53 protein-coding genes and 8 tRNA genes (2 of these 61 running past the window's edge) are annotated in these 55,592 nt (G+C 72.0%); 44 read left to right on the top strand and 17 right to left on the bottom strand.

What is annotated here, in order from left to right; all coding sequences use genetic code 11:
* A tRNA-Pro gene (locus WAB15_RS08775) sits at window positions 1-33 on the bottom strand; it reaches 41 nt to the left of the window's first position.
* 143 nt (window positions 34-176) lie between these two features.
* Here WAB15_RS08775 and WAB15_RS08770 point away from each other — a divergent pair.
* The 6 genes from WAB15_RS08770 to WAB15_RS08745 all read left to right on the top strand — a co-directional run bounded on the left by WAB15_RS08770 (window position 177) and on the right by WAB15_RS08745 (window position 8,001).
* Window positions 177-569, top strand: coding sequence for a DUF488 domain-containing protein (locus tag WAB15_RS08770; RefSeq protein ID WP_399144164.1), 393 nt, complete (start codon window positions 177-179; stop codon window positions 567-569).
* 125 nt (window positions 570-694) lie between these two features.
* The gene (locus WAB15_RS08765) at window positions 695-1,888 is read left to right on the top strand and encodes an argininosuccinate synthase (protein WP_399144163.1); all 1,194 of its coding nucleotides are present in this window, start codon (window positions 695-697) and stop codon (window positions 1,886-1,888) included.
* Between the two features lie 121 nt (window positions 1,889-2,009).
* Window positions 2,010-3,446, top strand: a complete 1,437-nt coding sequence (gene argH / locus WAB15_RS08760) for an argininosuccinate lyase (protein ID WP_399144162.1) — start codon at window positions 2,010-2,012, stop codon at window positions 3,444-3,446.
* Window positions 3,447-3,642: 196 nt separating this feature from the next.
* Window positions 3,643-4,194, top strand: a complete 552-nt coding sequence (locus tag WAB15_RS08755; protein ID WP_399144161.1) for a TetR/AcrR family transcriptional regulator — start codon at window positions 3,643-3,645, stop codon at window positions 4,192-4,194.
* The gene (locus WAB15_RS08750) at window positions 4,191-5,786 is read left to right on the top strand and encodes an MFS transporter (RefSeq protein ID WP_399144160.1); all 1,596 of its coding nucleotides are present in this window, start codon (window positions 4,191-4,193) and stop codon (window positions 5,784-5,786) included. Before WAB15_RS08755 ends, WAB15_RS08750 begins: the two co-directional genes overlap by 4 nt.
* Before the next feature lie 247 nt (window positions 5,787-6,033).
* The gene (locus tag WAB15_RS08745) at window positions 6,034-8,001 is read left to right on the top strand and encodes a bifunctional metallophosphatase/5'-nucleotidase (RefSeq protein WP_407285877.1); all 1,968 of its coding nucleotides are present in this window, start codon (window positions 6,034-6,036) and stop codon (window positions 7,999-8,001) included.
* Between the two features lie 81 nt (window positions 8,002-8,082).
* Here WAB15_RS08745 and WAB15_RS08740 read toward each other — a convergent pair whose 3' ends face one another.
* The gene (locus WAB15_RS08740) at window positions 8,083-8,751 is read right to left on the bottom strand and encodes a lysophospholipid acyltransferase family protein (protein ID WP_399144158.1); all 669 of its coding nucleotides are present in this window, start codon (window positions 8,749-8,751) and stop codon (window positions 8,083-8,085) included.
* Window positions 8,752-9,058: 307 nt separating this feature from the next.
* On the opposite strand from WAB15_RS08740, the gene WAB15_RS08735 reads away from it, so the two are divergent.
* Both WAB15_RS08735 and WAB15_RS08730 read left to right on the top strand, forming a co-directional pair.
* Complete coding sequence (locus WAB15_RS08735; RefSeq protein WP_399144156.1) at window positions 9,059-10,195, top strand: glycerophosphodiester phosphodiesterase; 1,137 nt, start codon at window positions 9,059-9,061, stop codon at window positions 10,193-10,195.
* A 252-nt stretch (window positions 10,196-10,447) separates the two neighbouring features.
* On the top strand, window positions 10,448-10,951 hold the full coding sequence (locus tag WAB15_RS08730; protein ID WP_399144155.1) for a GNAT family N-acetyltransferase: 504 nt from the start codon (window positions 10,448-10,450) through the stop codon (window positions 10,949-10,951).
* A gap of 68 nt (window positions 10,952-11,019) precedes the next feature.
* Here WAB15_RS08730 and WAB15_RS08725 read toward each other — a convergent pair whose 3' ends face one another.
* Both WAB15_RS08725 and WAB15_RS08720 read right to left on the bottom strand, forming a co-directional pair.
* On the bottom strand, window positions 11,020-11,454 hold the full coding sequence (locus WAB15_RS08725) for a hypothetical protein (RefSeq protein ID WP_407285876.1): 435 nt from the start codon (window positions 11,452-11,454) through the stop codon (window positions 11,020-11,022).
* A gap of 1 nt (window position 11,455) precedes the next feature.
* Window positions 11,456-11,815, bottom strand: coding sequence for a hypothetical protein (locus WAB15_RS08720; protein ID WP_393488035.1), 360 nt, complete (start codon window positions 11,813-11,815; stop codon window positions 11,456-11,458).
* Window positions 11,816-11,885: 70 nt separating this feature from the next.
* Here WAB15_RS08720 and WAB15_RS08715 point away from each other — a divergent pair, with 70 nt between their 5' ends.
* From WAB15_RS08715 to WAB15_RS08675, 9 genes are all read left to right on the top strand, one after another.
* A complete protein-coding gene (locus WAB15_RS08715; protein ID WP_407285875.1) occupies window positions 11,886-12,533 on the top strand; it encodes an HAD-IA family hydrolase in 648 nt (215 codons plus the stop codon).
* A 383-nt stretch (window positions 12,534-12,916) separates the two neighbouring features.
* Complete coding sequence (locus WAB15_RS08710; protein WP_399144152.1) at window positions 12,917-13,987, top strand: methionine ABC transporter ATP-binding protein; 1,071 nt, start codon at window positions 12,917-12,919, stop codon at window positions 13,985-13,987.
* Window positions 13,984-14,718, top strand: a complete 735-nt coding sequence (locus tag WAB15_RS08705; RefSeq protein ID WP_407285874.1) for a methionine ABC transporter permease — start codon at window positions 13,984-13,986, stop codon at window positions 14,716-14,718. The genes WAB15_RS08710 and WAB15_RS08705 overlap by 4 nt, the downstream gene beginning before the upstream one ends.
* 98 nt (window positions 14,719-14,816) lie before the next feature.
* Window positions 14,817-15,674 (top strand): MetQ/NlpA family ABC transporter substrate-binding protein, encoded by an 858-nt coding sequence (locus WAB15_RS08700; protein WP_407285873.1) that lies wholly within the window; start codon window positions 14,817-14,819, stop codon window positions 15,672-15,674.
* 451 nt (window positions 15,675-16,125) lie between these two features.
* The gene (locus tag WAB15_RS08695; RefSeq protein WP_399144149.1) at window positions 16,126-16,761 is read left to right on the top strand and encodes a GNAT family N-acetyltransferase; all 636 of its coding nucleotides are present in this window, start codon (window positions 16,126-16,128) and stop codon (window positions 16,759-16,761) included.
* Window positions 16,762-16,939: 178 nt separating this feature from the next.
* The gene (gene cbiE, locus WAB15_RS08690) at window positions 16,940-18,160 is read left to right on the top strand and encodes a precorrin-6y C5,15-methyltransferase (decarboxylating) subunit CbiE (RefSeq protein ID WP_399144148.1); all 1,221 of its coding nucleotides are present in this window, start codon (window positions 16,940-16,942) and stop codon (window positions 18,158-18,160) included.
* 236 nt (window positions 18,161-18,396) lie between these two features.
* Window positions 18,397-22,416 carry a nicotinate-nucleotide--dimethylbenzimidazole phosphoribosyltransferase gene (cobT, locus tag WAB15_RS08685; RefSeq protein WP_407285872.1) on the top strand — a complete coding sequence of 1,340 codons (4,020 nt, stop codon included), beginning with the start codon at window positions 18,397-18,399 and terminating at the stop codon, window positions 22,414-22,416.
* Between the two features lie 171 nt (window positions 22,417-22,587).
* Window positions 22,588-23,826 carry a uroporphyrinogen-III C-methyltransferase gene (cobA, locus tag WAB15_RS08680; RefSeq protein ID WP_407285871.1) on the top strand — a complete coding sequence of 413 codons (1,239 nt, stop codon included), beginning with the start codon at window positions 22,588-22,590 and terminating at the stop codon, window positions 23,824-23,826.
* A gap of 53 nt (window positions 23,827-23,879) precedes the next feature.
* Window positions 23,880-24,695 (top strand): TrmH family RNA methyltransferase, encoded by an 816-nt coding sequence (locus WAB15_RS08675; RefSeq protein WP_399144143.1) that lies wholly within the window; start codon window positions 23,880-23,882, stop codon window positions 24,693-24,695.
* 69 nt (window positions 24,696-24,764) lie between these two features.
* Here the strand turns inward: WAB15_RS08675 and WAB15_RS08670 are convergent, their stop codons facing one another.
* Complete coding sequence (locus tag WAB15_RS08670) at window positions 24,765-26,105, bottom strand: protein kinase domain-containing protein (protein ID WP_407285870.1); 1,341 nt, start codon at window positions 26,103-26,105, stop codon at window positions 24,765-24,767.
* A gap of 620 nt (window positions 26,106-26,725) precedes the next feature.
* On the opposite strand from WAB15_RS08670, the gene WAB15_RS08665 reads away from it, so the two are divergent.
* The 3 genes from WAB15_RS08665 (at window position 26,726) to WAB15_RS08655 (ending at window position 28,540) form a co-directional block, all read left to right on the top strand.
* Window positions 26,726-26,935, top strand: coding sequence for a hypothetical protein (locus WAB15_RS08665; protein ID WP_384428931.1), 210 nt, complete (start codon window positions 26,726-26,728; stop codon window positions 26,933-26,935).
* A gap of 260 nt (window positions 26,936-27,195) precedes the next feature.
* Window positions 27,196-28,188, top strand: coding sequence for a phosphotransferase family protein (locus WAB15_RS08660; protein ID WP_407285869.1), 993 nt, complete (start codon window positions 27,196-27,198; stop codon window positions 28,186-28,188).
* Window positions 28,189-28,261: 73 nt separating this feature from the next.
* The gene (locus WAB15_RS08655) at window positions 28,262-28,540 is read left to right on the top strand and encodes a zf-TFIIB domain-containing protein (protein WP_393488016.1); all 279 of its coding nucleotides are present in this window, start codon (window positions 28,262-28,264) and stop codon (window positions 28,538-28,540) included.
* Window positions 28,541-28,599: 59 nt separating this feature from the next.
* On the opposite strand, the gene WAB15_RS08650 is transcribed toward WAB15_RS08655, so the two are convergent.
* From WAB15_RS08650 to WAB15_RS08630, 5 genes are all read right to left on the bottom strand, one after another.
* Window positions 28,600-28,671, bottom strand: a tRNA-Val gene (locus WAB15_RS08650).
* A gap of 34 nt (window positions 28,672-28,705) precedes the next feature.
* Window positions 28,706-28,777, bottom strand: a tRNA-Val gene (locus WAB15_RS08645).
* 24 nt (window positions 28,778-28,801) lie between these two features.
* A tRNA-Val gene (locus tag WAB15_RS08640) sits at window positions 28,802-28,873 on the bottom strand.
* Window position 28,874: 1 nt separating this feature from the next.
* Window positions 28,875-28,948: transfer RNA gene (locus tag WAB15_RS08635), tRNA-Cys, on the bottom strand.
* Window positions 28,949-28,983: 35 nt separating this feature from the next.
* Window positions 28,984-29,056, bottom strand: a tRNA-Gly gene (locus tag WAB15_RS08630).
* Between the two features lie 177 nt (window positions 29,057-29,233).
* Between WAB15_RS08630 and WAB15_RS08625 the strand changes: the two genes are divergently transcribed.
* The 3 genes from WAB15_RS08625 to WAB15_RS08615 are packed head-to-tail and all read left to right on the top strand — an operon-like array spanning window position 29,234 to window position 31,987.
* On the top strand, window positions 29,234-30,301 hold the full coding sequence (locus tag WAB15_RS08625) for a chorismate-binding protein (RefSeq protein WP_407285868.1): 1,068 nt from the start codon (window positions 29,234-29,236) through the stop codon (window positions 30,299-30,301).
* Window positions 30,298-31,122 (top strand): aminotransferase class IV, encoded by an 825-nt coding sequence (locus WAB15_RS08620; RefSeq protein WP_399144138.1) that lies wholly within the window; start codon window positions 30,298-30,300, stop codon window positions 31,120-31,122. The genes WAB15_RS08625 and WAB15_RS08620 overlap by 4 nt, the downstream gene beginning before the upstream one ends.
* 34 nt (window positions 31,123-31,156) lie before the next feature.
* A complete protein-coding gene (locus WAB15_RS08615) occupies window positions 31,157-31,987 on the top strand; it encodes a GNAT family N-acetyltransferase (RefSeq protein ID WP_407285867.1) in 831 nt (276 codons plus the stop codon).
* Window positions 31,988-32,046: 59 nt separating this feature from the next.
* On the opposite strand, the gene WAB15_RS08610 is transcribed toward WAB15_RS08615, so the two are convergent.
* Window positions 32,047-32,568 carry a DsbA family protein gene (locus WAB15_RS08610; protein ID WP_407285866.1) on the bottom strand — a complete coding sequence of 174 codons (522 nt, stop codon included), beginning with the start codon at window positions 32,566-32,568 and terminating at the stop codon, window positions 32,047-32,049.
* Window positions 32,569-32,740: 172 nt separating this feature from the next.
* Here WAB15_RS08610 and WAB15_RS08605 point away from each other — a divergent pair, with 172 nt between their 5' ends.
* Window positions 32,741-33,190: a hypothetical protein gene (locus tag WAB15_RS08605; RefSeq protein ID WP_407285865.1), complete on the top strand. Its 450-nt coding sequence runs from the start codon at window positions 32,741-32,743 to the stop codon at window positions 33,188-33,190.
* 68 nt (window positions 33,191-33,258) lie between these two features.
* Window positions 33,259-33,414: a hypothetical protein gene (locus WAB15_RS08600; protein ID WP_384428953.1), complete on the top strand. Its 156-nt coding sequence runs from the start codon at window positions 33,259-33,261 to the stop codon at window positions 33,412-33,414.
* Between the two features lie 36 nt (window positions 33,415-33,450).
* Here the strand turns inward: WAB15_RS08600 and WAB15_RS08595 are convergent, their stop codons facing one another.
* Both WAB15_RS08595 and WAB15_RS08590 read right to left on the bottom strand, forming a co-directional pair.
* A complete protein-coding gene (locus WAB15_RS08595) occupies window positions 33,451-34,017 on the bottom strand; it encodes a CGNR zinc finger domain-containing protein (RefSeq protein ID WP_393488006.1) in 567 nt (188 codons plus the stop codon).
* Between the two features lie 246 nt (window positions 34,018-34,263).
* Window positions 34,264-34,677: an SsgA family sporulation/cell division regulator gene (locus WAB15_RS08590; protein ID WP_003959770.1), complete on the bottom strand. Its 414-nt coding sequence runs from the start codon at window positions 34,675-34,677 to the stop codon at window positions 34,264-34,266.
* 189 nt (window positions 34,678-34,866) lie between these two features.
* On the opposite strand from WAB15_RS08590, the gene WAB15_RS08585 reads away from it, so the two are divergent.
* The 4 genes from WAB15_RS08585 (at window position 34,867) to WAB15_RS08570 (ending at window position 36,151) form a co-directional block, all read left to right on the top strand.
* Window positions 34,867-35,298, top strand: a complete 432-nt coding sequence (locus WAB15_RS08585) for a TIGR02611 family protein (RefSeq protein ID WP_407285864.1) — start codon at window positions 34,867-34,869, stop codon at window positions 35,296-35,298.
* Window positions 35,299-35,388: 90 nt separating this feature from the next.
* Window positions 35,389-35,460 (top strand) — tRNA-Val (locus WAB15_RS08580).
* 85 nt (window positions 35,461-35,545) lie between these two features.
* Complete coding sequence (locus tag WAB15_RS08575) at window positions 35,546-36,007, top strand: SRPBCC family protein (protein ID WP_407285863.1); 462 nt, start codon at window positions 35,546-35,548, stop codon at window positions 36,005-36,007.
* 72 nt (window positions 36,008-36,079) lie between these two features.
* Window positions 36,080-36,151: transfer RNA gene (locus tag WAB15_RS08570), tRNA-Val, on the top strand.
* 122 nt (window positions 36,152-36,273) lie between these two features.
* On the opposite strand, the gene WAB15_RS08565 is transcribed toward WAB15_RS08570, so the two are convergent.
* Complete coding sequence (locus tag WAB15_RS08565; RefSeq protein ID WP_393488508.1) at window positions 36,274-36,999, bottom strand: exonuclease domain-containing protein; 726 nt, start codon at window positions 36,997-36,999, stop codon at window positions 36,274-36,276.
* A gap of 211 nt (window positions 37,000-37,210) precedes the next feature.
* Between WAB15_RS08565 and WAB15_RS08560 the strand changes: the two genes are divergently transcribed.
* From WAB15_RS08560 to thrS, 3 genes are all read left to right on the top strand, one after another.
* Window positions 37,211-37,777, top strand: a complete 567-nt coding sequence (locus WAB15_RS08560; RefSeq protein WP_384428968.1) for a DUF4365 domain-containing protein — start codon at window positions 37,211-37,213, stop codon at window positions 37,775-37,777.
* Window positions 37,777-38,967, top strand: coding sequence for a hypothetical protein (locus WAB15_RS08555; RefSeq protein WP_407285862.1), 1,191 nt, complete (start codon window positions 37,777-37,779; stop codon window positions 38,965-38,967). Before WAB15_RS08560 ends, WAB15_RS08555 begins: the two co-directional genes overlap by 1 nt.
* Before the next feature lie 105 nt (window positions 38,968-39,072).
* Window positions 39,073-41,055 (top strand): threonine--tRNA ligase, encoded by a 1,983-nt coding sequence (gene thrS, locus WAB15_RS08550; protein WP_407285861.1) that lies wholly within the window; start codon window positions 39,073-39,075, stop codon window positions 41,053-41,055.
* A 54-nt stretch (window positions 41,056-41,109) separates the two neighbouring features.
* On the opposite strand, the gene WAB15_RS08545 is transcribed toward thrS, so the two are convergent.
* Window positions 41,110-41,751: a potassium channel family protein gene (locus WAB15_RS08545; protein ID WP_407285860.1), complete on the bottom strand. Its 642-nt coding sequence runs from the start codon at window positions 41,749-41,751 to the stop codon at window positions 41,110-41,112.
* Window positions 41,752-41,818: 67 nt separating this feature from the next.
* On the opposite strand from WAB15_RS08545, the gene WAB15_RS08540 reads away from it, so the two are divergent.
* The 3 genes from WAB15_RS08540 to WAB15_RS08530 all read left to right on the top strand — a co-directional run bounded on the left by WAB15_RS08540 (window position 41,819) and on the right by WAB15_RS08530 (window position 44,496).
* Entirely contained in the window at window positions 41,819-42,376 is a 558-nt protein-coding gene (locus WAB15_RS08540; RefSeq protein WP_407285859.1) for an HIT family protein, read from the top strand.
* A gap of 114 nt (window positions 42,377-42,490) precedes the next feature.
* Complete coding sequence (locus tag WAB15_RS08535) at window positions 42,491-43,285, top strand: polysaccharide deacetylase family protein (RefSeq protein ID WP_407285858.1); 795 nt, start codon at window positions 42,491-42,493, stop codon at window positions 43,283-43,285.
* Window positions 43,285-44,496, top strand: a complete 1,212-nt coding sequence (locus WAB15_RS08530) for a YncE family protein (RefSeq protein WP_399144128.1) — start codon at window positions 43,285-43,287, stop codon at window positions 44,494-44,496. The genes WAB15_RS08535 and WAB15_RS08530 overlap by 1 nt, the downstream gene beginning before the upstream one ends.
* Window positions 44,497-44,559: 63 nt before the next feature.
* Here WAB15_RS08530 and WAB15_RS08525 read toward each other — a convergent pair whose 3' ends face one another.
* On the bottom strand, window positions 44,560-46,239 hold the full coding sequence (locus WAB15_RS08525; protein WP_399144127.1) for a hypothetical protein: 1,680 nt from the start codon (window positions 46,237-46,239) through the stop codon (window positions 44,560-44,562).
* Window positions 46,240-46,414: 175 nt separating this feature from the next.
* A complete protein-coding gene (locus tag WAB15_RS08520; protein ID WP_399144126.1) occupies window positions 46,415-48,613 on the bottom strand; it encodes an elongation factor G-like protein EF-G2 in 2,199 nt (732 codons plus the stop codon).
* 262 nt (window positions 48,614-48,875) lie between these two features.
* On the opposite strand from WAB15_RS08520, the gene pgsA reads away from it, so the two are divergent.
* The 9 genes from pgsA to ruvA form a co-directional block, all read left to right on the top strand.
* Window positions 48,876-49,532: a phosphatidylinositol phosphate synthase gene (gene pgsA / locus WAB15_RS08515; RefSeq protein WP_399144125.1), complete on the top strand. Its 657-nt coding sequence runs from the start codon at window positions 48,876-48,878 to the stop codon at window positions 49,530-49,532.
* A complete protein-coding gene (locus WAB15_RS08510) occupies window positions 49,529-50,518 on the top strand; it encodes a phosphatidylinositol mannoside acyltransferase (protein WP_399144124.1) in 990 nt (329 codons plus the stop codon). Before pgsA ends, WAB15_RS08510 begins: the two co-directional genes overlap by 4 nt.
* Window positions 50,515-51,675 carry a glycosyltransferase family 4 protein gene (locus WAB15_RS08505; protein WP_407285857.1) on the top strand — a complete coding sequence of 387 codons (1,161 nt, stop codon included), beginning with the start codon at window positions 50,515-50,517 and terminating at the stop codon, window positions 51,673-51,675. The genes WAB15_RS08510 and WAB15_RS08505 overlap by 4 nt, the downstream gene beginning before the upstream one ends.
* 50 nt (window positions 51,676-51,725) lie before the next feature.
* Entirely contained in the window at window positions 51,726-52,271 is a 546-nt protein-coding gene (locus tag WAB15_RS08500; RefSeq protein WP_393487986.1) for a hypothetical protein, read from the top strand.
* Window positions 52,272-52,429: 158 nt separating this feature from the next.
* Window positions 52,430-53,341 (top strand): pyridoxal 5'-phosphate synthase lyase subunit PdxS, encoded by a 912-nt coding sequence (gene pdxS, locus WAB15_RS08495; RefSeq protein WP_030067142.1) that lies wholly within the window; start codon window positions 52,430-52,432, stop codon window positions 53,339-53,341.
* 11 nt (window positions 53,342-53,352) lie between these two features.
* Window positions 53,353-53,955: a pyridoxal 5'-phosphate synthase glutaminase subunit PdxT gene (gene pdxT, locus WAB15_RS08490; RefSeq protein WP_399144121.1), complete on the top strand. Its 603-nt coding sequence runs from the start codon at window positions 53,353-53,355 to the stop codon at window positions 53,953-53,955.
* A 114-nt stretch (window positions 53,956-54,069) separates the two neighbouring features.
* Window positions 54,070-54,822, top strand: coding sequence for a YebC/PmpR family DNA-binding transcriptional regulator (locus WAB15_RS08485; RefSeq protein ID WP_399144120.1), 753 nt, complete (start codon window positions 54,070-54,072; stop codon window positions 54,820-54,822).
* Between the two features lie 175 nt (window positions 54,823-54,997).
* Window positions 54,998-55,549: a crossover junction endodeoxyribonuclease RuvC gene (gene ruvC, locus WAB15_RS08480; protein ID WP_399144119.1), complete on the top strand. Its 552-nt coding sequence runs from the start codon at window positions 54,998-55,000 to the stop codon at window positions 55,547-55,549.
* Window positions 55,546-55,592, top strand: the beginning of a protein-coding gene (gene ruvA, locus WAB15_RS08475; RefSeq protein WP_399144118.1) for a Holliday junction branch migration protein RuvA. 574 nt of this gene lie beyond the right edge of the window; 47 of the gene's 621 nt are visible here — the first part of the coding sequence; the start codon lies at window positions 55,546-55,548; its stop codon lies beyond the right edge, outside the window. Before ruvC ends, ruvA begins: the two co-directional genes overlap by 4 nt.

The following is a 55,592-nucleotide window of genomic DNA, read 5'->3' as shown; positions in this document are numbered from 1 at the left end:
GTCAAGTGCGCTACCAAGCTGCGCCACGTCCCGGTGCTCGAACCGGCCGGAAGCTTCCCGGCCGGGGCGTGCAGAAGAAAAATACCCTGTCCCGGCCCATGAATCCAAAGCGGGGCCCCGAAGGGGCGCTCACCGGGCTCCCGGTGCGGCGGCGGCGCCCGTGGTTCGATGGGGTTATGGGTGAAATATCCGCTGGTGACGGTATCCGGGTGCGGCGGGTGTACGAGCCGCCGGAGGCCGCGGACGGGGCGCGGGTGCTGGTGGACCGCCTGTGGCCGCGCGGGCTGTCCAAGGAGGCCGCGCAGCTCTCCGAATGGTGCAAGGACGCGGCGCCCTCGTCCGAGCTGCGGCGCTGGTACGGCCATCAGGAGGACCGGTTCGCGGCCTTCGCCGCGCGCTATCGCGAGGAGCTGGAGGGCGAGGCGGCGCGGCAGGCGCTGGAGTCGTTGCGCCGGCGCGTCGCGCAGGGGCCGCTGACGCTGCTGACGGCGACGAAGCAGGTGCCCCTGAGTCATGTGACGGTGCTCGTCGAGGTGCTGCGTGAGGGGGTGGAGGAGGGGGCGGTATAGGGCGGAGTGGCGCCCTAGGTGGGGGTCGGCGCGCCGCTGACCTGCGCGTTCATCTCCGCGTTGACGAATCATACGGTGGAGTGCATACTTATACCCATCAGTGAATGCACCGTAAGGAGAAACCCGTGACCGAGCGCGTCGTACTCGCCTACTCGGGCGGCCTGGACACCTCTGTCTGCATCGGCTGGATCGCCGAGGAGACGGGCGCCGAGGTCATCGCCGTTGCCGTGGACGTCGGCCAGGGCGGCGAGGACCTGGACGTCATCCGCAAGCGCGCGCTCGCCTGCGGTGCGGTGGAGGCGGAGGTCGCCGACGCCAAGGACGAGTTCGCCGACGAGTACTGCCTCCCGGCGATCAAGGCCAATGCGCTGTACATGGACCGCTACCCGCTGGTCTCCGCCCTCTCCCGGCCGACCATCGTCAAGCACCTGGTCGCCGCCGCCAGGAAGCACGGTGCCACCACCGTCGCCCACGGCTGCACCGGCAAGGGCAACGACCAGGTCCGCTTCGAGGCCGGTATCTCCTCCCTCGCCCCCGACCTCAAGTGCATCGCGCCGGTCCGCGACTACGCGATGACGCGGGACAAGGCGATCGCCTTCTGCGAGGAGAAGAACCTCCCGATCGCCACGACCAAGAAGTCGCCGTACTCGATCGACCAGAACGTGTTCGGGCGGGCCGTGGAGACCGGCTTCCTGGAGGACATCTGGAACGCGCCGATCGAGGACGTGTACGAGTACACCGAGAACCCCGCCGTCGCCCGGGAGGCCGACGAGGTCGTCATCACCTTCAAGGAAGGTGTGCCGGTGGCGATCGACGGCAAGCCCGTCACCGTCCTGCAGGCCATCCAGCAGCTCAACGAGCGGGCCGGCGCCCAGGGCATCGGCCGGATCGACATGGTCGAGGACCGGCTGGTGGGCATCAAGTCCCGTGAGGTGTACGAGGCGCCGGGCGCGATCGCGCTGATCACCGCGCACCAGGAGCTGGAGAACGTCACCGTCGAACGCGAACTGGCCCGCTACAAGCGGCAGGTCGAGCAGCGCTGGGGCGAGATGGTCTACGACGGCCTGTGGTTCTCGCCGCTCAAGCGGGCCCTGGACGGCTTCATCAACGAGGCCAACCAGCACGTCAGCGGCGACATCCGGATGACGCTGCACGGCGGCCGCGCCGTGGTCACCGGCCGGAAGTCGGACAAGTCGCTGTACGACTTCAACCTGGCGACGTACGACACCGGCGACACCTTCGACCAGTCGCTGTCGAAGGGCTTCATCGAGCTCTTCGGCATGTCCAGCAAGATCGCGGCCAAGCGCGACCTGGCCTGAGCCCGACCCGTCACCTTCGTACGGCAGCCGCCTCCCCGCCCCGTGGCAGGGGGGCGGCTGCCGGGTCCGGCGGCGTCCCCCGGACGGCCCGCCGGCACAGCAGCCTTGAGGAGCAGAGCAAGTGAGCAACGGAAACAGCGGCGACGTCCGGCTCTGGGGCGGACGTTTCGCCGACGGACCGGCCGAGGCGCTGGCCCAGCTGTCCGCGTCGGTCCACTTCGACTGGCGGCTGGCGCCGTACGACATCGCCGGCTCGCGCGCACACGCCCGAGTGCTCCACAAGGCGGCCCTGCTCACCGAGGACGAGCTGACGCGCATGATCGCCGGGCTCGACCAGCTGGAGGCGGATGTCGCCGACGGCTCGTTCACCGGCACCATCGCCGACGAGGACGTGCACACCGCCCTGGAGCGGGGGCTGCTGGAGCGGCTCGGACCGGACCTCGGCGGCAAGCTGCGGGCCGGCCGGTCGCGCAACGACCAGGTCGCCACGCTCTTCCGGATGTACCTGCGGGACCACGCCCGGATCGTCGGCGCACTGATCGCCGACCTCCAGGAGGCGCTGGTGGGGCTCGCCGAGGCCCACCCGGACGTCGCGATGCCGGGCCGCACCCATCTGCAGCACGCCCAGCCGGTGCTCTTCGCGCACCATGTGCTGGCGCATGTGCAGTCGCTGTCCCGGGACGCCGAGCGGCTGCGGCAGTGGGACGAGCGCACCGCCGTCTCCCCGTACGGCTCGGGCGCGCTGGCCGGCTCCTCGCTCGGCCTCGACCCGGAGGCGGTCGCCGCGGACCTCGGCTTCGAGCACGGCAGCGCCGGGAACTCCATCGACGGCACGGCCTCCCGGGACTTCGTCGCCGAGTTCGCCTTCATCACCGCGATGATCGGGGTGAACCTCTCCCGGATCGCCGAGGAGGTCATCATCTGGAACACGAAGGAGTTCTCCTTCGTGACCCTGCACGACGCCTTCTCGACCGGCTCGTCGATCATGCCGCAGAAGAAGAACCCGGACATCGCGGAGCTGGCCCGGGGCAAGTCGGGGCGGCTGATCGGCAATCTGACCGGGCTGCTGGCGACGCTCAAGGCGCTGCCGCTCGCGTACAACCGCGACCTCCAGGAGGACAAGGAGCCGGTCTTCGACTCCTGCGACCAACTGGAGGTGCTGCTCCCGGCGTTCACCGGCATGATGGCCACCCTGACCGTCCACCGCGAGCGGATGGAGGAGCTGGCGCCGGCGGGCTTCTCGCTGGCCACCGACATCGCGGAGTGGCTGGTCAAGCAGGGCGTGCCGTTCCGGGTGGCGCACGAGGTCGCGGGCTCTTGCGTCAAGGAGTGCGAGGCGCACGGCATCGAGCTGGACCAGCTCACCGACGAGCAGTTCGCCAAGATCTCCCCCCATCTGACCCCCGAGGTCCGCGGCGTGCTCAACGTCCCCGGCGCGCTCGCCTCGCGCAGCGGCCGCGGCGGCACCGCCCCCTCGGCGGTCGCGGTCCAGCTCGCCGAGGTGCGGGCCGATCTGGTGAAGCAGCAGGAGTGGGCGGCGGCCAAGCAGCCGCGGTAAGCAGGACAGGCGTCTGGCGACGGCCCGTACCGGGAAGCGACCGGGTACGGGCCGTCGGCGTTTCCGAATGCTCCTGGGCGTTCCCGAGTGTTCCGCCCGCCGCGCGAGGCTCGGAACTCCCACATGGACACCCCATGGATGAGGCATCACACCCCCTGATGAGACATTCATGTCTCATTCGGCTAATCTGTGTCTCATGGCCGTGGATCGTGAACACGTACTCAAGGAAGCCGCCGCGCTGCTCACCCGCCGGGCGACGACGTCGATGGACGAGATCGCCCGGGCCGCGGGGATCAGCCGCGCCACCCTGCACCGGCACTTCGCCGGGCGGGACGCTCTGATCAGAGCCCTGGAGGAACACGGCATCGCGCAGTTCGCACAGGCCATGGACGCCGCGCGGCTGGACCAGGACGACGCGGCCGAGGCACTGCGCCGGCTGATCGCCGAGGCCGAACCGGTCGCCGCCGTACTCGCCTTCCTCTTCACCGAGAACCAGCTCTTCGAGGGCGGCGAGATCAACGCCGGCTGGGAGGAGCTCGACGCGCGGATCACCGCGCTCTTCCGCCGCGGCCAGGAGGAGGGCGACTTCCGGGTCGAACTGAGTGCCGCCTGGCTCACCGAGGCGTTCTACGGCCTGATGGGCGCCGGTGCCTGGGCCGTGCACGAAGGGCGGGTCGCCCGCAACGACCTCAACCACTCGATCGCCGAGCTGCTGCTCGGCGGCATCCGACGGAGCATGGAGAAATGACCGAGACCATAGCGTCAGGACGGGCCGGTTCGGCCCATGTGGACGATCAGCCCCGCCCGGGCCGCTGGCTCGCGCTCGCCGTCCTCGTCCTGGCCGTACTGCTCGTCGGCGTCGACGCCACGGTCCTCGGCCTCGCCACCCCGTTCCTCAGCGAGGACCTGCAGCCCTCGGGGACGCAGCTGCTGTGGATCGGTGACATCTACTCCTTCGTCATCGCCGGTCTGCTGGTCTCCATGGGCAGCCTCGGCGACCGGATCGGCCGCAAGAAGCTGCTGCTGATCGGCTCCGTCGCCTTCGGCGCCATGTCGGTGCTCGCCGCCTACGCCATGAGTCCGGAGATGATGATCGTCGCGCGGGCGCTGCAGGGCGTCGCCGGTGCGACGCTGATGCCGTCCACCCTCGCGCTGATCCGCAACCTCTTCCACGACCCCAAGGAACGCAGCCTGGCGATCGGCATCTGGGGCGCGATGGCCTCGGCCGGTATGGCCGTCGGGCCGGTCCTCGGCGGCTTCCTGCTGGGGCACTTCTGGTGGGGCTCGGTCTTCCTGATCAACCTTCCGGTGATGGCGCTGCTGGTGGTCGTCGGCGCCAAGGTCATCCCCGAGTCGCGCAACCCGGACCCCGGTCCCTGGGACATCCCCAGCGTGGTGCTGGCCCTGGTGGGCATGGTCGGCGTCGTCTACGCCGTGAAGGAAGCGGCGGTGGAGGGCTACCGCTGGGACATCGCGGTGGCGGCCGTCGTCGGCGTGCTCGCACTGTTCGTCTTCGTCCGCCGGCAGCTCACCCTCGCCTCGCCGCTGCTGAACATGAAGCTCTTTCACCACCGGGGGTTCTCCGGGGCGGTGCTGGCGGATCTGCTGACCATCCTCGGCCTGTCCGGGCTGGTCTTCTTCCTCTCCCAGTTCCTCCAGATGGTGCAGCAGCGCTCGCCGCTCAACGCCGGACTGGTCGAACTCCCGGCCGCGGTCGGCGCGGTGGGTGCCGGTCTGGCCGCCGGATGGGTCGCCCGGCGGCTGTCCGTACGGATCGTGGTGGCCGGCGGGCTGGCGATGGTCGGGCTCTCGCTCGTCGGCTGCACCACGCTGCACGCCGACACCGGCACCGCGGCGATGTGCGTGATCCTCTTCGTCGTCGGCGTCGGCGCCGGCTTCTCGTTCACCGTCACCGCCGATGTGATCCTCTCCAGCGTGCCCAAGGAAGAGGCCGGCGCCGCCTCCGCGGTCTCCGAGACGGCCTACGAACTGGGCGCCGCGCTCGGCATCGCGCTGCTCGGCTCCATCGTCACCGGCATCTACCGGGACTTCGCCACCCCGCCCGGCGTGCCCGAAGGCTCCGCCGACGCCGCCCGCGAATCGCTCGGCGGCGCCGTCGAGACGTCCGGCCAGCTGCCCGCCGACCAGGCCTCGGCGCTGCTGAGCGCCGCCCAGGACTCGTTCGTGGACGGTGTGGACGTCGCCGCCGGAGTGGGCGCGGTGGTGCTGCTGGGCGCGGCGGCCGCCGCCTGGTTCCTGCTCCGCGGCCAGGAGCTGGCCGACAGCCCGGCCGAGGCCGAGGCCGCCGACCTCCCCGCCGCCGAGGCACCGCGCGGCTGATCCGCCGCCACCGCGACCGGCGCGGCGTACGGCCGATCCGCCGGATGGCGGGCGTGAGCCCGGCCCCAGGGCGTGTCTTGTAGATCACTTCGCTCCGCACCCGCGATGATCATCAGGACACGCCCTGGGGGCGACTGTCCCCCGCCCGTTCACGCCCGGTACGCGCCTTGGCGACCGGCCGTCCCGCGCGGCTCGGTTGACTCTCCGATCGTCCCCCTACGGACGGCCCGCTCAGGAGAGTGACGCAGTGCGCGACATCGGACGACGGTCCTTCTTCACCGCCGCGGGGGCCCTGGCCACCGCGAGCGCCATCGGCAGCGACGCCTACGCCACCGACCACGCCCGCGACGCGGGCACCGCCGACGAATACGTCGACGTCCAGCTCCTCAACATCACCGATCTGCACGGCTATCTGCAGGGCGCGCCCGGCGCCCACTCCGTCATCACCGGCGCCGGCGGCAAGCAGTACACCGTCGGCGGTGTGGCCTATATGGCGGCTCACCTGGAACGGCTGCGCGACGGCCGCCGCAACTCCTTGTTCTTCGCGCCCGGTGACCTCTTCTCCGGCTGGGAGTTCGACGCCGCCTCCTTCGCCGACGAGCCCACCATCGAGGCCCTCAACGCCATGGGCATGGACTTCGCCTCGGCCGGCAACCACGAGTTCGACAAGTCGGCGACGTTCCTGAGGTCGCATATGGAGGACGGCGACGGGTTCCCGGTCGCCGGGCGCGACGACGACTTCGAGGACTCGACCGGCCGCCGCTTCCGTGGCGCGAAGTTCCCCTACTACAGCGCCAACATCGTGTGGAACGCCAGCGGCGAACTCGTCCTGCCGCCGTACAACATCACGTACGTGGACGCCGGCGGCGGCCGCCGGCTGCCGGTCGGCTTCATCCATCTGACCGCCATCGGCACCGAGTCCTTCCCCGGCTCCTACCAGCCCGGACTGCGCACCCTGGACGAGCTGGAGACCGCCAACCGCTGCGCCAAGGAGCTCAAGTCGCGCGGTGTCAACGCGATCGTCCTCAGCGTGCACGACGGCGCGGTGGCCGGCAGCGACTTCTCCAGCGGCAAGAACCCCTCGGGGCCCGCCTACGAACTGGCGCTGCGCGCCTCCCCGGACATCGACGCCATCGTCACCGGCCACTGGCACAACGCCTTCACCATGATGCTGCCCGACCCCGACGGCACCCCCCGCCCGTTCGTCGAGGCCGGCTGCTACGGCCAGCTCGTCAACGAGATCAACCTGCGCCTCGACCCCGACACCGGAGCGGTGATCCGGGAGCTGACCACCTCCGTCAACCACCCCAACACCCGTGATGTGACACCGGACCCGGAGCTGCGGTCGATCGCCGCGTACTGGGCGAACTACGGCTCCCGGCGCGCCAGCAGCCGGATCGGGACCCAGAGTGCCTCCTTCACCCGGCGGCGCAACGCGGTGGGGGAGTCCACCATGGGCGACCTCGTCGCCGACTGGGCCCTGTGGGCGGGCCGGCAGCCGCTCGGCCCCATGGACGACCCCGCCGACCACCCCAACACCCCCGCGGAACTCGCCGTCATCGCGGTCGCCCCACGCGTCGGGCAGGCGGTGATCGCCGGCGATCTGATCCGCGACGAGGCGGCGGACGGCGCCCTCACCTTCGGGCAGGCCTGGAACGCCGTCGGCTTCGGCGACCCCATCATGACCGTCACCGTCACCGGCCGGCAGATCCACGACGCCCTGGAGGAGCAGTGGGCGCCGACCGCCGGCGGGAGTCTGGGCTTCTCGCCGCTGGCGGTCTCCGGCAACGTGCGCTACACCTTCGACGCCGCGGGCAAGGTCGGCCGACGGATCGACCCGGCCGAGGTGTTCGTCGACGGCGCCGCCCTCGACCTCACCCGCCGCTACCGGCTCGCCGCCCCCTCGTACACCCTCATCAACCAGGACGGCTTCAGCGCCTTCACCGGGTTCACCGCACCGGTCCGGCACACCCGCGACTTCGAGAGCTTCATCACCTTCGTGCGCACCAAGAAGGTGCTGGAGCCCGCACCGCTGAACCGGGTCTCGGCCCGGAACATCGAGGCGCCCGGCGCCCACACCGGCGTAGTCGCCCAGCGCCGGCAACTCCTCCGGGGCGGCAGCCCGGTACCGCGGCCCGAGGTGGCGCTGCGCACCGCGCGGACCGGCGGCGCCGAGGGCCAGCGCGCGCACCGCGGCTTCCGGGTCCCCTGCTGACCCGCGCGGCCCCCCGGGACAGCGCGACGGGCCCCGTCCGAGGATCGGACGGGGCCCGTCGCGCGGTGGCCGACCGGTGGGTCAGGCGGCCCTGGCCTTGGTGGCGTACATGTCGACGTACTCCTGGCCGGACAGCTCCATGACGTCGCTCATCACCTCGTCGGTGACGGCCCGCAGGACGTAGCGGTCTCGGTCCATACCGTCGTAGCGGGAGAAGTCCAGCGCCTCGCCGAAGCGCACCGTCACCGGGGCGATGCGCGGCAGGCCCTTGCCGCCGGGCTGCACCTTGTCGGTGCCGATCATCGCGAACGGGACGACGGGGGCGCCGGTCATCAGGGTGAGGCGGGCGATGCCGGTACGGCCGCGGTAGAGACGGCCGTCGGGGGAGCGGGTGCCCTCGGGGTAGATACCGAACACGCTGCCCTCCTCCAGGACCCGCCGGCCGGTCATCAGCGCCGCCACGCCGCCGTGCCCGCCGTCCCGGTCCACCGGGATCATGCCGGCGCTGGTGAAGAACCAGGCCATCAGGCGGCCCTTGAGGCCCTTGCCGGTGACGTACTCGTCCTTGCCGATGAAGTACACCGGGCGCTTGACCAACAGGCTCAGGAACATCGAGTCGATGAACGTGACGTGGTTGCCGGCAAGGATCACCGGCCCGGTCGCCGGAATGCGCTCCATGCCCTCGACCCGTGGGCGGTACAGGACACGCATGACGAATCCAAGGATCGCCTTCAGCACAATGCGGGACAACGGGCCCTCCGGGTCGTGGCTGGTCAATGTCGAGCGGGCGCAGAACTCTGCAGCCCAGGACCATACTCGCGGGTTACTCCCGCACGCACATCGGGTTCATGAGGTCGATACGCACAGTTGACTCACGGTTGATGTGTGTTACCACCATGTTCCCCCCGAAGTCGGCGTGCGTCTCCCCGGCATGACCCGTCCGTGCTTACGATCGGCCCGGTTCCGCGGGCAGGTGGGCAACACGCCTTGACGCATCCCGGAAAACACCCGGAAGCACCCGGAACCCCATCAAAGAACGCACACAAGGAGCGTGGGTATGCAGAAGCGGCAGCAGCCGGGACGGCGGACGGTGCTGGGGGCGGCGGCTCTCGGCGCGGGAGCGGCGGTGTTCGGCGGGGCCGGCCAGGCGAGCGCGAGCGGACGCGGTGCCGCGGGCCGGGAGCTGCCGGTCCCGTTGATCGTCGGCCACCGCGGTGCCAGCGGCTACCGCCCCGAGCACACCTTCGGCTCCTACCAACTCGCCCTCGACATGGGCGCGGACGTCATCGAGCAGGACCTCGTCCCCACCAAGGACGGCCACCTGGTCTGCCGCCACGAGAACGACATCACCGCCACCACCGACGTCTCGGCGCACCCCGAGTTCGCGGACCGCAAGACCACCAAGACCGTCGACGGCACCGCGCTGACCGGTTGGTTCACCGAGGACTTCACTCTCGCCGAGCTCAAGACGCTGCGCGCCAAGGAGCGCATACCGGGCACCCGGCAGCACAACACCCTCTACGACGGCCGGTGGCAGGTGCCGACCTTCGAGGAGGTCCTGCGGTGGGCCGAGCGCGAGGGCCGCAAGCGGGGCCGCCGGGTCTGGCTGCACATCGAGACCAAGCACCCCACCTACTTCCGCAAGCTGGGCCTGGGGCTGGAGGAGCGGGTCGCCAAGGCGCTGCGCGCGCACGGCCGGCACCGCGAGGACTCCCCGAACTTCCTGCAGTCGTTCGAGCCCGGCAGCATCCAGCGGCTCGGCCGGCTCGTGGACTGCCCGAAGGTGGTGCTGCTCGACGCCCCCAACACCCGGCCCTGGGACTTCGTGGAGGCCGGTGACCCGCGCACCGTCGCCGACCTCATCAAGCCCGCCGGCCTGAAGTGGATCGCGGGCTTCGCCCAGGGCATCGGCCCGTCGCTGACCGACATCATCCCCAGGGACGCGGCCGGCAATTCCGGCAAGCCCACCTCGCTGGTCAAGGACGCGCACGCGGCCGGCCTGGTCCTGCACCCGTACACGGGCCGCAACGAGAACACCTTCCTGCCCACCGACTACCGCCGCGGTACCGACCCCGACGCCTACGGGGACGCGCTCGGCTACTTCGCCGCCTGCCTGGCCACGGGCATCGACGGCATGTTCTCCGACAACCCCGACACGGCGCTGCTGGCCGCCGAGGAGTTCCGCAAGCGCTGATCTTGCTTTCGAAGGCGCACGACGCCTTCCGGACCGGCACCAGCAACCTGGATTCTCATTTGAGTTGGGAATGTCACAGGCGAGCTGGCTGCCGGTCCGTTCCGTTCGCCCCGAACGCCTGCGCAGAATGCTGCACGGCGGCGATTGCCGCCGCCACATTCCGGGGAGTCCGGAAGTCAGGGCACCACGTCCGGGCGCACCCCTCTCACCCTCAGCGCGCCCGGGCCAACCGACAAGGGGAGGCATACGGGCATGGGCACGAGTGTGACCGTCTCTGCGGCGACCGACGAGGACGCCGAGCAAATCCTCAAACTGCAGTACCTCTGTTACCAGACGGAGGCCGCGCTGTACGACGACTACGGCATCGAGCCGCTCACCCAGACCCTGCAGGCGCTGCGCGCCGAACTGAGCGAGGGCTGCGTCGTGGTGGCCCGGCTCGGCGAGGAGGTGGTCGGGTCCGTGCGCGGCACGGTCGACGCGGACGGCACCGCGCGGATAGCCAAGCTCATCGTGCACCCCCGACTGCAGCGGCACGGCCTGGGCGGCCGGCTGCTGGCCGCGGTCGAGGAGCGGCTGGCGGCCGAGCGGGCGGCCCGGCGCTTCCGGCTGCTGACCGGCCACCGCAGCGAGGGCAACATCCGGCTCTACCGCAGCCACGGCTACGCGCCGGTGGGCACCGAGCAGCTGACCCAGCGGCTGAGCATGGTCACCCTGGAGAAGGAAGCGGCCGCCAAGGAGTTCGCGGCCCAGGCCTAGGGAAGCCCCTTGGCGGAACGGGAACGGGCCCGCCCGACGGCGGGCCCGTACACCGGACTTCGGCCGCTCTACGCGCTCCGCGCCCGGCGCAGCCACAGCATCCCGGTGACCGGCAGCAGGACGGGGATGAAGAGGTAGCCCATCCCGTAGTCCGACCAGACCGTGGCGTCCGGGAAGGCGGACGGCTCGATCAGCGTCCAGGTGCCCACGGTCAGCACTCCCACGAGCTCGGCGGCGCAGCACACCAACGCCGCCCTGCGGGCCGCCTCCCCGCCGCGTACGAGCGAGTAGGTGATGAAGCCGTAGACCAGGCCGGCCAGCGCGGACAGGGTGTACGCGAGCGGGGCGCGGTCGAAGTCCGTGGCGATCTGGACGACGGAGCGCGACACGGCGCCGACGACCATCACGCCGTACAGCCAGACCAGCAGGATGCCCGGGCCGCCGATCAGCTTCCGGCGGGTGCGCGGCGCGCCCTCCTCGGCGGCGTTGTCGGTCGCCGTCACCTCAGCCTCCCCAGATGTCGAACAGGCGCACTTCGAGCACGGCCAGGACCACGCCGCCCGCGGCGACCGTCGCCGAACCCCAACGGGTGCGCTCCGCGAGGGACATGAACCCCGCCGCCGGAATGCAGGCGAAGGCGCCGAGCAGATACGCCACGAAGATCGTCGTGCCCTGCTCCGGCTTCTCGCCGCGCGCCAACTGGACGATGCCGATGATCAGCTGGACCACGGCGAGCAGCGACACCACGGCCATGCCGATGAAGTGCCAGTCCTTGGTCTGCTGGTCTCGGTAGGCGGCGAAACCGCACCAGGCGGCGAGCGCGAGCGCGGCCACGCTGGTCGCGACCGTCAGGGCATCAAGCATGCGCAGACCCTATTACGGGCCAAAAGACCCGATGCGCCCACCCCCGGGGTCGCCCGTAGGCTCGGACACCATGAAGATTCACGCGGACGCCCTCCTCTTCGACAACGACGGCACACTGATCTCCTCGATCGAGTCCGTGAACCGCTGCTGGGCCCGGTGGGCCCGGGAGTACGGCATCACCGCGGAGGAGTTCGCCCGGATCGAGCTGCACGGCCGCCCGGCGGTCGAGATCGTCGCCGATCTGCTGCCCGCGGACCGGGTTCCGGCGGCGCTGGCCCGGATCGAGCAGCTGGAGGTCGAGGACGTCGCCGGGGGAGCGGTGCGGCTGCCCGGTACCCGCGCCCTGCTGGAGAGCCTGCCCGCCGAGCGGTGGGCCGTGGTCACCTCCGCCACCCTGCGGCTGGCCGAGGCCCGGCTGGCGCAGGCCGGGATCCGCCCCAAGACCCTGATAGCCGCCGACGACGTCGACCGCGGCAAGCCCGATCCGCAGCCGTATCTGCTCGCGGCCGAGCGGCTCGGTGTGGACCCGGCCCGCTGTGTGGTCTTCGAGGACGCGCCGGCCGGGCTGGCGGCGGGCCGCGCGGCGGGGATGGTGACCGTGGCGTTGACCACAACCCACCGGGCCGACGAGCTGTCCGCCGATGTCCTGGTGCCGGACCTTTCGGCGATATCCGCGCAGGCCACGGACCGGGCGGTGGAGATCACCGTCGCCCCGTGAGGAGCCGTCCACAGGCCGGTCAGGCCTGTCCGGTATACGGACACGCTTGATCGGTCCATACCGCCGTCTGGTTTACTTGCCGCCATGACCACGACGAGCTGCCGCACCCCTGCGACCGAGGCGAAAATGACGCCCGGTGCTCGTTGCATGTGTCGAATGTGTGACTGCTGAGGGCCCCCGCCTGTGTCTCGCGCCCCGAAGCGAGACCCTGCCGCCATGCGCCGTACGTCGGTCCCCGACGCCCTCGGCCGCCCCGCGTCACCGGAACCCGGAGCCGGGCCATCGCGCCCGCCGCCGCTCCCCGTTCCCCTCTGCCGCACTCGCAAGAATGCCCCGTGCCCGGCGGGCGAGCCGCCGAGCACTCGACAGTGACGGAATTCCCTGTGATCACCACAACGGGCCTGAGCAAGGTCTACCGTTCAGGAGACCGCGAAGTCACCGCCCTGGACGGCGTCGATCTGCACGTCCGCGAGGGCGAGGTGTACGGCGTCATCGGCCAGAGCGGCGCCGGTAAGTCCACCCTCATCCGCTGCCTGAACCTCCTGGAGCGCCCCACCTCCGGCACGGTCACCGTCGCCGGCCAGGAACTGACGTCCATAGCCGGGCGCGGCCGGCGCGCGAGCGCCCAGCTCCGGGCCGCGCGCAGCCACATCGGCATGGTCTTCCAGCACTTCAACCTGCTGTCCTCGCGCACCGTCCAGGACAACGTCGAACTGCCGCTGGAGATCCTCAAGGTCGACCGCCACGAGCGCTCCCGCAAGGCCCTGGAGCTGCTGGACCTGGTGGGCCTCGCCGACAAGGCCAAGGCCTACCCCGCCCAGCTCTCCGGCGGCCAGAAGCAGCGCGTCGGCATCGCCCGCGCGCTGGCCGGCGACCCCAAGGTGCTGCTCTCCGACGAGGCCACCAGCGCCCTGGACCCGGAGACCACCCGCTCCATCCTGACGCTGCTGCGCGACCTCAACCGCAAGCTGGGCCTGACCATCGTGCTCATCACGCACGAGATGGACGTGGTCAAGACGATCTGCGACTCGGCCGCGCTGATGAAGAACGGCCGGGTCGTCGAGCAGGGCACCGTCGCCGAGCTGCTGGCCACCCCCGGCTCGGAGCTGGCCCGGGAGCTGTTCCCGGTCGGTGGCGAGCCCTCGACCGAGCAGAGCACCGTCGTCGACGTCACCTTCCACGGCTCCGCCGCCACCCGCCCGGTCATCTCCGAGCTGTCGCGCACCTACAACGTCGACATCTCGATCCTCGGCGCCGCCATGGACACCGTCGGCGGCAAGCAGATCGGCCGGATGCGCATCGAGCTGCCCGGCCCCTTCGAGGAGAACGTCGTGCCCATCGGATTCCTGCGCGAGCAGGGACTTCAGGTCGACGTCGCCGGCGTGGCCGGCGAGACCGGTTCCCCGGCGATCCCGGCGCCCGCCGCCGAGCTGGACAAGGAAGGTGCCAAGTGAGCTGGAACGAGATGCAGCCACTGCTCTACGACAACACGCTCGACACCCTCTTCATGGTGTGGTGGTCGACGTTCTACGCGGTGCTCGTCGGCGTCCCGGTCGGGGTGCTGCTGCATCTGACCGACCGCGGCGCGATCCTGCAGAACGTCGTGGTGAACAAGGTCCTCGGCGCGATCGTGAACATCGGACGGTCCTTCCCGTTCCTGATCCTGATCGTCGTGCTGATCCCCTTCACCCGCCTCGTCGTCGGCGTCTCCATCGGCCCGACCGGCGCGGTCGTCCCGCTCGCGATCGCCGCCATCCCGTTCTTCGCCCGGCTGGTCGAGGCCGCACTGCGCGAGGTCGACCACGGTCTGGTCGAGGCGGCCCAGGCGATGGGCGGCGGCACCTGGACCATCGTCTTCAAGGTGCTGCTGCCGCAGGCGCTGCCCGCGCTGGTCGCGGCCGTCACCACCACCATCATCACGCTGATCGGCTACTCCGCGATCGCGGGTGCGGTCGGCGGCGGCGGCCTGGGCAACCTCGCCTACACCTACGGCTACCAGCAGTACGAGACCGCGCTGATGGTCACCACCGTCGTGGAGCTGATCGTCCTCGTCACGCTCGTCCAGCTGCTCGGTGACCTGGTCGTCCGCCGGCTCGCCCGGCGCGGCGCCCGCGCCTCCTCCGTACGCGTCGGCCTGCGCCGCGCCCGCACCGAGGAGCCGGCGGCCGCCACCGAGGCCGCCTGACCCCCTCCGCACCACCAGCACCACCCAAGAGCCCGGACCCTTTGCCGGGCGGACATCACACGGGAACCCCGTTCGTGAACAAGAAAGAGGCACTCTTCGTGCGTAACACCATCAAGGTCACCGTGGCCGTCGTCGCCGCTTCCGCCGTCGCCCTCGGCGCGAGCGCCTGCTCCGCTCCCTCCGACACCACCGCCGGCGGTGACAAGGGCGACAAGAGCGCCCCCCTCGTCGTGGCCGCGAGCCCCACCCCGCACGGCACCATCCTCGACTTCGTCAAGAACAAGCTGGCGGACAAGGCGGGCCTCAAGCTGGTCGTCAAGCCGTTCAACGACTACAAGATCCCCAACAAGGTCACCGACGACGGCCAGGTCGACGCCAACTTCTTCCAGCACAAGCCGTTCCTCGACACCTTCAACAAGGAGAACGGCACGCACATCGTGCCCGTCCAGAACGTCCTCATCGAGCCGCTGGGCATCTACTCCAAGAAGATCGACAAGCTCTCGGACCTGAAGTCCGGCAGCACCGTCTCGGTCCCCAACGACCCGTCCAACGAGGGCCGTGCGCTCAAGCTGCTCGCCGACAACGGCGTGATCACCCTCAAGCCCGGCGTCGGCTCGGAGGCCAAGCTGACCGACGTCAAGGACGACAAGGGCATCAAGATCACCGAGCTGGAGGCCGCGCAGACCGCGCCGCGCATCGACGACGTCGACGCCGCGATCATCAACGGCAACTTCGCCATCGGCGCCCACCTCAAGCCCTCCAAGGACGCCCTGGCCGTGGAGAGCGCGAAGGACAACCCGTACGCGAACTTCCTCGCCGTCAAGAAGGGCAACGAGAACGACCCGCGGATCAAGAAGCTCGCCAAGCTCCTGAACTCCCCCGAGGTCAAGAAGTTCATCGAGGACAAGTACAAGGACGGCTCGGTCATCCCGGCCTTCGGTCCGGCCAAGGGCTGATACGTCCCGACCGGGTGCCCCGGTTGGTTTTTTCCCCTCCGCCCACCCCCCTTACGGGGGGTGGGCGGGTGTAGTGGAGAGGTTCCGCGCACCGCCGGGCCGATCCGCCCCCCCCCCGCAGCCCGGCCTCGTCGTGCGCGACGGGCTGCGTCGCGCGTCCGGCCCCTCGCGCCCGTCCAGCCCCCCCTCGCGCCCGGCTGCCGCCCGCGCCTGCCCTCGCTCCGCCCGCCTCTGCCCGCGCTCCGCCGCAGGTCACCGCGCGGTTGCCGGTCGGGCGGGCGATCTTCGGTCCCCGGGCCCGCGCCACGCGCGGCCGGGTACCGCGCGCGTGGCACACCCGCTGTCCGATGCTGCATGCTGGTGCATTCATACGGTCAAAACGGCCCGTGACCTCGCGGTGGACAGTCCGCGACGTCCCGGAGCACCAGGTCAACGGCGTTGGAGCAGCGGCATGACATCCACCTTTCCGGACATCTCCATCAGCACCGACCGGCTGGTGCTGCGCCCGTTCGAAGAGGCCGATGTGCCCGCCCTCGCCGAGATGATGTCCGACGAGCTGGTCACTTCCTGGACCGCGCTGCCGCACCCGTACACCACCGCCGAAGCTCGCGCCTGGGCCACCGGCAAGGCCGCCGCCGTACGCACCGAAGGCCGCGGCATCGCGCTGGCCGTCACCGAGTTCCTCACCCAGCGGCTGGTCGGCACCGTCCACCTCGACCACACCGACTGGCGGGTCCGCAGCGCCGAGATCGCCTATGTCACCGCCGCCTGGGCGCGCGGCGAGGGCTACGCCTCGGAGTCCGTCCTCGCGGTCGCGCAATGGCTCTTCCAGGACCAGAAGTTCGAACGCCTGGAGCTGCGCACCGCCGCCGACAACACCGCCTCCCAGCAGGTCGCCCAGAAGATCGGCTGCATCAGCGAGGGAGTGCTGCGCAACGCCTGGATAGCCCGCAGCCGCACGGAGGACGGCGGCTGGACGGACATCCGTACCGATCTGATCGTGTGGAGCCTGCTGCCCGAGGACCTCGACGGGGTCCCCGGCCGGATGGCCGACGCGAACGGATTCACCTACCCCGAGTGGAACTGACCCCGCGCCGCGCCGGGCTCACCGCCCCACGGGGTACTCTCGGCCTGCCGCGCACCCGCGCGACCAGCGCGGACCCGCGCACCACGAGCGGCACCACCACCGGCCCGCGGCGACCCCGCGGCCACTGCGCCGCCGCACCTGCCCGCGTACCCACAGCAGCCCCAGGAGACTGACGAGCATGGCCGACCGGGTCACGGTGATCGGATGGGACGGCTCCCCGCTGACCGACGCCGCCCGCTCCGCCCTCGGCGCCGCCACGCTGGTGGCCGGCGCCGCCCACCACCTCGCACTGCCCGAAGTCCCGCCGAACGCCGAACGGATCCGGCTGGGCAGCGTGACCCTGGCCGCCCGCCGGATCGCCCAGCACCGCGGCACCGCCGTCGTGCTGGCCGACGGCGACCCCGGCTTCTTCGGCGTCGTACGCACCCTGCGCGCACCCGAGCACGGGCTGGAAGTGGAAGTGGTGCCGGCCGTCTCCTCCGTCGCGGCCGCCTTCGCGCGGGCCGGCATGCCCTGGGACGACGCCCAGATCGTCGTCGCCCACAGCCGCGATCTGCGCCGCGCGGTGAACGTCTGCCGCGCCCACACCAAGGTCGCGGTGCTCACCTCGCCCGGCGCCGGTCCCGCCGAACTCGCCCTGCTGCTCGGCGGCGTCCACCGCACCTTCGTCATCTGCGAGGACCTGGGCACCGATCGGGAGCGGGTGACGGTCCTCACCTCCGACAAGGTCGCCGACCACGTCTGGCGCGATCCCAACGTCGTCATCGTCGTCGGCGGCGCGCCCGGCGGCGCCGCCACCCAGGGGACCGGCTGGATCGCCGGCCACGAGGTCGGCCATCCGACCGGACCGCGGGGCTGGGGGCTGTCGGCGCACGCCTACGGAGGGGCCCTGGGCGAGGGCGAGTCCGTCCAGCTGCGCACCGCCCAACTGGCCCGCCTCGGGCCGCGGGTGGGCGACCTGGTCTGGGACATCGGCAGCGGCAGCGGAGCCGCCGCCGTGGAGGCCGCGCGCTTCGGTGCCGCGGTCATCGCGGTGGACGCCGACCCGGACGCCTGCGAGCGCACCGCCGCCGTCGCCCGCCGCCACGGCGTCCAACTCCAGGTCGTGCACGGCCGGGCGCCGCACATCCTGGAGGACCTCCCCGAGCCCGACGTGGTGCGGGTCGGCGGCGGGGGAGCGGAGGTCGTCACGGCCTGCGCGGACCGCCGTCCCGAACGGATCGTCACCCACGCCGCCACCCGCGACGAGGCCGAATCGCTCGGCCGGGTGCTGGCGGACGGCGGCTATGAAGTCGAGTGCGCCCTGCTGCAGTCCGTGGACCTGGACACCTCCGCCTGGGTCGAACGCGAGCGGTCCGTGGTGTTTTTGGTCAGCGGGTATCGCGTTCCTCACCCGTGACCAGCACGGCAACCCGCGCGGGGTAGGCTGGCGGATCGTTGCGCCGCCGTTCCGCGTTCGGCTTCGTACGCCAATATCCGGAAATTGCCGTGGTTTTGGATGAATATGAAGCTGTGGAGAGCGGACGTGCCGCGAGGCGTGCTCGCTCGTTCTAGCTATCGGGGCGTCGGCGCGCCCCGGTCGAGCGCGTCGCACGAGCGGTTGGAAGGAGCACTACCAATGGGCGAGGGGTACGCATGACCGACACCGGCCAGGTCCCGGGCGAGGGACTGCCGGAGAACGCAGGCGGACATCCCGGGCAGCCGCAGCCCGCGGCCGCTCCTTCCCCTGCCGACCCCGGACCGACGGAGCTGCCGGGCATGGTGACCCCTCCGGGTGAATACCCCTACGTCGACCAGACCGACGGCGTCGTCGAGGACGACGACCTGCTGCTGATGCCGGGTGCCCAGGGCGCCTGGAGCGAGCAGCCGGCGCCGCTGCCGCAGGAGACGCACCAGGGCGCGGCCCCGCAGCCCCAGCACGCGGCACCGTTCGACGCCGCCGCGCAGCCGGCCGCCGGCTTCGAGCCGATGCCCGCCCAGGCCGGTGACCACGAGAGCGGCGGCCGGGACTCCGGTTCGGTCGACCTCAGCGCCGTCCGCATTCCCCAGCCCGCCGCCCCGCCGCAGCCGGACCGTGCCCGTGCGACGGCGTCGCCGCGCCGCCCGCTGCACATGGGCCCGCCCGTCCCCGACGCGACCGGCGGCGTGGTCCGTTCGCTCGCCGACCGCGGCCCCGCCGAGACCCCGGCGCAGAGCCCCGCGCCGCACGTCGGTGTGCCGACCGGCGGCCCCGAATACTTCGACGCTCCGGCCGAGGCCGCCGAGGCCGCGCCGGGCGAGCAGCCGGTGCCCGGCGGCCAGTCGTACGCGGAGCGGCCCGTCGGCGAGCCGGCGCCCGGTCAGCCCTTCGCGGTGCCGCCGCACGGCGAGCAGCCCTACGGCGGCCAGCCCGGCGGTGCGCCTTCCTACGGTGGGCAGTTGTCCGCCGAGCAGATCTATGGGGCCGCCGGCCAGGGCCCGTTGCCCGGCCCGCAGCTCGGCGAGATCCCCTCGCAGGTCCCGCAGTGGGGTGAGGCGCAGGCCCAGGCCGTCGCGGCTCCGGCTGCGGAAACGGTCGTGCCCGCCGAGGCCGCCGTGCCGGGTGCCGAGGCCGCCGTACCGGTCGCGCAGGACGTGCCGCCGCCGGCCAGACCGGCGCAGCCGGCGCCCGTGCCGTCGCCCGCCGAGGACGGTGTGCAGGACGGCGACGCGGCCGTGGTCGCGGACGCCGCCGGTGCCGAGGCCGCCGCGGCCGATGCGGTGCCGGCCGCCGCGCCGGTCGAGGCGCCGGGAGCGCCGCAGGACGTGGCCGCGGCGGCGCTGCCCGACGCGGTGCCGCCGGGTCAGGACGGACCGGTCGCGGCGGAAGCGGTCGCTGTGGACGCCGCGGCAGCGGACGCCGTCGTGGTGGATGCGGCGGCTGCCGAAGCCGACGCGCCCGCGCCGGACGCCCCGGCTCAGGAGGCTCCCGTCCAGGACGCCCCCGTGGCCGCTCAGCAGCCCGAAGCGGTCGCCGCCGACGGTGAGCAGCAGCCCGTGGATCAGCAGCCCGCCGCAGAGGGCGCGGAGGCGGCACCGCCCGCCGCCGAGGCCGTCGCGGCCCCCGTCGAGGTCGCTCCGGCCGCGCAGCCCGTGGCGGAGCAGCCGCCCGCCCCCGAGGCGGACGCGCCGCAGGCCGCCGACCAGCCCGAGCCCGACCAGCCGGCCGCCCCGATCGCCGCCGCCCCGCCGCAGCCCGCGCCCGCCGCCCCGGCCGACGAGCCCGCCGCACCGGTCGCGGCCCCGCAGGGCCCCGTCGCCCTGCCCATGGCCGAGGCCGCACCCGTGGAGCAGCAGACGGCCATAGAGCAGCCGCAGGCGCAGCAGCCGGCCGACGCACAGCCCCGGCTCGTCGCCCCCGTGGACCCCGCGGCGCAGCAGCCTGCCGAGGCGCCCGGGCCGGAGGCCGCGCCCCAGGGCGCCGAAGCCCCGGCCGAACAGCAGCTCGCAGCGGCCGGCGCGGACACCCCGGACGACCCCGCCGAGGCGAGCGCGGCCACCGAGCCCGCCGCCCCGATCGAGGCCGACGGCTCCGCCGAGGCAACGGTCAGCGACGCGGACGCGGAAGCGGCAACCGCCGAGCCGGTGGCCGCCGCCGGGCCCACCCCGCCCGACGCCCCGGCCGACCCGCAGCCCGTGACCGTCCACATCCCCGCCCAGGCGTCCGGCGACCAGCCCGTCGAGCAGGTCGCGGCGCCGGCCACCGCGGACGACCCCGCCGCGCCGGCGGCCGACGACCAGCCCGCGGCGGCCGCTCTCGCGCAGCCCGAGGCGACCGACGACGAGGAGCCCCAGCCGCAGGACGCCGCCGAACTCGTCCAGCTCGGCGAGGGCCAGGACGACGAGCAGCCGCAGGCCGCCGAGGCGGAGCAGCCCGCGGCCGCCGACGGTGTGCCCGCCGGGGCCCCCGCCGCCGGTTACGACGACTCCGAGCGCGCCGCCGTGCACCGCGTGATGCGCGAGCGCCGCGACATCCGCAACGGCTTCCGCAGCGACCCGATCCCCAACGAGGTGCTGCTGCGCGTCCTGGAGGCGGCGCACACCGCCCCCAGCGTCGGCCACTCCCAGCCCTGGGACTTCGTCGTCATCCGCTCGGCCGAGACCCGCGAGAAGATGCACCAGCTCGCCATGCAGCAGCGCGAGGCGTACGCCAAGTCGCTGCCCAAGGCGCGCGCCAAGCAGTTCCGTGAGCTGAAGATCGAGGCGATCCTCGAAACGCCGGTGAACATCGTCGTCACCGCCGACTCCACCCGCGGCGGCCGGCACACCCTCGGCCGGCACACCCAGCCGCAGATGGCCCCGTACTCCTCCGCGCTCGCCGTCGAGAACCTCTGGCTCGCCGCCCGCGCCGAGGGCCTGGGCGTCGGCTGGGTGAGCTTCTTCGACGAGCGGGAGATGGTCCGCGAGCTGGGCCTGCCCGAGCACCTCGAAGTCGTCGCCTACCTGTGTGTCGGCTACGTCGACGAGTTCCCCGAGGAGCCCGAGCTGCTGCAGGCCGGCTGGTCCAAGCGCCGGCCGCTGTCCTGGGTCGTCCACGAGGAGACCTACGGCCGCCGCGCGCTGCCCGGCGAGAACCCGCACGACCTCCTCCAGGAGACGCTGCAGGGGATCCGCCCCCTGGACGCCAAGGCGCTCGGCGAGGCCTGGGAGCGCCAGAAGCGGATGACCAAGCCCGCCGGCGCGCTGGGCATGCTGGAGATCATCTCCGCGCAGCTGTGCGGTCTGTCCCGCAAGTGCCCGCCGCCGATCCCGGAGCCGGCCGCCGTCGCGATCTTCGCCGGCGACCACGGCGTGCACGCGCAGGGCGTGACCCCCTGGCCCCAGGAGGTCACCGGCCAGATGGTCGCCAACTTCCTGGGCGGCGGCGCGGTCTGCAACGCCTTCGCCAACCAGGTCGGCGCCGAGGTGTGCGTCGTGGACGTCGGCGTGGCCGGGGAACTCCCCGCCACGCCCGGACTGCTGCCGCGCAAGGTCCGCGCCGGCACCGCCGACTTCACGGCCGGCCCGGCGATGACGCAGGAGGAGGTCCTCAAGGCGATCGAGGTCGGCATCGAGACCGCCCGCGACCTCGTGGCGGCCGGCAACAAGGCGCTGCTCACGGGCGAGATGGGCATCGCCAACACCACCACCTCCGCCGCGCTGATCGCCGTCTACACCGGCGTCGACCCGGTCGAGGTCACCGGCCGCGGCACCGGCATCAACGACGAGACGCACGCCCGCAAGGTCGACGTGGTCCGCCGCGCCCTGGAGCTCCACCAGCCCGATCCGGCCGATCCGGTCGGCGTCCTCGCCGCGATCGGCGGACTGGAGCACGCGGCCATGGTCGGCCTGATCCTCGGTGGCGCCTCGCTGCGCACGCCGGTGATCCTGGACGGCGTCAGCGCCGGCGCCGCCGCCCTGGTGGCCCGCGCCATCGCCCCCGAGGCGCTGGCCGCCTGCATCGCCGGCCACCGCAGCGCCGAACCGGGCCATGTCGCGGCGCTGAACAAGCTGGGCCTGCGCCCGCTGGTCGACCTCGATCTGCGCCTCGGCGAGGGCACCGGCGCCCTGCTCGCCCTCCCGGTGGTGCAGAGCGCCGCCCGTGCCATGCACGAGGTCGCCACCTTCGACTCCGCCGGAGTGGCGGAGAAGAGCTGAGCGGCGGCGGCCGGTCCTGGCCGCCCCCGCATGACCCCCGGCCCGCAGCCCCATAGGCTGTGGGCCGGGGCCGTACCGCCCTGTGGGCCGTATCGCCCCTCAGCCGCTCCGGAGCCGCAGCGACTGAGCTGGTCGTCGAACTCGTACCACCGCACAAGGAGCCGCACCGCCATGGCTGAGCACGTCGCCGAACACGCCGCCTACCCCGTCGGACTGCGGCTGTCCGGCCGCAGGGTGGTCGTCCTGGGAGCCGGGCAGGTCGCCCAGCGCCGGCTCCCCTCGCTCGTCGCCGCCGGCGCCGACGTCCTGCTCGTCTCCCCGTCCGCCACCCCGTCCGTCGAGGCGATGGCCGACGCCGGTGAGATCCGCTGGGAGCGCCGCCGCTACCAGGCCGGCGACCTGGCCGAGGCCTGGTACGCACTGATCTCCACGGACGACCCGCAGGCCAACGCCGCCGCGTCCCAGGAGGCCGAGGAGCGCCGGGTGTGGTGCGTACGCGCCGACGACGCCGAAGCCGCCACCGCCTGGACGCCGGCCACCGGCCGCAGCGAGGGCGTGACCGTCGCCGTGCTCACCGGCCGCGACCCGCGCCGCTCCGCCGCCGTGCGCGACGCCATCGTCGAGGGCCTGCGCGACGGCAGCATCGCCGCCCCGCACCACCGCCGCCCCCACACGCCCGGCGTGGCGCTGGTCGGCGGCGGCCCCGGCGACCCGGACCTGATCACCGTCCGCGGCCGCCGCCTCCTGGCCGAGGCCGACGTCGTCATCGCCGACCGCCTCGGCCCCCGCGACCTGCTCGCCGAACTCCCCCCGCACGTCGAGGTCATCGACGCCGCGAAGATCCCCTACGGCCGCTTCATGGCCCAGGAGGCCATCAACAACGCGCTGATCGAGCACGCCAAGGCGGGCAAGGCCGTGGTCCGCCTCAAGGGCGGCGACCCGTTCGTCTTCGGCCGCGGCATGGAGGAGGCCCAGGCGCTCGCCGAAGCGGGGATCCCCTGCACGGTCGTGCCCGGCATCTCCAGCACCATCTCGGTCCCCGGTGCCGCCGGCATCCCCGTCACCCACCGCGGCGTCGCCCATGAGTTCACCGTCGTCAGCGGCCATGTCGCCCCCGACGACGAGCGCTCGCTGGTCGACTGGTCCTCGCTCGCCAAGCTGCGCGGCACCCTCGTCGTCCTGATGGGCGTGGAGAACAGCGGCGCCATCGCCGCCAAGCTCATCGAGCACGGCCGCCCCGCCGACACCCCGGCCGCCGTCATCCAGGAGGGCACCACCGCCACCCAGCGCCGGGTGGACGCGACCCTGGCGACCCTCGGCGAGACCGTACGGGCCGAGGGCGTCCGCCCCCCGGCGGTCATCGTCATCGGAGACGTCGTCACCGTCGGCGCCGGCGCTACCCACAGGTAACCGATCCCGTACGCGGCATTGGAACCTCGACACCGACAAGGCACTATCTCCCCGTGGCAGAAATCATCACCGTCGACGACCCGGACGACCCGCGGCTGGCCGACTACACCGGCCTGACCGACGTCGAACTGCGGCGCCGGCGCGAGCCCGCGGAGGGGCTCTTCATCGCCGAGGGCGAGAAGGTCATCCGGCGCGCCCGGCACGCCGGCTACGAGATGCGCTCCATGCTCCTCTCGGCCAAGTGGGTCGACGTCATGCGCGATGTCATCGACGAGGTCCCGGCACCGGTCTACGCCGTCAGCCCCGACCTCGCCGAACGGGTGACGGGCTATCACGTGCACCGCGGCGCGCTGGCCTCGATGCAGCGCAAGCCGCTGCCCGCGGCCGGCGAGCTGCTCGCCGCCTCGCGCCGCATCGTGGTCATGGAGGCGGTCAACGACCACACCAACATCGGCGCGATCTTCCGCAGCGCCGCGGCCCTCGGCATGGACGCGGTGCTGCTCTCCCCGGACTGCGCCGACCCGCTCTACCGCCGCTCGGTGAAGGTCTCCATGGGCGCGGTGTTCTCCGTGCCGTACGCCCGCCTGGAGAGCTGGCCCCGCGATCTGTCCGTCGTACGGGAAGCGGGCTTCAAGCTGCTGGCGCTCACCCCGGCCGAGAAGGCCACCGCCATCGACGAGGCCGCCCCGCACACCCTGGAGCGCGCGGCCCTGATGCTGGGCGCGGAGGGCGACGGGCTGACCACCGGGGCCCTGCGGGCCGCCGACGAATGGGTCCGCATCCCGATGGCGCACGGCGTGGACTCGCTCAACGTCGGTGCGGCCGCCGCGGTGGCGTTCTACGCCGTGGCGACCGGCCGACCCGCCTGACGAAACCCCTCCCGGTCCCACCCACCGGACCGGCCGAGTTCGCGGCGGCGGACCGGCCTCCGCGGCGTGCTACCTGCCGCCGGCCTCCGTGAGGGTGCCGGCGGCGCTCTGCGCGACCGGCACCCGCCGCTCCACCCCCACTGCGTGGGCCGGGCCCTGGCATCCCTGGGCCGCGGCGATACCGAGCGCCACCAGCAGCGTCACCACCACGAACACGATGACCCGCTGGCGCAGCAGCCGCCGGTCGGGGCCGGGCCGGCGCCCGCCCGCTCCCGTGCGCACCGGGGTACGCGAACCGTTTCGGCCCGTGGGCCGCGCCGGGACCCGCCGCGCGTTGCGCCCGCCGGTCCGCTGGTTCTTCCCCGCGCCCGATGCCGGAGCGGCCGGCCGGGCGCCGGAGTCCCGCGGCGCCGAGGGACGCGACGGGTGCGAACGCGGCGCCGACGAGCCCGCCGTCCCCCGCTCGGTGCGCTGGCGGGAGTACTCCTCGGCGCGCTGCCCGGTCGGGCGGTCCGAGGGGCGGCGCTCCGTACGGCCCCAACCCGCCCCGGTGCCGACGCCGTTCTCCAAAGGCCCACCGGACAGACCGTGCGCCTCACGGGCCGCGATCTCCTTGAGCCGCAGCGACAGCGACAGGGTGCTGGGGCGGTCCGCCGGGTCCTTGGCCAGGCACGAGGCGAGCAGCGGGGCCAGCGCGTCCGGCACCCCGGCCAGCTGTGCCTCCTCGTGGACCACGCGGTAGAGCATGACCTCCGAACTGCCCTGTCCGAAGGGGGAGTCGGCGGTGCAGGCGTAGGCGAGGGTGGCGCCCAGCGCGAAGATGTCGGTGGCCGGCGTCACGGCGGCGCCGCGTACCTGCTCGGGCGCCAGGAAGCCCGGCGAGCCGACGGCCGTACCGACATGCGTCAGCGTGCTGGCGCCGGTCGCCCAGGCGATACCGAAGTCGATGATCCGCGGGCCCTTGGGCGACAGCAGGATGTTGGACGGCTTCAGGTCGCGGTGCACCACTCCCGCGTCGTGCACGGCCAGCAGCCCCTCCGACAGCGCCGCGCCGATCGAGGCGACCTGCGCCGGCGACAGCGGGCCCTCCTCGTTGACCTTGTCGTGCAGGGAGGGCCCCGGTACATACTGGGTGGCGAACCACGGGCGGTCGGCGTCGAGATCCGCCGCCACCAGCCGGGCCGTGCAGCCGCCGCGGATCCGGCGGGCCGCCGAGACCTCGCGGGCGAACCGCGAGCGGAACTCCTGATCCTCCGCCAGGTCCGGCCGGATCACCTTCAGCGCCACCCGCTGGCCGCGCTTGTCCGACCCGAGATAGACCACGCCCATCCCGCCGGCGCCGAGCCGGCGGTGCAGCCGGAACGTCCCGACGACACGCGGGTCCTCGCGTCGGAGCCGCATCATCGCCATGTCCGTCCCCTACCTGCGGTGGGGAAGACCCCTCCGCTGCCAACCGTCTGACGTGGCACAGCTTACGGATTGCCGGCTCACTGTGCTGATAGGCCGCGCATGCGTCGGCGACCGGATTGTCGGTGGCGGGTGCGATCCTCGGAACGCGGGAGGGAATCGGCCGCCGTGCGCCCCGAATTCCCTCACGTGATCCCAAATGGGTAGGAGCGGCAGGGGGATTGACGCAACGAAAGATGAGCGGGACGGGGCGGCCCGGGACGCCGCGGATGCGTCCCGGGCGGCAAAATGCCCGGCGGGACGAGCGCACCGCGGGGGCGCGACGGTGCCGCGCGGGGGAGCGTCCGACGTGAGAGAGGTCACGCCGAGGCCGCTTGCGAAGGCCCGCGGTCGAGGGATCGGCCGCGCCCCCTGGGGGATGTCCCCAGGTCCACGACGCTCTCTCTCCACCCAGGGGAGTACACGAAGAGCCGTTCCGTCATCCTCCTGGAGGCCGACCAATAGGTACGACGGCATGACGCCCACCGCCCTCCACGTGCCTAGTGTTGTCTCCAAGCGGCGGGCGCAGCACTCGTCCCCCGAGGTCAGACGCCCGCCGCTCCGAACACGACGGGAGCGGGACGATGGATCGGATCTCAGGACTGACGGCGCTTCGGGCGCAGGGGCGCAGGTTCGCCTCGACGCTCGGCGGCCACCAGTCCTCGGGCACCCGCCATCCCCTCGTCGCGGTGGCCATGGTGCTGCCGCTGGCGATCGTTCTCGCCGTGGTCTTCGGCGGCTGGGAAGCCGTCATCACACAGGCGTCGTCCGTGGCCGGAATGCTGGGGCGCTGAGCGGCGCCCCAGGACCGGGAGAGCGGCCCGGGACGGGGGACTCCGGCCGAAAACCCCGTGGGGACGGGGGTGCGGCGGACGGCACGAACGGCCGGGCATCTGGGGAGATGCCCGGCCTTCGAGCTTTCCCGCCCCGCCGCCCGACCGGTCCCGCCACGCGCTCCGTCCGCCCCGCGCGTACGATCCGAGGCCGGGCCGCACCCCTTCGCACCACCACCCACGGCGCATCCGGCCCGCGGCGGCCCCGGGGGAGGGGAACCATGACCGCACCACCGCCCGGCCGCACCGCCGCCCCGGCCCCCGCTCCCGAGGTGCTCGCCGACCGCCCCGACGGCACCGTCGTCCGCAGCGGCGGTACGGTCACCAAGACCCACGCCCCCGACGCCGACCAGCACGACCTCGCCGCCCGGCTGCGCATCGCCGCCCACCCCCTCCTGCACGGCATCCTGCTGCCCCCGCTCCCGGTCACCGCCCCCGACGGCCTCCTCACCCGCACCGGCGACGGCCGCGCGGTCACCCACTGGCCCTACGGCAGCCCGGTCCCGCCCGACGACCCGGACGCCGCTCCCTGGGAGGACGCCGCCCGGCTGCTGGCCCGGCTGCACGGCGTCGACCCCCGCCAACTGCCCGGCCCCGTCCCGCCGATGCGCGGCCCAGCCAAGGCCGCTCGCGCGCTGGCCCGTATGCGCAGTGCCCTGGCGTCCGCCGCGGGCCCGCTCCCCGCGCCCCGTATACCGGCGCCCGGTCCCGGAAACCTCCCCGCGGCCGCCGCGGTCACGGCCCGCGCCTGGTCCCTGCTCCCGCCGTGGGCCCGGGGAGCCGCCCCGCTGCCGCGGACCGGCATCCTCTGCCACGGCGATCTGCATCTGGGCCAGCTCGTCCGCCACCCTGCCGCGGACGGCCCCTGGCTCCTGATAGACATCGACGACCTGGGCCTGGGCGACGGTGCCTGGGACCTGGCCCGCCCCGCCGCCTGGTTCGCCACCGGCCTGCTCGCCCCGGACGTCTGGGCGCGCTTCCTGGCCGCCTACCGCGCCGCGGGCGGCCGCGCCGTACGCCCCGACGGCGACCCCTGGCCCGACCTGGAGATACCGGCCCGCGCCCTGACGGTGCAGACCGCCGCGCTCGCCGTCGCCAAGGCCGCCGCCGCAGCCCGCCCCCTGGACGAGATCGAGTGCGCGGTCGTCGACGCCTGTGCCCGGATGACTTCCCTGCCTCAGCAGTTGGGGCCCGCCGGCCGCGTCGTAGGGTGAACACCTCGCCGCCGGGAGACCGTTCGGGCGGCGCCGCCGTGAGCGGAAGTCGATAACGGGAGTTGAGCCGACGATGCAGTGTCCCAAGTGCCATGCACCGATGCAGACATACCAGCGCAATGGCGTGCAGATCGAGCAGTGCGCCGGCTGCCGGGGGATCTTCCTGGACTACGGCGAGCTGGAGGCGCTGACCCGCCTTGAGGCGCAGTGGACCCAGCAGGCCCCGCCGCCGCCCGCCCCGCAGGCCTACCCGGCCGCACCCGCCTGGGGCGCCCCGCACCACGGCCACCACGGTCACCATGGACACCACGGTCACCACCGCAGCTTCGGCCACATGCTGTTCTCGTCCTGAACGAACCCGCACAAAGCCCGAGGGCCGGAGCGAGATGCTCCGGCCCTCGGGCTTGAGTGTGGACGATACTGGGATTGAACCAGTGACCTCTTCCGTGTCAGGGAAGCGCTCTCCCGCTGAGCTAATCGTCCTCGGGACCGCGGATCACGAAGATCCGCAGCTGCGTGCGCGATACTGGGATTGAACCAGTGACCTCTTCCGTGTCAGGGAAGCGCTCTCCCGCTGAGCTAATCGCGCGGGGGCCCGGTGGAGCCGGACCAGTGGACGATACTGGGATTGAACCAGTGACCTCTTCCGTGTCAGGGAAGCGCTCTCCCGCTGAGCTAATCGTCCTTGGAGGTGGAGACGGGATTTGAACCCGTGTAGACGGCTTTGCAGGCCGTTGCCTCGCCTCTCGGCCACTCCACCAGGAGTGAGGGGGTTCGGGAAGATCCCCCACATCGAGCGGACGACGAGACTCGAACTCGCGACATCCACCTTGGCAAGGTGGTGCTCTACCAACTGAGCTACGTCCGCAGGTGTCTCTCCCAGACTACGTCGGGGAGCTACTCCGCCTCCGGGGCGCTTGCGCGTCCCGGCGACGTGTTGAACTCTAGCGGATTCCGGGGCCAGTACAAAAACGCGTTTGTGCAGCGTGCTGCGCTGCTCGCTCGGCACAGGCGGCTCGGCGGTCCCCGCCATAGACTCGCTGACGTGCATGACTTCGCTCCGATGGCCCGCTTCGGCGGCCTGATAGCCACCGGCCTGCGGGATGTGACCAGCGATCCCGCGGCCCTGGACTCCACCGGCTGGTGGGCCGTGACCGCCGACTTCGAGGGCTCGGTGGTGTGCGCCCGCTTCACCGACGTACGTCCCGCCACGGCCGCGGACGCGCCCGCCCCCGACGGCTGGCGCGGCCCCGCCCCCACCGCCTGGACCAGTTCCCTGGACCGCGACGCCTATACCGCCGGCGTACGGCGCGTCCGTGAACACATCGCGGCCGGCGACGTCTACCAGGTGAACCTCTGCCGGGTGCTGACCGCGCCCCTGCCCGACCCCGCCCGCGCCGACGTGGACGCGCTCTCCGCCGTCCTGGCCCGCGGCAACCCCGCTCCGTACGCCGGCACCATCCGGCTGCCCGACCACGGCGTGGAGATCGCCAGCGCCTCCCCGGAGCTGTATCTGCGGCGCGACGACCGGACCGTCTCCTCCGGCCCCATCAAGGGCACCGGCCGGACCGCGGCCGACCTCTCGGAGAAGGACCGGGCGGAGAACGTGATGATCGTGGACCTGGTCCGCAACGATCTGGGCCGGGTCTGCGCCACCGGCACGGTCACCGTCCCGGCACTCTGCGCCGTCGAGGAGCACCCCGGCCTGGTCCACCTGGTCTCCACGGTGAGCGGAGAGCTCGACGGGGCCAACGAGAAGACCGCCTGGGCGGACCTGCTGGCGGCCACCTTCCCGCCCGGGTCGATCACCGGCGCCCCCAAGTCCAGCGCGCTGCGGATCATCGACGAACTGGAGACCGCGCCCCGCGGCCCGTACTGCGGAGGCATCGGCTGGGTCGACGCCGACCGCCGCACCGGCGAGCTCGCCGTCGGCATCCGCACGTTCTGGCTGGACCGCACCCCGCCCGGCGGACCGGTGCTCCGCTTCGGCGCCGGTGCGGGGATCATCTGGGACTCCGATCCGGAGCGGGAGTGGGCCGAGACGGAGTTGAAGGCCGGCCGACTGCTCGCGGTAGCGTCGGGGCTGCACGAGGTGAGTGGAGGAAAGCGATGAGGATCTGGCTCGACGGGGCACTGCGGGACGCCGAGGGCGCCCGGGTCTCGGTCTTCGACCACGGGCTGACGGTCGGCGACGGGGTCTTCGAGACCATCAAGGCCGACCACGGACGCGCCTTCGCCCTCACCCGCCATCTGGAGCGCCTGACCACCTCCGCCCGCGGTCTGGGCCTGCCCGACCCCGACCTGGACGAGGTGCGGCGCGGCTGCGAGGCCGTCCTCGACGCCAACCCGATGGCGCTGGGCCGGCTGCGGATCACCTACACCGGCGGCGTCTCCCCGCTCGGCTCGGACCGCGGGGAGGCCGGCCCCACCCTGGTCATCGCGCTCTCCGCGACCGAGCGCCGCCCCGACACCACCGCCGCCGTCACCGTCCCCTGGACCCGCAACGAACGCGGTGCGCTCACCGGCCTGAAGACCACCTCGTACGGTGAGAACGTCGTCGCGCTGGCCCGGGCCCGCGAACGGGGCGCCTCCGAGGCGCTGTTCGCCAACACCGTCGGCGCGCTCTGCGAGGGGACCGGCTCCAACGTCTTCGTCGTCCTGGACGGCGAACTGCACACCCCGCCGCTGCACTCCGGCTGCCTCGCGGGCATCACCCGCGCCCTGACCATCGCCTGGGCCGGCGCCAAGGAGACCGATCTGCCACTGGACGCCCTGGAGCGGGCCGAGGAGGTCTTCTTGACCTCCACCCTGCGCGACGTGCAGGCCGTGACCCGGGTCGACGGCCGCCAACTGGCCGACACCCCGGGCCCGGTGACCGCGGAAGCCATGCGGATCTTCGACGAGCACTCGGCCGCCGACTTCGATCCGCGGTGATGACGGGCCCCCGCGGGGCGAGTAGAAAGTCCTCGTGACCACTACGCTGCGCCCCGCCGGACCGGAAGAACGACAGGACGACGGCACCCGGGGCCGTCGGTACGACGTCTGCGTCAACAGCCGCCGGGTCGGCGGGATCCACCTGGCGACGGACGCCCGGTTCGGGCCGACGGCCGGCCGGATCGGGTACCTGGACATCGACCCGGCGGACCGGCACCGCGGCCGCGCCACCGTCGCCGCGCTCGCCGCCGAGGAGGTGCTGCGCGGCTGGGGCTGCCGGCAGATCGAGCTGACCGTCCCGGCCGAGGCCGCGGCCGCCCTGCGGCTCGCGGCGGCGCTGGGCTACACCGAGCGCAGCCGCACGATGAGCAAGCCGCTGGCCGGGCCGCCCCGCCTTCCCGAGGGCAGCCGCGACCGGCCGCTGGGCGAGGCGGATTACCCGGTCTGGCGCGAGGCCGCGCTCGCCGGGTACGTCCGTACCCTGCTGGGGCAGGGGATGCCCCGCGACCGTGCCGAGGAGAGCGCGCTGGCGGCCCATCGCGCGCTGCTGCCGGACGGCGCGGCCACGGCCGACCAGGTGCTGCGGATCCTCGTCCACGACGGCGCGGAGGTCGGCAGCGTCTGGGTCGCGCTGCGGATGCCGGAGCAGCCGGGCGGCTATGTCGTCGACGTCCAGGTGGCGCCCGGCCACCGCGGGCGCGGCCACGGCCGCACCCTGATGCTGGTCGCCGAGCGCGAGAGCCTGGCCGCGGGGTGCACCGGCCTCGGCCTGAACGTCTACGCGGACAACGCGCCGGCCCGCGGTCTGTACGACTCGCTGGGCTACCGGCCCACGGCGCACCTGCTGTGGAAGCAGATCCTGTGAGCGGACCGGCACACCACCGGCAGGGGGCTCAGGGCCCGCTCCGGCGGATCACGATCGGCCTAGCCCTGCTCGGCCAGCAGACGGTCGGCGATCTCCTCGATGCGGGCGCGCAGGCCGTCCTGGCTCTTGCCGCCGTCCAGGCGCTCGTCGCCGATCACATACGTCGGGGTGCCGGTCACCCCGATCGCCTTCCCCTCGGCCTGGTCCGCGTCGACGATCAGCAGATGCCGCCCGTCGATCAGCGCGGTGTCCAGCTCCTCGGTGTCCAGCCCCAGCTCGCCGGCGACCTCCAGCAGCAGCTTCTCGCCGCGCTTGCCGAGCTCCTCGGTGCGCGCCAGCACCGCCTCGACGTACGGCCAGCCCTGCCCCTGCTCCATGGCTTCCTCGGCGGCCTGTGCGGCCACATAGGCGTGCGGGTGCTTCGCCAGGGGGAAGTGGCGCAGCCGGATGTCCAGCCGGTCGCCGTAGCGCTCGCGCAGCGCCCGCAGGTCCGTGAGGGCGGTGCGGCAGTCCGGGCACTGCAGTTCGCACCAGACGTCCAGGACGGGACGGACGGGGGCGGAGGTGGTGGCGTCGTTCATGGGGCCAGTCTTCCAGTCCGGCGCCGGCCGGCCGAACTGGGACCTGCGGAGGACCGCGACCCCGAGATGTCCCTGATGCCGTACCGGAACATGGCCGACGGGGGGCCGGACAAGGCAGGATGGAAGGGAGCAGAGCGCAGCCTGCTCGCCCATCCACCGGCAGGAGGACCGGATGCTGACCTCGACCGTCTGTGCCGCGGTGTCGGCGGCGGGCCTGGGCATCGCCGCGCTGACGGCGTACCGCAAGCGGTTCCTGGCCGCGACCCGCATCGCCGCCTTTTCGCTGATCCCCATCGGGCTGGTGATGACCGGCGTCATCGACTGGCTCACCGGCATCGTCTTCAAGCCCACGGTCTGGGCCGGCTTCGGCCTGCTCGCGCTCTCCGCCGTGCTGTTCATGGTCAGCCGGGGTGTGGAGCGCCGCAGGGGCGGGATCGGCGGCCGCAAGGAGCGCAAGTCCGCGGCGGCCGCCAAGCCGGACGCGGTGGCGCCGGCCGCCTCCGCACCGTCCCTCGGCGCGGGGCGCGCGCCCGCCAAGGCGAAGGCTCCGCAGGGCAGGGACAGCGCACCCAAGGATGACTTCTCGGACATCGAAGCGATCCTGAAAAAGCACGGGATCTGATGAACTACCACTGCTGAGACGCTTATTGGGCGTAGTCAGACGATCATCTGCGTCATGATGCGCGCGAGATGAACGATGAGTGCGCCCTCGCCCAAGACGACGCCCCGTCCGCCGAACCGCGCGGTTGCCTGTTCGCGCTGTCCCAGCCGCCGCTGATGCTCTTCCTCGCCGTCATCGGCTTCCTGCTCCTCCTCGGTGCCGTACACGACCTCTTCATCCTGTGAGGCCGGCCGTGCGCCACCGCCCCGCCACGGCGGTACTCAGCCCGCGGCCTCCCGTCGTCGCGCCCGGTAGGCCGCGACATGCAGGCGGTTTCCGCAGGTGCGGCTGTCGCAGTAGCGCCGGGAGCGGTTGCGGGAGAGATCGACGAAGGTGTGCCGGCAGTCCGGTGCCTCGCAGTACCGCAGCCGCTCGCGCTCTCCGGCGACGACGATGAAGGCCAGCGCCATCCCGCCGTCGGCGGCCAGATGGTCGGCGACCGACGCGTCCGGCGCGAAGTAGTGGACATGCCAGTCGTACCCGTCGTGATCGGTCAGCTGCGGTGTGGTGCCGGCCGAGGCGACCAGCGCGTTGAGCCGCTCGGCCGCGGTGCGGTCGTCCTCGGCCGCGAAGACGTCGGCGAACCGCGCCCGGACCGCCCGCACGGCCGCCAGATCGCCGGGGCCCAGTGCGCCCACCCCGCTGACGTCGTTGCGCCGTACGAAGTCCTCCAGGGACTCCAGATCGGTCAGGCTGTCCGGCGCGCCGGGCGCTTCGCCCTCCGGGGCGGTGTTGAGCAGGTCGACGACCGCGTCCAGCGCGCACCGGGTGTCATGGGTGATCAGCACGGTTCCGCTCCCTGGCCGCGTGAGGCCGGACGGATACCGCCCGGTGTCGTTGCCGAATGGTCGCCGACTCTAGCGTCTGGAACAAGCTCCACAGCGCCGGGAACGAGCTCCAGCGCCGCCTCCGCGGTGGGCCCGCGGCGACGACGCCGAAGTGTGCCGTATGAACTTGTCGGTCCTGCGCCGTCTCCCCGAGTCGGACGGTCGCAAGTGTGAGCGGTTGAGTGCTTTCGGTTACCGCTCCGCGTCTCAGCTCTCCGCCAGGATGTGGGAGAGCTCGGTGTCGAGATCGAAATGCCGGTGCTCCGTACCGGGCGGTACGGCGGCATCGGTCCTTTTGAGGAACGACTCGAGGGCCCGTGCGGGCGCCTCCAGCAGTGCTTCGCCTTCCGGGGAACTCAGGGCGATACAGACAACGCCCTGCCCGTGGCTCCGGGACGGCCATACACGGACGTCTCCGGTGCCGGTGGGTCGATGCAGACCCTCGGCGAGGAGGTCGCGGGCGAAAACCCACTCGACGGTCTCCTCGGCTCCGGTGTGGAAGGTGGCATGCACGGCATAGGGATCGGCCGTGTCATACCGCAGGCCCGCGGGTACAGGCAGTGAGGACTCGCTCGACACAACGAGGCGCAGGTGCAGCTCGCAGCTGACCGTGGTGTTCATAAGCGCCAGGGCCTTTCGCTCAGTGTGCGCTCGGGGATTCGCACGTCGGCGAAATCGACATGCCACCTACGGTGCCGTTGTAAACCCCTCTGACGGTTTTGAGTGGTTTCAGGTACCTCTTACGGCGGATTGCGAGATCGTCCTCGGCGGTAATTCCGCGGAGTGATCCCGTCCGGTAAGTTTGGCAGTATGAATACGCAGAGTAACGGGGGGCCGGGAGTCGCCGAGGAGGATGCCGTGCCGGCCGAGCAGCCGCTCGGATCGCGAGCGCCGCACTTCATCAAGCGCTCCCGGCCGCTGCACGTGAGCTGGCAGGTCGGGGTCTTCGTCGTCGGTCTCGCGGTGGTCGTGGCCGGCGTGATCATGCTGCCGCTGCCGGGTCCCGGCTGGCTGGTGATCTTCGGCGGTATGGCGATCTGGGCGACGGAATTCGTCTGGGCGCAGCTGGTGCTGCGGTGGACCAAGCGAAAGGTCACCGAAGCGGCCCAGAAGGCGCTCGACCCCAAGGTGCGGCGCCGCAACATCATTCTCACCACCATCGGCCTGGTGATCATCGCCGCGGCGCTCGCGGTCTATGTGTGGAAGTTCGGCTTCGCGATGCCCTGGAACGTCTCCGAGTGACCTGGCGCCGCTCCGGCCGCGCTGCGCCCGAGCGGTCCCGGCCATGGTCATGAGTGCCCGCCGACGTGGGGTAATGTTGGCGATGCGCCCGGGCGATTAGCTCAGTGGGAGAGCGCTTCGTTCACACCGAAGAGGTCACTGGTTCGAACCCAGTATCGCCCACCCCGGACGACGGCCCGGAGACTTCCAAGTCTCCGGGCCGTCGCAGTTGTTGGGCGCGGGCGGCCTTCAGGCGCACACTGGGCGCATGCCCGACTGGTCGCGCCGGCTGCACCACTACCGCTTTCGCAGCGTATGGCTGCTCGACGCCCCGCCGGCGGCCGTCTACGCCGCCCTGGCGCAGGCCGAGGAGTACCCCCGGTGGTGGCCGCAGGTCCGCGAGGTGACCGCGCTCGACGAGCGCAGCGGCACCGCCCGGTTCAGATCGCTGCTGCCCTACGACCTCAAGGTCACCGCGACCGAGCGGGTGCGGGACCCGGAGGCGGGGCTGCTGGAGATCGCGATGCGGGGCGATCTGGCGGGGTGGGCGCGCTGGACCGTGGGGCCCGCCGGCGGCGGCACCCGGGCCGTGTTCGATCAGGACGTCGAGGTCCACAAGCCGCTGCTGCGGTGGTTCGCGCTGGTGGGGCGCCCGCTGTTCGTGGCCAATCACGCGCTGATGATGCGGGCCGGGCGGCGGGGTCTGGCCGCCCGGCTGGCTCGCGGCTGACAGGAATTTGATGGAAGGCCCGGACGACCTGTATTGTTCTGCTCGTTCGCGAGGGAAACCTCGCCGGCACCCGGGCGATTAGCTCAGTGGGAGAGCGCTTCGTTCACACCGAAGAGGTCACTGGTTCGAACCCAGTATCGCCCACCGGATCAAGAACCGGGCCACCAAAAGGTGGCCCGGTTTTTTTGTCGGCGGAATGCCGCGGACCGAATTCCCGTCCGGTGGTGGGCTTTTGTCGGGCGGAGCGCGGAATTCCTGATGCGTAATCAGGCGGCGGCCGGGAGTTCGGGACGCAGCGGCCAATGCGGATCGACCGCCTCGAAGCTGCCGGTGCGGGCGAACCACGCCTGCAGCCCCCGGGCCTGGGCCGCGTGCCAGACCGCCTGGCGGGTGTGCAGCTCCGCCGGGTGCAGGCCCTCCAGCCGGTCGGCGAAGCGGTGGCCCAGGGCGCGCACGACGCGCAGTGCGGCCAGCGCGTCGGCGGCCGCCTCGTGCGCGTCGGTCAGCTCGACCTCGTAGTGCGCGCACAGATCCGTGAGCGTGCGGCGGCCCTTGCGGTAGCGGTCCAGGTGCTTGTCGAGGACACGGGGGTCGAGGACGCACAGCGGATGCGCGCCCAGATAGGCGTTGAGCGAGCTGGCGCGGTGCCGCTTCAACTCGCGTTCCAGAAGGGTCAGATCGAAGGGGGCGTTCATCACCACCAGCGGGCGGCCGGCCACCGACTGCGCGGCCAGGGCGCGTGCGACCTCCTCCAGCACCGGCGCCGGCCAGCGGCCGTGCAGGGCGAGATGGTCGGCCGTCAGCCCGTGCACCGCCGTCGCGGCTTCCGGGATCTCGACGCCGGGATTGATCAGCCAGCGGGTGGTGCGGGGCGTCGAGCGCGGGGTCTCCTGGACCACCAGGGCCGCGGAGACGATGCGATCTCGCTCGACATCGATGCCCGTCGTCTCGGTGTCGAAGGCGGCAAGCGGACCGTCATACCAGCACGGCATCATCCCAACTCCTCGTGCTTGTACGGGGGATGGCAGCGCATACCACCCGAGCTGGTGATACCCGAGCCACCCGGTGCTCGAACCGCCGTTGTTTGCGGACCACTTGACGCGGAGAAAACCACAGAGACGGGCCGCGCGATCCGCCGCCTCCCCGTCACTCCAGACGCATCGATCGTGGGGGTGTTCCCCCCAGCCCGGAAGGCCCTGAGCGATGACGCTCGCGCAGCCCGAACCGGGCGGGCTGCTGCCTCAGCGGACCACACCGCAGCGCGGCGGACTCGCCACCACTGCCTGCATGGAGACTCTCCAGGTGGGCTATCTGCACGCGGTCGCCGCCGCCTCCGGATGCTCGCTGGCGCAGCCCTTCCCGGACAACGGAATCGACTGGCACGTCAGCCATGGCGCGCCGGGCCACACCGTCGACGACGAGGTCACCATCAAGGTGCAGCTCAAATGCACCTACCAGACCGCCCCGCGCCCACCGGGGCCGACCTTCGCCTTCACGCTCGACAACGACCACCTGGCCAAGCTCGCCCGTACGCCCGTGTCGGTGCACAAGATCCTTGTGGTGATGCTGGTCCCACGGACCCAGCAGGACTGGCTGCGGGCCTCCCACGACCGCCTCGAACTGCGGCACTGCTGCTACTGGACGAACCTGGCCGGCCATCCGGTGACCGGCCGGCGCAGGACCACTGTGCGGATCCCGACCACGCGGATCTTCGACGACCGAGCGCTCTGCGAGATCATGACGCGGGTCGGGGCGGGAGGGAGACCCTGATGTACCGGCCGACCGATGGACCCGACGCGCGGCTGCTGGATCCCGCGCTGCTCGACCCGGCGGTGCTCGGCGCGCTGCTGGCCCGGCACGGCTGGCGTCGCCGGGGCGGCGCCGCGGGCAACTACACCCGGTGGACGCCGCCCGGAGGGGTGGGTGGCACCAGCCTGCTGGTGCCGCACGACCGCCGCTTCCCCGACAGCGCGGAGCTGCTCGCCGAGGCCCTGGCGGCGCTGGCGCAGAGCGCCGCCCCCTCCGCACGCGAGGTGCTGGTGGGGCTCGCGGTGCCCAGCGACGAGGTGCGCTGGGAGCGCGAGGTCTCCGAGAGCGGCTCGGGCGCGGCGTACTGGGTGGCCCAGGAGCAGCTGCGCGGCGCGGCCCGCTCGATGCTGATCGCCGGGGCGCTGGGCACGTACGGCCGGGCCGGCTACTACGGCGCCCGGCACAAGCGGCAGGCCGAGGGGTTCATGGGCGAGGTGCTGGTCGGCCCGGCGGCCGGCGGGCGCCGGCTGACCGCGTTCGTCCCCGTGCGCGGTGGGCGCGGGGCGGTCACCGGACTGCAGCGGGCCCTGCACGCGGCCCGCGACGCCACCGACTACCAGCGCGCCACCGGCGGCATGGAGGCCTTCGACGCGGCCGTCGAGCTGGGCGTCTGCCATGAGCTGGCCCAGGCGCTGATCGCGCTGGTCCGCGATGCGGAGGGGGTGCGGATCGCGGTCGAGTGGTCACCGGCCGCCGGCGCCCCGGCCGGCTGCCCGGCACGCCCCGAACCGGTGGAGTTCTCGCCCGGCGACCTGCCCGCCCTCCAGCAGGCGGCCCAGCGCTATGTGCGCGAGGAGCCGTCGCTGCCGGTACGCGTGACCGGCGCGGTCGTACGGCTGCGCAGGGAGCGGCCCGGCGGCCCCGGCACGGTCCGGCTACGGGTGATCACCGGCGCCGACGTGGGGCAGGTACGGGTCTCGCTGGGGGAGGAGGACTACCGGATCGCCGGGCACGCCCACCTGGTCGGACTGCCGATCAGGGTCAGCGGGCGGCTGGAGAGCCGGGGCGGCTTCCGCCGGATCACCGGCGGCCGCGACGTCACGCCCGTACAGGTCGACGAGGCGGAGCGGGACCGCCTGCTGAAGTCGCTCCAGGAGAATCTCGACTTCTTCGAGGAGGCGTGCGGCGGGCCGCTGGACGACACCCCCTGACGGCTCCGTGCGCGGAATCCGTTTCGCGGTCGGGTCCGCGGGCTCGGTACGATTCGGCTGCGCAGCAATCGCTGTCGTGAAAGAGACATGAGTCAGGAGAGACCGGTGTCAGACGTCCGTGTGACCGTCCAACGCGATTCCGAGCGGGAAGAACGCGTGGTGACCACGGGCACTACGGCCGCCGACCTCTTCCAGGGCGAGCGCAGTGTCGTCGCCGCGCGGGTGGCCGGGGAGCTGAAGGACCTGGCCTACGAGGTCGCCGAGGGCGACGAGGTCGAGCCCGTCGACATCACCTCCGAGGACGGCCTGAACATCCTGCGGCACTCCACCGCGCATGTGATGGCCCAGGCCGTGCAGGAGCTGTTCCCGGAGGCGAAGCTCGGCATCGGCCCGCCCATCAAGGACGGCTTCTACTACGACTTCGACGTCGAGACCCCCTTCCACCCGGACGATCTCAAGCGCATCGAGAAGAAGATGCAGGAGATCCAGAAGCGCGGGCAGAAGTTCGCGCGCCGTGCCGTCAGCGACGACGCCGCGCGCGAGGAGCTGGCCGACGAGCCGTACAAGCTCGAACTGATCGGGCTCAAGGGCTCCGCCGCGGACGCCGCCGAGGGCGCCTCCGCCGAGGTCGGCGCCGGGCAGCTGACGATCTACGACAACCTCGACGGCAAGACCGGCGAGCTGTGCTGGAAGGACCTGTGCCGCGGTCCGCACCTGCCCAGCACCCGCGTGATCCCCGCGTTCAAGCTGATGCGCTCGGCCGCCGCGTACTGGCGCGGCAGCGAGAAGAACAAGCAGCTGCAGCGGATCTACGGCACCGCCTGGCCGACCAAGGACGAGCTCAAGGCGTATCTGGACTTCCTCGCCGAGGCCGAGAAGCGCGACCACCGCAAGCTCGGTGCGGAGCTGGACCTCTTCTCGTTCCCGGAGGAGCTGGGCCCGGGCCTCGCCGTCTTCCACCCCAAGGGTGGTGTCGTCCGCAAGGTGATGGAGGACTACTCGCGCCGGCGGCACGAGGTCTCCGGCTACGAGTTCGTGAACACCCCGCACCTCTCGAAGGAGCGCCTCTTCGAGATCTCCGGGCATCTGCCGCACTACGGCGAGGCGATGTTCCCGGCCATCGAGTTCGACGAGCAGAACTACCGCCTCAAGGCGATGAACTGCCCGATGCACAACCTGATCTTCAAGTCGCGCGGCCGGTCCTACCGTGAACTGCCGCTGCGCCTCTTCGAGTTCGGCACGGTCTACCGCTACGAGAAGTCCGGCGTGGTGCACGGCCTGACCCGCTCGCGCGGCTTCACCCAGGACGACTCGCACATCTACTGCACCAAGGAGCAGATGTCCGAGGAGCTCGACACGCTCCTGACCTTCGTGCTCGACCTGCTGCGCGACTACGGACTGACCGAATTCGAGCTGGAGCTGTCCACCCGCGACCCCGAGTCGGACAAGTTCATCGGCTCGGACGAGGACTGGGAGGAGGCCACCGAGGCGCTGCGCCAGGCGGCCGAGAAGCAGGGCCTCCCGCTGGTCCCGGACCCGGGCGGGGCCGCGTACTACGGGCCGAAGATCTCCGTCCAGGCCAAGGACGCCATCGGCCGGTCCTGGCAGATGTCGACCCTGCAGGTGGACTTCAACCAGCCCAAGCGCTTCGGCCTGGAGTACACCGCGGCCGACGGCTCCAAGCAGCAGCCCGTCATGCTGCACCGCGCCCTGTTCGGCTCCATCGAGCGGTTCTTCGGCGTGCTGCTGGAGCACTACGCGGGTGTGTTCCCGGCGTGGCTGGCCCCGGTGCAGGCGACCTGCATCCCGATCGGTGACACGCACGTGCCGTACCTGCAGGAGTTCGCCGCGCAGGCGAAGGCCAAGGGGCTGCGGGTCGAGGTCGACTCCTCGTCGGACCGGATGCAGAAGAAGATCAGGAACGCGCAGAAGAGCAAGGTGCCGTTCATGGTCATCGCCGGTGACGAGGACATGGCCGCCGGGGCGGTGTCCTTCCGCTACCGCGACGGGGCGCAGAAGAACGGCATCCCGCGCGACGAGGCGATCGCCGAGATCCTCGACGTGGTGGAGCGCCGCCTCCAGGTGTGAGGCCGGTTTCCGTGACATAGGGCCCCGGGGAGCGATCGGCTCCCCGGGGCCCCGTCATGTCTCGCCGTCCACCCGGAAGCGTCGCACCAGCCACGACGAGAACGAGCCCACCACCGCTCCGACCAGGGCGACGCCGACGAACATCAGCCCCGTGCCGGTCAGCCGGCCGCGCGGGGTGATGGGTGTGACGTCGCCGTACCCGGTGGTCGTCAGGGTCGAGCAGGCCCACCACACCGAGTCGCCGAAGGTCGTGATCGTCGAGTGCGGGGCGAGGCGCTCGTCGTGGTAGACGGCCAGGCTCGCGGCGAAGCCCAGCAGCAGCGAGGTCAGCCCGGCGTAGGTCATCACGCGGGCTTCGAGGGCGAGCCGCGGATGGTCCCTGCGGCGCTGCATCCGGTCGTGGATCTCGATGATCCGCAGCGGCCGCAGCAGGGGCAGCACGGTCACGACCAGATCCAGCCAGTGGGTGCGGACGAAGCGCCGGCGGTGCTTGCTGAGCAGCAGCCGGGCCAGGTATTCGACGATGAAGGCGCCCCAGGTCACGACGGTGACCAGGCCCCAGAAGGCCTGCCAGCCGGGGGAGAGGTCGGGGATCAGGACCCGGACCGCGTAGGAGGCGAGGAAGAGCAGCGAGGGGGCCAGGAGATACGGCTCGGCCCGCTCCTCCCACTCCCGCAACCGGGCTTCCCTGTCCATCGCCACAGCATCGCGGAGCGGCCGGCGCTGTGCGCCCCAACGACACGCTGCCAATGGACGAAGCCATATGCTGGCCCGTATGACAAGCGAGCCGGAGCAGCAGATCGGAGTCGGGACGCAGGACGCCTTCCAGCGCCTGTGGACGCCCCACCGGATGGCCTACATCCAGGGCGAGAACAAACCGAGCGGCCCGGGGGCCGACGACGGCTGCCCGTTCTGCACCATCCCCGCGAAGTCGGACGAGGACGGCCTCGTGATCGCGCGCGGTGAGCATGTCTACGCGGTGCTGAACCTCTACCCGTACAACGGCGGCCACCTCATGGTCGTCCCGTTCCGGCACGTCGCCGACTACACCGAGCTGGACGGCATGGAGACCGCCGAGCTGGCCGAGTTCACCAAGCGGGCGATGACCGCGCTGCGCACCGCGTCCGGGGCGCACGGCTTCAACATCGGGATGAACCAGGGCACGGTCGCCGGCGCCGGGATCGCGGCCCATCTCCACCAGCACGTCGTCCCGCGCTGGGGCGGGGACACCAACTTCATGCCGGTGGTCGGCCACACCAAGGTGCTGCCCCAACTCCTCGCCGACACACGGGCGATGCTCGCCGCGGCCTGGCCCGCGTAGGCACCTCGGGCCGTCGCCCGGGGCGGCCCTCCCGGGCGATGCCTCATACGACACGTACACAGATGAATCGGGCATATCGCCCTATTTCGGATTAGTTGCCTCTCTAATGGGGTGGTGACTTCACTGGATCGTCGCTCCGTGCTGCGCGCGGCCGCCTCGGCCGCGGGGGCCGGCGCGCTGGTGGCGGGCTGCGCCCCGGACCGGGCGAAGGACCCCGGCGCCGCACGGGCCGCCCGCGGGCCGGGCCCCTCCGGAGCCGGCCGGCACCCACCCGCCCCCGCCGCCCGGCGGCCCACCCGGGTGCCCGGCCAGGGCGCACAGATCGAGCACGGGCCGCGCGACGGGCGGGCCGTCGCGCTGACCTTCCACGGCGCGGGCGACCCCCGGCTGGCCACCGCCCTGCTCGGCGAGGCCGAGCGGGCCGGCGCCAAGGTCACCGTGCTCGCCGTCGGCGACTGGCTCGACGAGCAGCCCGCGATGGCCCGCCGCATCCTCGACGGCGGCCATGAGCTGGGCAACCACACCATGCACCACCGCGCGATCTGCGCCCTGCCGGCCGCCGAGGCGTACGCCGAGATCGTCCGCTGCGCCGAACGGCTGCGCACCCTCACCGGCACCATCGGCAGCTGGTTCCGCCCCTCGCAGACCCGGCGGGCCACGGATCTGGTGACCTCGCTGGCCCGCAAGGCCGGCTATCCGCATGTCCTGTCCTACGACGTGGACTCCCTCGACGCGAACGACCCCGGTGCCCCGGCCGTCCGGCGCACGGTCCTGGACTCGGTCGGGCCGGGCTCGGTCGTGAGCCTCCACCTGGGGCACGCCGGCACGGTGGCCGCGCTGCCCCCCATCCTCGACGGCCTCCGCCGGCGCGGTCTGCGCGCGGTGACGACAACGGAGCTAGTGACCTGATGGCTGACCGGAACCGAACCGATTCCCCGACCGGCTTCCCGAGCCGGGGCCTTCGCCACCGGGCGGCCGCGCTGCTCGCCGCGGCCTGTGCGCTGGTGGCGGCGGGCTGCAGCGGCGGGACCAAGCCCGCCGCGCAGAGCCCCCCGCCGGTCGAACGCGCCCCGGTCAAGGCCGCCAAACCGGGACTGCCCGGGATGCCGCCGCTGCTCGACGAGCACGACCTGTACGCGGCGGACCGCCCGGGCAAGCTGGCGCCGCAGGTCAAGGGCTACCCGTCGCGGATCTACGTCCCCAACACCGGGTCCGACACCGTCAGCGTCATCGACCCGAAGACGTACAAGGTCATGGAGACCATCCCGGTCGGCGTGCAGCCCCAGCACGTCGTGCCGTCCTGGGACATGAAGACGCTCTGGGTCAACAACAACCGGGGGCACGACCTCACCCCGATCGACCCCGCCACCGGCAAGGCCGGCAAGCGCGTCAAGGTCCACGACCCGTACAACCTGTACTTCACGCCCAACGGGAAGTACGCGGTGGTGATGGCCTCCATGGACCGCCAGCTGGTCTTCCGCGACCCGCACAGCATGGAGATCCGCAAGACCGTCCCGGTCGGTTGCGCCGGCGTCAACCACGCCGACTTCTCGCCGGACGGCAAGTACTTCATCGTCTCCTGCGAGTTCTCCGGCGAGCTGCTGAAGGTCGACACGGAGAAGATGAAGGTCATCGGCAAGGAGAAGCTGCCGTTCGAGGGCGCCATGCCGCAGGACGTGAAGATCTCCCCGGACGGCAGGACCTGGTACATCGCCGACATGATGGCCGACGGCATCTGGGTGCTCAACGGCGACGCCTTCGACCGGCCCAGGCTGATGCCGACCGGCAAGGGCGCCCACGGCCTCTACGTCAGCCGCGACTCGAAGACCATGTACATCTCCAACCGAGGCGAGGGCTCGATCTCCCTGCTCGACTTCAAGACCGGCGAACTCGCCGGCAAGTGGCACATCCGCGGCGGCGGCAGCCCCGACATGGGCGGGCTGTCCACCGACGGCAAGGTCCTGTGGCTCTCCGGCCGCTACCACTCCGAGGTCTACGCACTGGACACCCGCACCGGCAAGACCCTGGCCAAGATCCCGGTCGGCCAGGGCCCGCACGGCCTCGCGGTCTACCCGCAGCCGGGACGCTACTCCCTGGGGCACACCGGGATCTTCCGCTAGGGCAGACGCATCCGGGGCCTGCCCGGCGAAGAGCGCCGGGCAGGCCCCAGGAGGCGAGGACCGCTATGCGTGGTACTCGTCGGCCTTCTGCGGTTCCACACCCTGGATCATGCCGCTGAGCGCCAGGGAGCGGTTGGTGAAGCGCTCGGTGTCCACGCCGTTGTCCTTCAGGACGTTCATCGCGGCGGAGTGGACCGTGCGCAGGACCGGGGTCGCGGCGCGCAGCGCGTCGTCGGCCATGAAGCGGTGCCGCCAGGGCTTGTCGGCCCAGACGTGCCGCAGACCGAACGGCTCGGGGAGCGTCAGCTTGCCGCCCAGGAAGTCCAGGACCGGCGGGAACCAGGTCAGCGGGGCCCGGGCGGCGAGCCGGACCACCTCCTGCGGCTCGATCAGCGGCAGGTGCTGGGTCTTGGTCTCCCAGAACTTGACGACCTTGGCGACGTCCTTGGTCTTCGGCTCCGGCTTCGTCGTGAACAGACCGTTGACCGGGCCGAGGGCGTGGCCGGTCACCTCGATGCGCAGCGTCTCGTGCAGCACCGTGACGGTGATCATCAACGTGATCACCAACTGGCCGTCCCACAGCACGAACTGGACGCCGAGGTAGTGGCGGTTGCCGCTGCCGAACTGCTGGTCGTTGCAGATCCGCTCTATCTCGTGGCCGCGGATCTGGTAGGCCTCGACATGCGTGCCCTCCGGACGGCTGACGGCGCCGGCCTTCTCACCGACCGGCGAGACGATCCAGTGGCGGACGGAAGGCGTCGGGAAGCCGCCGGTGTGCAGCGGGCTGCGCTCCAGCAGCCGCAGCTTGTCGTGGATCGCGCGGATCACGTCCCAGCTGCGGAACGGGTTGATCTCCGTGCCCTCCTGCGCCGGCTTGAGCTCCTCGGCCAGCTGCCAGCTGCCCCAACGGGTGCCCATGCCGAGTATGCCCTTGGGGCCGGCGTAGAAGACGACATTGCTGCTCTGCTCGGCGGTGACCTTCGCCAGATTCTGCCGAAGGGTCTCGGCGGCGGTCTCGTTCGGATCCTGCGGCACCGCCTCGGGGATCTTGGCGGCCACCCCACCACCCTCCAGCAGCCCCTTCCACGACTCCCGCATCGCCACCGCGGTCTTCTCGCAGATCTGCTTGGCCAGCCACCAGCCGACCACCGGGGCGACGACCATGGCCCGGGCGTACATCGGCCAGAAGCCGTTCATCGGCAGCTTGACCATGAAGACCAGGCCGACACCGGCGAGCACGGTCAGCAGCACCGCGCCGAGCAGCGAGACGCCCTTGCCCTCGCCGTCCTTGGAGAGCATCTTGCGCAGCTGGAAGACGCCCAGCCACAGCAGCACACCGGGCAGGAACAGCAGCCCGAACAGCACCATCAGCACCGTCAGCTTGGTGTCCCGCTGCTTGCGCACGCGGGTGGCCGACAGGCAGTGCTCGACGATCGTCTGCGGCTCGACCCCGAACGACTGGATGAGCGCCTTACGGCCGCCGCCGAGCATCCGCACCTGCACCGCGCGCGAGTACGCCTCGCCGAGATTGGGCGCGAACAGCGACAGCTTCGGCTTCTTGATCTCGGACTTGCCCGAGTCGGAGTCCGCCTTGGAGATATCGGCCAGCGGGCTGTCCCGATAGGCGGCCGAGGCCAGCGCCTGGGTCGCCGCCGTCTGCCCGGCGCTCCCCGAGAGCGGCACCTGCGCCCCTGGGCTGAAGTCGAACCCGTCTGCCACTACCGCCCCCCACACCGCTCGCATCCGATGATGCGGCTCTTCCCGGCTTCCGCCGACGGCACACCTGCAAAGAGCCGGTGGCCGACGCGCCCCGTCGCCGCGCGCACGGCCCGACGACAAGGTTCTCAGCGTACAGCCGCCGTCCAGCCCAAGGGGGTTGAGCCGGACAGCGGCCGACGGATGGCTGACCCGACGTCAACTACCCGCCGTTCTCGGCCTCTTCCTGAACCTTGGCGGCCAACTGCGGCGGCATCGGCTCATGCCGTACATAGACGCGGGAGAACCGTCCGCTGCCGTGCGAGAGCGAACGCAGATCGATCGCGTACCGGCCGATCTCGATCTCCGGCACCTCCGCGCGCACCACCGTGCGGCCCGCCCCGGACTGCTCGGTGCCCACCACCCGGCCGCGCCGGCCCGACAGATCGCTCATCACCGGGCCGACGAATTCGTCCGGAACCAGCACGCTCACCTCGCAGACCGGTTCGAGCAGATCGATCCGGACGTCGGCGGCCGCCTCGCGCAGCGCCAGCGCGCCCGCCGTCTGGAACGCGGCGTCCGAGGAGTCGACCGAGTGCGCCTTGCCGTCGAGCAGCGTGACGCGGATGTCGACCAGCGGATGCCCGGCGGCCACCCCGCGCGCGGCCTGGGCGCGCACGCCCTTCTCGACGGACGGGATGAACTGCCGGGGGACCGCGCCGCCCACGACCTTGTCCACGAACTCGATACCGGAGCCGCCCGGCAGCGGCTCCACCTCGATCTCGCAGATCGCGAACTGCCCGTGCCCACCGGACTGCTTCACATGGCGCCCGCGGCCGGCCGACGCCTCGCCGAAGGTCTCCCGGAGCGGCACCCTGTGCGCGACCGTGTCCACCTTGACGCCGTAGCGGGTGCGCAGCCGCTCCAGCGCCACATCGACATGCGCCTCGCCCAGACACCACAGCACCACCTGATGCGTGTCCTGATGGTGCTCCAGACGCATCGTCGGATCCTCCGCCACCAGCCGGGCCAGCCCCTGCGAGAGCTTGTCCTCGTCGGCCTTGCTGTGCGCCCGGATGGCGACCGGCAGCAGCGGATCGGGCATCGTCCAGGGCTCCATCAGGAGCGGACCGTCCTTGGCGGAGAGGGTGTCGCCGGTCTCGGCGCGCGACAGCTTCGCCACACACGCCAGATCCCCGGCGATCGCCTGCGACAGCGGACGCTGCTGCTTGCCGAACGGGGCCGACAGCGCCCCGACCCGCTCGTCGACGTCATGGTCCTCATGTCCCCGGTCCTGCAGGCCGTGGCCCGAGACATGCACCGTCTCGTCCGGGCGCAGGGTGCCGGAGAAGACCCGGACCAGCGAGATCCGGCCGACGTACGGGTCGGAGGAGGTCTTGACCACCTCGGCCGCCAGCGGGCCGTCCGGATCGCAGCTCAGCGCCGGGCGCGGGGCGCCCTCCGGGGTGGTCACCTCGGGCGCCTCGCGCTCCGCGGGCGTCGGGAAGCCGCCGGTGATCAGCTCCAGCAGCTCCACCGTGCCCAGCCCCTGCTTGGCGCCCTCGGGCGCCGGGGCGGCGGCCAACACGGGGTGGAAGGTGCCGCGCGCGACCGCCGTCTCCAGGTCCCCGACGAGGGTCTTGATGTCGATGTCCTCGCCGCCGAGGTAGCGGTCCATCAGGGACTCGTCCTCGCTCTCGGCGATGATGCCCTCGATGAGGCGGTTGCGGGCCTCCTCGATCAGCGGCAGCTCCTCCGCCGTCGGCTCGCGCTCGGCGCGCTCGCCGGACGCGTAGTCGAAGACCCGCCGGGAGAGCAGGCCGATCAACCCGTGTACGGGGGAGTGGCCGTCTGCGCCCGGTGTCCCGTACAGCGGCAGGTACAGCGGCAGCACCGCGTCCGGGTCCTCGCCGCCGAACGCGGTCCGGCACAGCTCGGTCATCTCGTGGAAGTCGGAGCGGGACGCCTCCAGATGCGTGATGACCAGGGCCCGCGGCATCCCGACGGCCGCGCACTCGTCCCAGACCATGCGGGTCGCACCGGCCACGCCGTCGGCCGCCGAGACAACGAAGAGGGCCGCGTCCGCGGCGCGCAGACCGGCCCTGAGTTCCCCGACGAAATCGGCGTATCCGGGGGTGTCCAAGATATTGATCTTGATTCCGCCCCAGTCCACCGGGACCAGGGAGAGCTGTACGGAGCGTTGCTGACGGTGTTCGATCTCGTCGTAGTCCGACAGACAGCCGCCGTCCTCGACCCGGCCCGCCCGATTGACCGCGCCGGATGCCAGCGCGAGGGCCTCGACCAGAGTGGTCTTTCCCGATCCGCTGTGGCCGACCAGCACCACATTCCGCAGGGCCGTGGGCTGGCCGGCCGCTGATGCCCTTCCGGCGGCTCCCGGGTTCGTACTCGACTTCTCGCTCATGTGTCTCGCCTCCAGGTCGACACTTTGCGGTGATTCGAGCTTTCCATCGAGGTCATCATGCGTCCATACATGGCGCAAGAGCGCGGTCCTCCCAAGGGCTGTGCGGCCCGATCCGTACGCCGGGAGGCGCGCAACCGCAGCCCCGAGCCGCCGCATGCACCCTGCGCCGCGATGCCTTCGCGGCGGCCCGGGGCCTCGTGGCTACGATGGGCCAGCCGGTGGCCCCTTGACCGCGCGGCCCGTATCGACCTCCGGGAAGGCCATGCTGAACAAGTACGCGCGTGCTTTCTTCACGCGTGTTCTCACGCCGTTCGCCGCCCTGCTCATCCGTATCGGCGTCAGCCCGGACGCGGTCACCCTCGTCGGAACCGGAGGCGTGGTGGCCGGCGCCCTGGTCTTCTACCCGCAGGGCGAGTTCTTCTGGGGCACGGTCGTCATCACCCTCTTCGTCTTCTCCGACCTGGTCGACGGCAACATGGCCCGGCAGCTCGGCCGCTCCAGCCGCTGGGGCGCCTTCCTCGACTCCACCCTCGACCGGGTCGCCGACTCCGCGATCTTCGGCGGGCTCGCCCTCTGGTACGCGGGCCGCGGCGAGAGCCTGATCCTCTGCGCCATGGCGATCTTCTGCCTGGCCAGCGGGCAGGTCGTGTCGTACACCAAGGCGCGGGGCGAGGCCATCGGGCTGCCGGTCGACGTCAACGGCCTGGTCGAGCGCGCCGAGCGGCTGGTCATCACGCTGGTGGCCTGCGGGCTGTCGGGTCTGCACGCCTTCGGGGTGCCCGGCGTCGAGGCCCTGCTGCCGATCGCACTGTGGATCGTCGGCATCGGCAGCGCCGTCACCCTCGGCCAGCGCGTGGTGACGGTACGCCGGGAGTCGGCCGAGGCCGACGCCATCGCACAAGGGGGGAACAGCGCATGAGCGCACGCAGGACCGGCCTGCCGGGGATCGACACCGACAAACTCATCGACGCGCTCTACGGCCTGGGCTGGAGCACGGTCAAGAAGCTGCCCGAAGGCGTAGCCGTACGCCTCGGCCGGCGGATCGCCGACATGGCCTGGAAGCGCCGCGGCAAGGGCGTGCGCCGCCTGGAGGCCAACCTCGCCCGGGTGGTCCCGGACGCCTCCGCGCAGCGCCTGGCCGAGCTCTCCCGGGCCGGGATGCGCTCGTACATGCGCTACTGGATGGAGTCCTTCCGCCTGCCGGCCTGGAGCAAGGACCGGATAAGGACGGGTTTCGCGCCCGAGGACGTGCACCACCTGGAGGAGGGGCTCAAGAGCGACCGCGGCCTCATCCTCGCCCTGCCCCACATGGGCAACTACGACCTCGCGGGCGTCTGGGTCACCACCAAGCTCAACACCCCCTTCACCACCGTCGCCGAGCGGCTCAAGCCCGAGTCCCTCTACGACCGCTTCGTCGCCTACCGCGAGGGCCTGGGCATGGAGGTGCTGCCGCACACCGGCGGCGCCGCCTTCGGCACGCTCGCCCGGCGGCTGCGCGCCGGCGGCCTGGTCTGCCTGGTCGCCGACCGCGACCTGTCCAGCTCCGGCATCCCGGTCAAGTTCTTCGGCGAGGAGACGAAGATGCCGGCCGGGCCCGCGATGCTCGCCGTGCAGACCGGCGCGATGCTGCTGCCCGTCACCCTCTGGTACGACGAGACTCCCATCATGCGCGGCCGGGTCCACCCCGAGATCGAGGTCCCCGAGACCGGCACCCGCGTCGAGAAGGCCGCCCTGATGACCCAGGCGCTCGCCGACACCTTCGCCTCCGGCATCGCCGACCACCCCGAGGACTGGCACATGCTGCAGCGGCTCTGGCTCGCCGACCTGGAGCCGCGCGAGCCGGGCGAATCGGATGAGTCGGGTGAGTCGCGCGACGCCGCGGCGAATGAGGGGGCACAACAGTGAAGATCGGCATCGTCTGCCCGTACGCCTGGGACGTCCCCGGCGGCGTCCAGTTCCACATCCGGGACCTGGCCGACCACCTGATCCGCCTCGGCCACGAGGTCTCCGTCCTGGCCCCCGCCGACGACGACACCCCGCTCCCGCCGTACGTCGTCTCCGCCGGCCGCGCCGTCCCCGTCCCCTACAACGGCTCGGTCGCCCGCCTCAACTTCGGCTTCCTCTCCGCCGCCCGGGTCCGCCGCTGGCTGCAGAACGGCGCCTTCGACGTCATCCACATCCACGAGCCGGCCTCCCCCTCGCTGGGCCTGCTCTCCTGCTGGGCCGCCCAGGGCCCCATCGTGGCGACCTTCCACACCTCCAACCCGCGCTCGCGGGCGATGATCGCCGCGTACCCGATCCTGCAGCCCGCCCTGGAGAAGATCAGCGCCCGCATCGCGGTCAGCGAGTACGCCCGCCGCACCCTCGTCGAACACCTCGGCGGCGACGCGGTGGTCATCCCCAACGGCGTGGACGTCGACTTCTTCGCCCGCGCCGAACCCAGGCCCGAGTGGCAGGGCGGGACCATCGGCTTCATCGGTCGCATCGACGAGCCGCGCAAGGGCCTGCCGGTCCTGATGAGGGCGCTGCCCGCGATCCTCGCCGAGGTGCCCGACGCCCGGCTGCTGGTCGCCGGCCGCGGCGACGAGGAGGAGGCCGTCGCCACCCTGCCCCCCGAACTGCGCTCCCGCGTGGAGTTCCTCGGCATGGTCACCGACGAGGACAAGGCCCGCCTGCTGCGCAGCGTCGACGTCTACGTCGCCCCCAACACGGGCGGCGAGTCCTTCGGCATCATCCTCGTGGAGGCGATGTCCGCCGGCGCGCCCGTACTGGCCAGCGACCTCGACGCGTTCGCCCAGGTCCTCGACCAGGGCGAGGCCGGCGAGCTCTTCGCCAACGAGGACGCCGACGCCCTGGCCGCCGCCGCGGTGCGCCTGCTGGGCGACCCCGCCCGCCTGGCCGAACTCCGCGAACGCGGCAGCCGCCATGTCCGCCGCTTCGACTGGTCGACCGTCGGCGCCGACATCCTCGCCGTCTACGAGACCGTCACCACCGGCGCCGCCTCGGTGGCCGCCGACGAACGCGTGGGCCCGCGGGCGCGGCGGTGGCTGGCGAAGGACTGACCAGGCGCCGCCCCGGGGAAGCCCACCACGTGCGGGTAACGTGACGGCCCGTGACCACCATCATCTGGATCGCGGTAGCGGTCCTCCTCATCGGCATCTACCTCAGCTGGACGGCCGGCCGCTTGGACCGCCTGCACGCGCGCATCGACGCGGCCCGGGCGGCCCTCGACGCCCAGCTCCTGCGGCGCGCGTCCGTCGCACAGGAGGTCGGCACGTCGGGAGTCCTGGACCCCGCCGCCTCGATCGTGCTCTACCAGGCGGCGCACGAGGCCCGGCAGGCCGAGGAGGACCACCGCGAGGTCGCGGAGAGCGAGCTGAGCCAGGCGCTGCGAGCGATCTTCGCGGAGGAGGGGCAGCTGGAGGCCGTACGGGAGGCGCCGGGCGGCGAGCGGACGGTCACCGAGCTCACCGCCGCGGTCCGCCGCGTCCCGATGGCCCGCCGCTTCCACAACGACGCCGTACGGGCCGCCCGCGCCGTCCGCCGCCACCGGGTGGTGCGGGTCTTCCGGCTGGCGGGGCACGCGCCGTTCCCGCTGGCCTTCGAGATGGACGACGAGCCGCCGGCCGTCCTCGACGACCGCTCGGCCGGCAACTGAGCGCCCGCCGCCGGGCGGCACCCCCGGGCCCCGGCCGCGGTCGCTGCCACTCCCCGCCGCAACGAGCCACCGGCCTTGAATTGGCCCTTTTCTCCGGTCCCGCGCAAAGGGTTGTGTGGTCGGCACGTTCAACCACCCGCACTGAGTGAGGTCAAACCGTGTCCAGCACGCCCACCACGCCCCAGAACCCCGAGACCGGGACCGCGCGCGTCAAGCGCGGCATGGCCGAGCAGCTCAAGGGCGGCGTGATCATGGACGTCGTCACGCCGGAAGAGGCGAAGATCGCCGAGGACGCGGGCGCCGTCGCCGTCATGGCCCTGGAGCGGGTCCCCGCCGACATCCGCAAGGACGGCGGCGTGGCCCGCATGTCGGACCCCGACATGATCGACGGCATCATCGACGCCGTCTCCATCCCGGTCATGGCCAAGTCCCGCATCGGCCACTTCGTCGAGGCCCAGGTCCTGCAGTCGCTCGGTGTCGACTACATCGACGAGTCCGAGGTCCTCACCCCCGCCGACGAGGTCAACCACTCCGACAAGTGGGCCTTCACCACCCCCTTCGTGTGCGGTGCCACCAACCTGGGCGAGGCGCTGCGCCGGATCGCCGAGGGCGCCGCCATGATCCGCTCGAAGGGCGAGGCCGGCACCGGCAACGTCGTCGAGGCGGTCCGCCACCTGCGTCAGATCAAGGGTGAGATCGCCAAGCTGCGCGGCTGCGACAACAACGAGCTGTACGCCGCCGCCAAGGAGCTGCGCGCCCCGTTCGAGCTGGTCAAGGAGGTCGCCGAGCTCGGCAAGCTGCCGGTCGTGCTGTTCTCCGCCGGCGGTGTGGCCACCCCGGCCGACGCGGCCCTGATGCGCCAGCTCGGCGCCGAGGGCGTGTTCGTCGGCTCCGGCATCTTCAAGTCCGGCGACCCGGCCAAGCGCGCCGCCGCGATCGTGAAGGCCACCACCTTCTACGACGACCCGAAGGTCATCGCGGACGTCTCCCGCAACCTGGGCGAGGCCATGGTCGGCATCAACTGCGACACCCTCCCCGAGGCCGAGCGCTACGCCAACCGCGGCTGGTAGGAACCGAGGCGATGAGCACCCCCACCATCGGTGTGCTGGCCCTCCAGGGCGACGTCCGTGAGCACGTCAAGGCGCTCACGGACGCCGGCGCCCAGGCGCGGCCGGTACGCCGCCCCGAGGAGCTGGACCAGGTCGAGGGCCTGGTCATACCGGGCGGCGAGTCCACCACGATGTCCAAGCTGGCGGTCGTCTTCGGCATGCTGGAGCCGCTGCGCGCGTTCGTGCGGGCGGGCAATCCGGTCTACGGGACCTGCGCCGGCATGATCATGGTCGCGGACAAACTGCTGGACGCCCGCGAGGACCAGGAGACGCTCGGCGGCATCGACATGATCGTCCGCCGTAACGCGTTCGGGCGGCAGAACGAGTCCTTCGAGGCGGCCATCGACGTCGCCGGCATCCCCGGCGGACCGGTCGAGGGCGTCTTCATCCGGGCGCCCTGGGTCGAGTCGGTCGGCGGCGCGGTCGAGGTCCTGGCCACGTACGACGGCCACACCGTGGCGGTCCGGCAGGGTAACGTCCTGGCCACGTCGTTCCATCCGGAGCTGACCGGTGACCACCGGGTCCACGCGCTGTTCGTGGACATGGTGCGCGGCGACCGGCAGGGGCGCGCGTAGCGCTCCATGAGCGGCGGTGGCCGGGTGACGGGCGGGAGTGACACCGTGTGACCTGACCCCGGTAGGATCTATGGCGTTCGGTTCAGAAGTTGGTTACGCGAAGGAGACAGGCGGATGTCCGGCCACTCTAAATGGGCTACGACGAAGCACAAGAAGGCCGTGATCGATGCCAAGCGCGGCAAGCTCTTCGCGAAGCTGATCAAGAACATCGAGGTCGCGGCCCGTACGGGCGGCGCCGACCCGGACGGCAACCCGACCCTCTTCGACGCCATCCAGAAGGCCAAGAAGAGCTCGGTGCCGAACAAGAACATCGACTCCGCGGTCAAGCGCGGTGCGGGCCTTGAGGCCGGCGGCGCCGACTACGAGACCATCATGTACGAGGGCTACGGCCCCAACGGTGTCGCGGTGCTCATCGAGTGCCTCACCGACAACCGCAACCGCGCCGCCTCGGACGTCCGCGTCGCCATGACCCGCAACGGCGGTTCGATGGCCGACCCGGGCTCGGTGTCGTACCTGTTCAACCGCAAGGGCGTGGTGATCGTCCCCAAGGGTGAACTTTCCGAGGACGACGTGCTGGGCGCGGTGCTGGACGCGGGCGCCGAGGAGGTCAACGACCTCGGTGAGTCCTTCGAGGTGCTCAGCGAGGCCACCGACCTGGTCGCGGTCCGCAGCGCCCTCCAGGAGGCCGGTATCGACTACGACTCGGCCGACGCCAACTTCGTCCCGACCATGCAGGTCGAGCTGGAGGAAGAGGGCGCGCGCAAGATCTTCAAGCTGATCGACGCGCTGGAGGACAGCGACGACGTGCAGAACGTCTTCGCCAACTTCGACGTCTCGGACGACGTGATGGCCAAGGTCGACGCCTGAGCCGGTAGTCCGCGCGGCCGCGCCGCCGCCGTTCGCACACGGGCCGACGGGGAACACACCCCCTGTCGGCCCGTCGCGTTGTCAGTGGCAGCCGATACTGTGCTGAGCAGGGGATCTCCGCCCCTCCCGCGGGGGAACGGGGGACGAAACGGAACGGCATGAGGGGAGGGGCGCCGTGAAGGTGCTGGGGGTGGACCCGGGGCTGACCCGGTGCGGGGTCGGCGTGGTGGAAGGCCTCGCCGGACGCCCGCTGAAGATGGTCGGCGTCGGCGTCGTCCGCACCCCGCCCGATGCCGAGATCGCCCAGCGGCTGGTCCTCATCGAGCGCGGTATAGACGAGTGGCTGGACGCCCACCGCCCCGAATACGTCGCCGTGGAGCGGGTCTTCAGCCAGCACAACGTCCGTACGGTCATGGGCACCGCCCAGGCCAGCGCGGTCGCCATGCTGTGCGCCGCCCGCCGCGGTCTGCCGGTCGCGCTGCACACCCCCAGTGAGGTCAAGGCCGCCGTCACGGGTTCGGGCCGGGCCGACAAGGCCCAGGTCGGCGCGATGGTGACGCGCCTGTTGCGGCTCGACGCACCACCGAAGCCGGCCGACGCAGCCGACGCCCTCGCCCTCGCCATCTGCCACATCTGGCGGGCCCCCGCGGTCAACCGCCTCCAGCAGGCCCAGGCCGCCGCCCGCCGCACCTCCGCTCCCGTCCGCACGCTGAAGGGCTCCCGATGATCGCCTTTGTCTCCGGCCCGGTCGCGGCCCTGGCCCCCGACAC

It is taken from the genome of Streptomyces sirii (assembly GCF_045690365.1).
GTDB classification, from domain to species: Bacteria; Actinomycetota; Actinomycetes; order Streptomycetales; family Streptomycetaceae; genus Streptomyces; species Streptomyces sirii.
The sequence above is the reverse complement of the archived record's forward strand: the minus strand, read 5'-3'. Positions and strand labels throughout refer to the sequence as shown.

Coding starts and splice junctions, on each gene's coding strand:
- WAB15_RS08770 (WP_399144164.1), top strand. CDS start 177: ATGGGTGAAATATCCGCTGGTGACGGTATCCGGGTGCGGCGGGTGTAC.
- WAB15_RS08755 (WP_399144161.1), top strand. CDS start 3,643: ATGGCCGTGGATCGTGAACACGTACTCAAGGAAGCCGCCGCGCTGCTC.
- WAB15_RS08750 (WP_399144160.1), top strand. CDS start 4,191: ATGACCGAGACCATAGCGTCAGGACGGGCCGGTTCGGCCCATGTGGAC.
- WAB15_RS08735 (WP_399144156.1), top strand. CDS start 9,059: ATGCAGAAGCGGCAGCAGCCGGGACGGCGGACGGTGCTGGGGGCGGCG.
- WAB15_RS08730 (WP_399144155.1), top strand. CDS start 10,448: ATGGGCACGAGTGTGACCGTCTCTGCGGCGACCGACGAGGACGCCGAG.
- WAB15_RS08720 (WP_393488035.1), bottom strand. CDS start 11,815: ATGCTTGATGCCCTGACGGTCGCGACCAGCGTGGCCGCGCTCGCGCTC.
- WAB15_RS08715 (WP_407285875.1), top strand. CDS start 11,886: ATGAAGATTCACGCGGACGCCCTCCTCTTCGACAACGACGGCACACTG.
- WAB15_RS08695 (WP_399144149.1), top strand. CDS start 16,126: ATGACATCCACCTTTCCGGACATCTCCATCAGCACCGACCGGCTGGTG.
- cbiE (WP_399144148.1), top strand. CDS start 16,940: ATGGCCGACCGGGTCACGGTGATCGGATGGGACGGCTCCCCGCTGACC.
- cobT (WP_407285872.1), top strand. CDS start 18,397: ATGACCGACACCGGCCAGGTCCCGGGCGAGGGACTGCCGGAGAACGCA.
- cobA (WP_407285871.1), top strand. CDS start 22,588: ATGGCTGAGCACGTCGCCGAACACGCCGCCTACCCCGTCGGACTGCGG.
- WAB15_RS08670 (WP_407285870.1), bottom strand. CDS start 26,105: ATGGCGATGATGCGGCTCCGACGCGAGGACCCGCGTGTCGTCGGGACG.
- WAB15_RS08665 (WP_384428931.1), top strand. CDS start 26,726: ATGGATCGGATCTCAGGACTGACGGCGCTTCGGGCGCAGGGGCGCAGG.
- WAB15_RS08660 (WP_407285869.1), top strand. CDS start 27,196: ATGACCGCACCACCGCCCGGCCGCACCGCCGCCCCGGCCCCCGCTCCC.
- WAB15_RS08655 (WP_393488016.1), top strand. CDS start 28,262: ATGCAGTGTCCCAAGTGCCATGCACCGATGCAGACATACCAGCGCAAT.
- WAB15_RS08620 (WP_399144138.1), top strand. CDS start 30,298: ATGAGGATCTGGCTCGACGGGGCACTGCGGGACGCCGAGGGCGCCCGG.
- WAB15_RS08610 (WP_407285866.1), bottom strand. CDS start 32,568: ATGAACGACGCCACCACCTCCGCCCCCGTCCGTCCCGTCCTGGACGTC.
- WAB15_RS08605 (WP_407285865.1), top strand. CDS start 32,741: ATGCTGACCTCGACCGTCTGTGCCGCGGTGTCGGCGGCGGGCCTGGGC.
- WAB15_RS08600 (WP_384428953.1), top strand. CDS start 33,259: ATGAACGATGAGTGCGCCCTCGCCCAAGACGACGCCCCGTCCGCCGAA.
- WAB15_RS08590 (WP_003959770.1), bottom strand. CDS start 34,677: ATGAACACCACGGTCAGCTGCGAGCTGCACCTGCGCCTCGTTGTGTCG.
- WAB15_RS08585 (WP_407285864.1), top strand. CDS start 34,867: ATGAATACGCAGAGTAACGGGGGGCCGGGAGTCGCCGAGGAGGATGCC.
- WAB15_RS08575 (WP_407285863.1), top strand. CDS start 35,546: ATGCCCGACTGGTCGCGCCGGCTGCACCACTACCGCTTTCGCAGCGTA.
- WAB15_RS08565 (WP_393488508.1), bottom strand. CDS start 36,999: ATGCCGTGCTGGTATGACGGTCCGCTTGCCGCCTTCGACACCGAGACG.
- WAB15_RS08560 (WP_384428968.1), top strand. CDS start 37,211: ATGACGCTCGCGCAGCCCGAACCGGGCGGGCTGCTGCCTCAGCGGACC.
- WAB15_RS08555 (WP_407285862.1), top strand. CDS start 37,777: ATGTACCGGCCGACCGATGGACCCGACGCGCGGCTGCTGGATCCCGCG.
- WAB15_RS08545 (WP_407285860.1), bottom strand. CDS start 41,751: ATGGACAGGGAAGCCCGGTTGCGGGAGTGGGAGGAGCGGGCCGAGCCG.
- WAB15_RS08540 (WP_407285859.1), top strand. CDS start 41,819: ATGCTGGCCCGTATGACAAGCGAGCCGGAGCAGCAGATCGGAGTCGGG.
- WAB15_RS08530 (WP_399144128.1), top strand. CDS start 43,285: ATGGCTGACCGGAACCGAACCGATTCCCCGACCGGCTTCCCGAGCCGG.
- WAB15_RS08525 (WP_399144127.1), bottom strand. CDS start 46,239: ATGCGAGCGGTGTGGGGGGCGGTAGTGGCAGACGGGTTCGACTTCAGC.
- WAB15_RS08520 (WP_399144126.1), bottom strand. CDS start 48,613: ATGAGCGAGAAGTCGAGTACGAACCCGGGAGCCGCCGGAAGGGCATCA.
- pgsA (WP_399144125.1), top strand. CDS start 48,876: ATGCTGAACAAGTACGCGCGTGCTTTCTTCACGCGTGTTCTCACGCCG.
- WAB15_RS08510 (WP_399144124.1), top strand. CDS start 49,529: ATGAGCGCACGCAGGACCGGCCTGCCGGGGATCGACACCGACAAACTC.
- pdxT (WP_399144121.1), top strand. CDS start 53,353: ATGAGCACCCCCACCATCGGTGTGCTGGCCCTCCAGGGCGACGTCCGT.
- WAB15_RS08485 (WP_399144120.1), top strand. CDS start 54,070: ATGTCCGGCCACTCTAAATGGGCTACGACGAAGCACAAGAAGGCCGTG.